At 74.5% G+C, this 55,797-nt stretch carries 53 protein-coding genes, 1 tRNA gene and 1 riboswitch (2 of these 55 running past the window's edge); of the genes, 20 read left to right on the top strand and 34 right to left on the bottom strand.

Annotated features, from left to right (window positions below):
* Together B5Y66_RS12265 and B5Y66_RS12260 are read right to left on the bottom strand one after the other, a co-directional pair.
* Positions 1 to 508, bottom strand: partial view of a Re/Si-specific NAD(P)(+) transhydrogenase subunit alpha gene (locus tag B5Y66_RS12265; RefSeq protein WP_079574776.1) — the 5' portion only. 1,058 nt of this gene lie to the left of the window's left edge; only the first 508 of its 1,566 coding nucleotides appear in the window; the start codon lies at positions 506 to 508; its stop codon lies off the left edge, out of view.
* 11 nt (positions 509 to 519) lie between these two features.
* Positions 520 to 954 (bottom strand): pyridoxamine 5'-phosphate oxidase family protein, encoded by a 435-nt coding sequence (locus tag B5Y66_RS12260; RefSeq protein WP_079574775.1) that lies wholly within the window; start codon positions 952 to 954, stop codon positions 520 to 522.
* 172 nt (positions 955 to 1,126) lie between these two features.
* Between B5Y66_RS12260 and B5Y66_RS12255 the strand changes: the two genes are divergently transcribed.
* From B5Y66_RS12255 to B5Y66_RS12245, 3 genes are all read left to right on the top strand, one after another.
* Complete coding sequence (locus B5Y66_RS12255) at positions 1,127 to 1,837, top strand: rhamnogalacturonan acetylesterase (protein ID WP_079574774.1); 711 nt, start codon at positions 1,127 to 1,129, stop codon at positions 1,835 to 1,837.
* A gap of 142 nt (positions 1,838 to 1,979) precedes the next feature.
* Entirely contained in the window at positions 1,980 to 3,011 is a 1,032-nt protein-coding gene (locus tag B5Y66_RS12250; RefSeq protein ID WP_079574773.1) for a LacI family DNA-binding transcriptional regulator, read from the top strand.
* Positions 3,008 to 4,624 carry a UxaA family hydrolase gene (locus tag B5Y66_RS12245; RefSeq protein WP_079574772.1) on the top strand — a complete coding sequence of 539 codons (1,617 nt, stop codon included), beginning with the start codon at positions 3,008 to 3,010 and terminating at the stop codon, positions 4,622 to 4,624. The genes B5Y66_RS12250 and B5Y66_RS12245 overlap by 4 nt, the downstream gene beginning before the upstream one ends.
* Before the next feature lie 183 nt (positions 4,625 to 4,807).
* Here the strand turns inward: B5Y66_RS12245 and B5Y66_RS12240 are convergent, their stop codons facing one another.
* Positions 4,808 to 5,446, bottom strand: a complete 639-nt coding sequence (locus tag B5Y66_RS12240; protein WP_245807082.1) for a maleylpyruvate isomerase family mycothiol-dependent enzyme — start codon at positions 5,444 to 5,446, stop codon at positions 4,808 to 4,810.
* 123 nt (positions 5,447 to 5,569) lie between these two features.
* Here B5Y66_RS12240 and B5Y66_RS12235 point away from each other — a divergent pair, with 123 nt between their 5' ends.
* From B5Y66_RS12235 to B5Y66_RS12225, 3 genes are all read left to right on the top strand, one after another.
* Positions 5,570 to 6,364 (top strand): HAD hydrolase family protein, encoded by a 795-nt coding sequence (locus tag B5Y66_RS12235; protein ID WP_245807081.1) that lies wholly within the window; start codon positions 5,570 to 5,572, stop codon positions 6,362 to 6,364.
* A 121-nt stretch (positions 6,365 to 6,485) separates the two neighbouring features.
* Complete coding sequence (locus B5Y66_RS12230) at positions 6,486 to 6,815, top strand: cupin domain-containing protein (protein WP_079574769.1); 330 nt, start codon at positions 6,486 to 6,488, stop codon at positions 6,813 to 6,815.
* 118 nt (positions 6,816 to 6,933) lie between these two features.
* Positions 6,934 to 8,796, top strand: coding sequence for a rhamnogalacturonan lyase (locus B5Y66_RS12225; RefSeq protein ID WP_079575018.1), 1,863 nt, complete (start codon positions 6,934 to 6,936; stop codon positions 8,794 to 8,796).
* Positions 8,797 to 8,848: 52 nt separating this feature from the next.
* Here B5Y66_RS12225 and B5Y66_RS12220 read toward each other — a convergent pair whose 3' ends face one another.
* The 4 genes from B5Y66_RS12220 to B5Y66_RS12205 are packed head-to-tail and all read right to left on the bottom strand — an operon-like array spanning position 8,849 to position 13,874.
* Entirely contained in the window at positions 8,849 to 10,231 is a 1,383-nt protein-coding gene (locus B5Y66_RS12220; RefSeq protein WP_079574768.1) for an aldehyde dehydrogenase family protein, read from the bottom strand.
* The gene (doeA, locus tag B5Y66_RS12215; RefSeq protein WP_079574767.1) at positions 10,225 to 11,472 is read right to left on the bottom strand and encodes an ectoine hydrolase; all 1,248 of its coding nucleotides are present in this window, start codon (positions 11,470 to 11,472) and stop codon (positions 10,225 to 10,227) included. Before doeA ends, B5Y66_RS12220 begins: the two co-directional genes overlap by 7 nt.
* 39 nt (positions 11,473 to 11,511) lie before the next feature.
* Positions 11,512 to 12,759 carry an aspartate aminotransferase family protein gene (locus B5Y66_RS12210; protein ID WP_079575017.1) on the bottom strand — a complete coding sequence of 416 codons (1,248 nt, stop codon included), beginning with the start codon at positions 12,757 to 12,759 and terminating at the stop codon, positions 11,512 to 11,514.
* Between the two features lie 32 nt (positions 12,760 to 12,791).
* On the bottom strand, positions 12,792 to 13,874 hold the full coding sequence (locus B5Y66_RS12205; protein ID WP_079574766.1) for a GlxA family transcriptional regulator: 1,083 nt from the start codon (positions 13,872 to 13,874) through the stop codon (positions 12,792 to 12,794).
* Positions 13,875 to 13,998: 124 nt separating this feature from the next.
* Here B5Y66_RS12205 and B5Y66_RS12200 point away from each other — a divergent pair, with 124 nt between their 5' ends.
* Complete coding sequence (locus B5Y66_RS12200) at positions 13,999 to 14,811, top strand: NAD(P)H-dependent oxidoreductase (RefSeq protein ID WP_245807080.1); 813 nt, start codon at positions 13,999 to 14,001, stop codon at positions 14,809 to 14,811.
* A 13-nt stretch (positions 14,812 to 14,824) separates the two neighbouring features.
* Here B5Y66_RS12200 and B5Y66_RS12195 read toward each other — a convergent pair whose 3' ends face one another.
* From B5Y66_RS12195 to B5Y66_RS12165, 7 genes are all read right to left on the bottom strand, one after another.
* A complete protein-coding gene (locus B5Y66_RS12195; RefSeq protein WP_079574765.1) occupies positions 14,825 to 16,048 on the bottom strand; it encodes an MFS transporter in 1,224 nt (407 codons plus the stop codon).
* 47 nt (positions 16,049 to 16,095) lie between these two features.
* Positions 16,096 to 16,863, bottom strand: a complete 768-nt coding sequence (locus B5Y66_RS12190) for an SDR family NAD(P)-dependent oxidoreductase (RefSeq protein ID WP_079574764.1) — start codon at positions 16,861 to 16,863, stop codon at positions 16,096 to 16,098.
* Between the two features lie 35 nt (positions 16,864 to 16,898).
* Positions 16,899 to 18,314 (bottom strand): ABC transporter substrate-binding protein, encoded by a 1,416-nt coding sequence (locus B5Y66_RS12185; protein ID WP_176168856.1) that lies wholly within the window; start codon positions 18,312 to 18,314, stop codon positions 16,899 to 16,901.
* A gap of 40 nt (positions 18,315 to 18,354) precedes the next feature.
* Positions 18,355 to 19,275, bottom strand: coding sequence for a carbohydrate ABC transporter permease (locus tag B5Y66_RS12180; protein ID WP_079574762.1), 921 nt, complete (start codon positions 19,273 to 19,275; stop codon positions 18,355 to 18,357).
* Positions 19,272 to 20,126 carry a carbohydrate ABC transporter permease gene (locus B5Y66_RS12175; RefSeq protein ID WP_245807079.1) on the bottom strand — a complete coding sequence of 285 codons (855 nt, stop codon included), beginning with the start codon at positions 20,124 to 20,126 and terminating at the stop codon, positions 19,272 to 19,274. The genes B5Y66_RS12180 and B5Y66_RS12175 overlap by 4 nt, the downstream gene beginning before the upstream one ends.
* Before the next feature lie 191 nt (positions 20,127 to 20,317).
* Positions 20,318 to 21,163: an aldo/keto reductase gene (locus B5Y66_RS12170; protein ID WP_079574760.1), complete on the bottom strand. Its 846-nt coding sequence runs from the start codon at positions 21,161 to 21,163 to the stop codon at positions 20,318 to 20,320.
* Positions 21,160 to 22,884, bottom strand: coding sequence for a GH39 family glycosyl hydrolase (locus B5Y66_RS12165; protein ID WP_245807078.1), 1,725 nt, complete (start codon positions 22,882 to 22,884; stop codon positions 21,160 to 21,162). The genes B5Y66_RS12170 and B5Y66_RS12165 overlap by 4 nt, the downstream gene beginning before the upstream one ends.
* 213 nt (positions 22,885 to 23,097) lie before the next feature.
* Between B5Y66_RS12165 and B5Y66_RS12160 the strand changes: the two genes are divergently transcribed.
* Complete coding sequence (locus B5Y66_RS12160; protein ID WP_079574759.1) at positions 23,098 to 23,775, top strand: GntR family transcriptional regulator; 678 nt, start codon at positions 23,098 to 23,100, stop codon at positions 23,773 to 23,775.
* Positions 23,776 to 23,784: 9 nt separating this feature from the next.
* On the opposite strand, the gene B5Y66_RS12155 is transcribed toward B5Y66_RS12160, so the two are convergent.
* Entirely contained in the window at positions 23,785 to 24,393 is a 609-nt protein-coding gene (locus B5Y66_RS12155) for a class I SAM-dependent methyltransferase (RefSeq protein ID WP_079574758.1), read from the bottom strand.
* A gap of 61 nt (positions 24,394 to 24,454) precedes the next feature.
* The gene (locus tag B5Y66_RS12150) at positions 24,455 to 25,180 is read right to left on the bottom strand and encodes a TetR/AcrR family transcriptional regulator (protein ID WP_079575014.1); all 726 of its coding nucleotides are present in this window, start codon (positions 25,178 to 25,180) and stop codon (positions 24,455 to 24,457) included.
* A gap of 136 nt (positions 25,181 to 25,316) precedes the next feature.
* Here B5Y66_RS12150 and B5Y66_RS22535 point away from each other — a divergent pair, with 136 nt between their 5' ends.
* The 4 genes from B5Y66_RS22535 (at position 25,317) to B5Y66_RS12130 (ending at position 28,762) form a co-directional block, all read left to right on the top strand.
* Positions 25,317 to 25,904 (top strand): hypothetical protein, encoded by a 588-nt coding sequence (locus B5Y66_RS22535; RefSeq protein WP_079574757.1) that lies wholly within the window; start codon positions 25,317 to 25,319, stop codon positions 25,902 to 25,904.
* A complete protein-coding gene (locus B5Y66_RS12140; protein WP_079574756.1) occupies positions 25,901 to 26,845 on the top strand; it encodes an NAD-dependent epimerase/dehydratase family protein in 945 nt (314 codons plus the stop codon). Before B5Y66_RS22535 ends, B5Y66_RS12140 begins: the two co-directional genes overlap by 4 nt.
* A gap of 145 nt (positions 26,846 to 26,990) precedes the next feature.
* On the top strand, positions 26,991 to 28,004 hold the full coding sequence (locus B5Y66_RS12135) for an NAD(P)-dependent alcohol dehydrogenase (RefSeq protein ID WP_079574755.1): 1,014 nt from the start codon (positions 26,991 to 26,993) through the stop codon (positions 28,002 to 28,004).
* Positions 28,001 to 28,762 (top strand): DUF4389 domain-containing protein, encoded by a 762-nt coding sequence (locus B5Y66_RS12130; RefSeq protein WP_079574754.1) that lies wholly within the window; start codon positions 28,001 to 28,003, stop codon positions 28,760 to 28,762. The genes B5Y66_RS12135 and B5Y66_RS12130 overlap by 4 nt, the downstream gene beginning before the upstream one ends.
* Before the next feature lie 40 nt (positions 28,763 to 28,802).
* Here the strand turns inward: B5Y66_RS12130 and B5Y66_RS12125 are convergent, their stop codons facing one another.
* The 16 genes from B5Y66_RS12125 to B5Y66_RS12055 form a co-directional block, all read right to left on the bottom strand.
* Entirely contained in the window at positions 28,803 to 29,519 is a 717-nt protein-coding gene (locus B5Y66_RS12125) for an energy-coupling factor transporter transmembrane component T (RefSeq protein ID WP_079574753.1), read from the bottom strand.
* A complete protein-coding gene (locus tag B5Y66_RS12120) occupies positions 29,516 to 30,991 on the bottom strand; it encodes an ATP-binding cassette domain-containing protein (RefSeq protein ID WP_079575013.1) in 1,476 nt (491 codons plus the stop codon). The genes B5Y66_RS12125 and B5Y66_RS12120 overlap by 4 nt, the downstream gene beginning before the upstream one ends.
* A gap of 4 nt (positions 30,992 to 30,995) precedes the next feature.
* Positions 30,996 to 31,622, bottom strand: a complete 627-nt coding sequence (locus B5Y66_RS12115) for an ECF transporter S component (RefSeq protein ID WP_079574752.1) — start codon at positions 31,620 to 31,622, stop codon at positions 30,996 to 30,998.
* A riboswitch (TPP riboswitch) is annotated at positions 31,616 to 31,727 on the bottom strand. Its footprint overlaps the gene before it by 7 nt.
* Positions 31,728 to 31,884: 157 nt before the next feature.
* A tRNA-Ala gene (locus B5Y66_RS12110) sits at positions 31,885 to 31,957 on the bottom strand.
* 91 nt (positions 31,958 to 32,048) lie between these two features.
* Complete coding sequence (locus tag B5Y66_RS12105; protein WP_079574751.1) at positions 32,049 to 32,738, bottom strand: histidine phosphatase family protein; 690 nt, start codon at positions 32,736 to 32,738, stop codon at positions 32,049 to 32,051.
* A complete protein-coding gene (gene rsfS, locus B5Y66_RS12100) occupies positions 32,735 to 33,181 on the bottom strand; it encodes a ribosome silencing factor (RefSeq protein WP_079574750.1) in 447 nt (148 codons plus the stop codon). The genes B5Y66_RS12105 and rsfS overlap by 4 nt, the downstream gene beginning before the upstream one ends.
* A complete protein-coding gene (locus tag B5Y66_RS12095; protein ID WP_079574749.1) occupies positions 33,178 to 34,317 on the bottom strand; it encodes a hypothetical protein in 1,140 nt (379 codons plus the stop codon). Before B5Y66_RS12095 ends, rsfS begins: the two co-directional genes overlap by 4 nt.
* Positions 34,310 to 34,882 carry a nicotinate-nucleotide adenylyltransferase gene (nadD, locus tag B5Y66_RS12090; protein ID WP_245807077.1) on the bottom strand — a complete coding sequence of 191 codons (573 nt, stop codon included), beginning with the start codon at positions 34,880 to 34,882 and terminating at the stop codon, positions 34,310 to 34,312. The genes B5Y66_RS12095 and nadD overlap by 8 nt, the downstream gene beginning before the upstream one ends.
* A 64-nt stretch (positions 34,883 to 34,946) precedes the next feature.
* Positions 34,947 to 35,099 (bottom strand): hypothetical protein, encoded by a 153-nt coding sequence (locus tag B5Y66_RS22530; RefSeq protein ID WP_176168855.1) that lies wholly within the window; start codon positions 35,097 to 35,099, stop codon positions 34,947 to 34,949.
* Positions 35,100 to 35,151: 52 nt separating this feature from the next.
* Complete coding sequence (locus tag B5Y66_RS12085; protein ID WP_079574747.1) at positions 35,152 to 36,480, bottom strand: glutamate-5-semialdehyde dehydrogenase; 1,329 nt, start codon at positions 36,478 to 36,480, stop codon at positions 35,152 to 35,154.
* Between the two features lie 43 nt (positions 36,481 to 36,523).
* Entirely contained in the window at positions 36,524 to 37,981 is a 1,458-nt protein-coding gene (locus B5Y66_RS12080) for an alpha/beta hydrolase family protein (protein ID WP_079574746.1), read from the bottom strand.
* A gap of 95 nt (positions 37,982 to 38,076) precedes the next feature.
* Positions 38,077 to 39,207, bottom strand: a complete 1,131-nt coding sequence (proB, locus tag B5Y66_RS12075; RefSeq protein ID WP_079574745.1) for a glutamate 5-kinase — start codon at positions 39,205 to 39,207, stop codon at positions 38,077 to 38,079.
* A 25-nt stretch (positions 39,208 to 39,232) separates the two neighbouring features.
* Positions 39,233 to 40,750, bottom strand: coding sequence for a GTPase ObgE (gene obgE / locus B5Y66_RS12070; protein WP_079574744.1), 1,518 nt, complete (start codon positions 40,748 to 40,750; stop codon positions 39,233 to 39,235).
* Positions 40,751 to 40,845: 95 nt separating this feature from the next.
* Positions 40,846 to 41,103 carry a 50S ribosomal protein L27 gene (gene rpmA / locus B5Y66_RS12065; RefSeq protein WP_079574743.1) on the bottom strand — a complete coding sequence of 86 codons (258 nt, stop codon included), beginning with the start codon at positions 41,101 to 41,103 and terminating at the stop codon, positions 40,846 to 40,848.
* 83 nt (positions 41,104 to 41,186) lie between these two features.
* Positions 41,187 to 41,495, bottom strand: a complete 309-nt coding sequence (gene rplU / locus B5Y66_RS12060) for a 50S ribosomal protein L21 (protein WP_176168869.1) — start codon at positions 41,493 to 41,495, stop codon at positions 41,187 to 41,189.
* 223 nt (positions 41,496 to 41,718) lie between these two features.
* Positions 41,719 to 41,928, bottom strand: a complete 210-nt coding sequence (locus B5Y66_RS12055; protein ID WP_079574741.1) for a dodecin family protein — start codon at positions 41,926 to 41,928, stop codon at positions 41,719 to 41,721.
* A 114-nt stretch (positions 41,929 to 42,042) separates the two neighbouring features.
* Here B5Y66_RS12055 and B5Y66_RS12050 point away from each other — a divergent pair, with 114 nt between their 5' ends.
* The 3 genes from B5Y66_RS12050 (at position 42,043) to B5Y66_RS12040 (ending at position 44,751) form a co-directional block, all read left to right on the top strand.
* Positions 42,043 to 42,660 (top strand): protein-L-isoaspartate O-methyltransferase family protein, encoded by a 618-nt coding sequence (locus B5Y66_RS12050; protein WP_079574740.1) that lies wholly within the window; start codon positions 42,043 to 42,045, stop codon positions 42,658 to 42,660.
* Positions 42,661 to 42,706: 46 nt separating this feature from the next.
* Complete coding sequence (locus B5Y66_RS12045) at positions 42,707 to 43,555, top strand: inositol monophosphatase family protein (RefSeq protein ID WP_245807076.1); 849 nt, start codon at positions 42,707 to 42,709, stop codon at positions 43,553 to 43,555.
* 92 nt (positions 43,556 to 43,647) lie between these two features.
* Positions 43,648 to 44,751: a fatty acid desaturase family protein gene (locus B5Y66_RS12040; RefSeq protein ID WP_079574738.1), complete on the top strand. Its 1,104-nt coding sequence runs from the start codon at positions 43,648 to 43,650 to the stop codon at positions 44,749 to 44,751.
* A gap of 24 nt (positions 44,752 to 44,775) precedes the next feature.
* Here B5Y66_RS12040 and B5Y66_RS12035 read toward each other — a convergent pair whose 3' ends face one another.
* Positions 44,776 to 45,363 (bottom strand): thymidine kinase, encoded by a 588-nt coding sequence (locus B5Y66_RS12035; RefSeq protein WP_079575012.1) that lies wholly within the window; start codon positions 45,361 to 45,363, stop codon positions 44,776 to 44,778.
* A gap of 35 nt (positions 45,364 to 45,398) precedes the next feature.
* On the opposite strand from B5Y66_RS12035, the gene B5Y66_RS12030 reads away from it, so the two are divergent.
* Positions 45,399 to 46,076: an alpha/beta fold hydrolase gene (locus B5Y66_RS12030; protein WP_139820862.1), complete on the top strand. Its 678-nt coding sequence runs from the start codon at positions 45,399 to 45,401 to the stop codon at positions 46,074 to 46,076.
* Between the two features lie 102 nt (positions 46,077 to 46,178).
* Here B5Y66_RS12030 and B5Y66_RS12025 read toward each other — a convergent pair whose 3' ends face one another.
* Positions 46,179 to 49,715, bottom strand: coding sequence for an Rne/Rng family ribonuclease (locus tag B5Y66_RS12025; RefSeq protein WP_245807075.1), 3,537 nt, complete (start codon positions 49,713 to 49,715; stop codon positions 46,179 to 46,181).
* Between the two features lie 446 nt (positions 49,716 to 50,161).
* On the opposite strand from B5Y66_RS12025, the gene B5Y66_RS12020 reads away from it, so the two are divergent.
* The 4 genes in view from B5Y66_RS12020 to cydC are tightly spaced (at most 43 nt apart) and all read left to right on the top strand, a layout consistent with a single transcriptional unit that may run on beyond the window.
* Positions 50,162 to 51,661, top strand: coding sequence for a cytochrome ubiquinol oxidase subunit I (locus tag B5Y66_RS12020; protein WP_079574736.1), 1,500 nt, complete (start codon positions 50,162 to 50,164; stop codon positions 51,659 to 51,661).
* Between the two features lie 43 nt (positions 51,662 to 51,704).
* A complete protein-coding gene (gene cydB, locus B5Y66_RS12015; protein ID WP_079574735.1) occupies positions 51,705 to 52,754 on the top strand; it encodes a cytochrome d ubiquinol oxidase subunit II in 1,050 nt (349 codons plus the stop codon).
* Between the two features lie 4 nt (positions 52,755 to 52,758).
* Positions 52,759 to 54,507, top strand: coding sequence for a thiol reductant ABC exporter subunit CydD (cydD, locus tag B5Y66_RS12010; RefSeq protein ID WP_079574734.1), 1,749 nt, complete (start codon positions 52,759 to 52,761; stop codon positions 54,505 to 54,507).
* On the top strand, positions 54,504 to 55,797 hold the 5' portion of the coding sequence (gene cydC / locus B5Y66_RS12005) for a thiol reductant ABC exporter subunit CydC (protein WP_079574733.1). The gene runs 518 nt beyond the window's last position; only the first 1,294 of its 1,812 coding nucleotides appear in the window; the start codon lies at positions 54,504 to 54,506; its stop codon lies off the right edge, out of view. Before cydD ends, cydC begins: the two co-directional genes overlap by 4 nt.

Here is a 55,797-nt window from a genome sequence, read left to right as displayed (position 1 = left end):
CGAACACCCGCGCGGGCGGCGTGCTCCCGGCGGCCGTCACCTGGCCGGCGAACATGCCGCCGTACTCCTCGGCGGCCTCGACCACCGCGCGGTAGCCGGCCACGTTGGACAGCGCCGACAGCACGTCGAGGGCCTGCGCGCGGGAGATCCGCGGTACGGCGTCGAGGGCGAGGGCGGTCACGCCGCGGACGGCGAGGCCGCCGAGCAGTTCCGGGCTGCCGGCCGGGGCGAGCTGGGACACCAGGACCGAGCCCGCACGCAGCAGGTCGAGCTCGGCCGGGCCGGGCGGGTGGAGGGTGACCACGACGTCCGCCGCCCACACGTCCGCGCGGTCGGCGACGCGCGCCCCGGCGGAGACGTACTCGTGCGCCGGCAGGCGTGCCCCGTCGCCCGCCCCGGGCTCCACGACCACGTCGTGACCGAGCTCCGCGAGCCTGCGCGCGGCGTCGGGGGTGACGGCGACGAGCCGCGGGTCCGCGCCGGCCGTGCGGGGGACGCCGATACGCATGGCCGCCTCCCTCAGCGCGCTGCGTCGAGCAGGCCGCGCAGGGCGCCCCACGCCGTCCAGCGGTCGACCTCGACCACGGCGGTCACGCGGGCGCGGTCCCGCACCGCGTACGGGTCGCCGGTGTAGTGGCGCGCGATGCGGTCGGTGTCGGCGAGGTCGGCGTCGTCGCGCCAGGCGGTGACGCGGCCGAGGAGGGTGGCGTGCGTGTACCAGTCGTCGTCCAGCACGGTGAGGCTCACATGCGGGTTCGCCCGCAGGTGCTCCACCCGCCTGCGGGTGGCGTCGAGGTTCACGAGCACGTGCCATCCGCCCGCGCCGTCCTCCTCGAGCAGGTACCACGTCGCGGCCGTGACAGGGCTGCCGTCAGGGCGGACGACGCCGATCACGGCGGGCTGGGGGCGGCGCAGCAGGTCGAGCACGGGGGCCGGGAACGGCGGACGGGGCATCGCTGACTCCTCGCTGACTCCTGTGGTGCAGGGCACTTTCGGTCGCTCGGCGCCGACGCTACGCCCTGGACGTGCGCGGACGCACGCGCTCGGGTCGTGTCACGGTGCCGCTAGGGTCCCGGGTAACCGCTTGCCAGCGGCACCCCTCGCGACCCGCATCCCGGAGGACCCCATGCCCCGCACCGTCCACCTCGTCGGCGACTCCACCGCCGGCCCGAAGAGCCGCGCCGCCGCCCCGGAGACCGGCTGGGGGATGGCCCTGCCGTACTACCTGGACGACACCGTCGCCGTCGCCAACCACGCGCGCAACGGGCGCAGCACCCGGAGCTTCGTCGCCCAGGGCCGGCTGGACGCCGTCGCGCGCGACCTGCAGCCGGGCGACGTGCTGCTGGTCCAGTTCGGCCACAACGACGCGAAGGTCGAGGACCCGGAGCGCCACACCGAGCCGTGGACGAGCTACACCGAGCACCTCGGGCTCTACCTGGACGCCGCTCGCGCCGCCGGCGCGCGGCCCGTGCTCGCCACCTCGGTCGAGCGCCGGCGCTTCGACGACGCCGGCCGGGCCGTCCCCGCCCACGGCGACTACCCGGCCGCGATGCGCGCGCTCGCCGAGCGCGAGGACGTGCCCGTGATCGACGTGCAGCGAGAGTCCCTGGCGCTCTGGGACGGGCTGGGGCCCGAGCGCACGCTGCACTACTTCTTCCACGCCGACGACGGACGCCGCGACGACACGCACTTCAACCCGCCCGGCGCGGCGGCGGTCGCGCGGATCGTCGCCGCCGGGCTCGTCGGGGCCGGCGTGCTCGAGGCCGCCGACGTGCGCCGCCTGGACGAGGACGTCCCCGACGCGTGGTTCCGCTGGCTGGACGGCGATCCGACCTGACCCGACCTGACCCGACCTGGCACGACCGCCGTCGGTCGAGCCTGTCGAGACCACGCGGACGTTTCCCGAGCCCGGGGTCACCGGGTAGGGTGTGGAACACGCTGGAACCGGTTCCAGGCTGTCGACACTCCGGGAGGACCGCGTGGTCACGCTCCGCGACGTCGCACGCGTAGCGGGCGTCTCGCTCGCCACGGCGTCGCGTGCGATGAGCGACGCGCCGCACGTGTCGGCGGCCAACCGCGAGCAGGTGGCCCGTGCCGCCGAGTCGCTCGGCTACCGCCCCCACCCCGCGGCCCGGGCCCTGACCACCGGCAGCACCGGCACGGTCGGGCTCGTCGTGCCGGACCTCGCGAACCCGTTCTTCGCCGCCGTCGCCAAGGGCGTGCAGGCGCGGGCCCGCGAGACGGGCCGCGACGTCCTCGTCGCCGACACCGACGAGGACGTGGCCGTCGAACCCGACGTCATCACCCGCCTGGGCGACCGCGTGGACGGTCTCGTGCTCTGCTCGCCGCGCCTGCCCGCCGATGCCCTCGGGCCGCTCCTGGCGGCCGCCGGCGGGCCGGTCGCCCTGGTGAACCGCGAGACGCCCGACGCCCCGTCCGTCTCCTTCGACATCGCCGACGGCGTCCGCCAGGCGCTCGACCACCTGCGCGCCCTCGGCCACGACGTCGTCGCCTACGCGGGCGGCCCGCGCACCTCGTGGTCGGACGGCGAGCGCCGCACCGCGCTCGGCGCCCTCGCCGGCGATACGGTGCTCGACCTCGGCAGCTTCCGGCCCACGCACGGCGGCGGCGTCCAGGCCGCGGACCTCGCCCTCGCGGCCGGCGCCACCGCGGTGCTCTGCTTCAACGACCTCGTCGCGCTGGGCGTCCTGGCCCGGCTGCACGCGCGCGGCGTCGCCACCCCTGCCGACGTCTCGGTGGTCGGGTTCGACGACGTCGCCGCCGCGTCGCTGGTGACCCCGGCGCTGACCACCGTCGCCGTCCCGCTGGCACGCGCGGGCCGCACCGCCGTCGACCTGCTCGGCGCCGCGTCCGCGCCGCCGGACCACCGCCGGCTGCCCGTGGAGCTCGTCGTGCGCTCCTCGACGGCCCCGGCGCCGCCCACCCCCGTCCAGCCGGACCCCCGTACGACAGTCCCCCGCACCGCAGATCCCGAGGTCGTGATCCGATGAGCACCGCCCCGCACCACCCGTTGCTGCCGCTCGCGGCGGCCCCCGCCCCCCGGGCGGCTGCCGAGCCGCCGCTGCCCGGCGTCGTCGACCTCGCCGACGTCGCGCTGCTGCTGCGCCCGGCCGACGACGTCGCCGTCACGACGCGCCAGGTGCCCGCCGGCACCACCGTGCGACTGCCCGACGGCTCCGAGGCGACCACGCGCTCGACGCTGCCGCGCGGGCACAAGCTCGCCGTCCGCCCCGTGGCCGCCGGGGTCGAGGTCCGCAAGTACGGACAGTCCATCGGGCGGGCGAAGCGCGACGTCACACCGGGCGACCACGTGCACACGCACAACCTGGGCATGGACGACGGCGCCCGCGAGTACGAGTTCGGCACCGCCCGCACCACGCTCCCGGCGCCGGAGCGTCCGCGGACGTTCCAGGGCTACCGCCGGTCGGACGGGCGCTGGGGCACCAGGAACTACGTCGGCATCCTCACCTCGGTGAACTGTTCGGCGTCCACCGCACGGATGATCGCTGACCAGTTCCGCGGACCCGTGCTCGACGCCTACCCCCACGTCGACGGGGTGGTCGCGCTCACGCACGACACCGGCTGCGGCCTGGTGCCCACGTCCGAGGGCGCGCAGGTCACGCTGCGCACGTTGCGCGGCTACGCGAGCCACGTCAACATGGCGGGCCTGCTCGTCGTCGGGCTCGGCTGCGAGATGCTGCCGGCCGCCTCCGTGCTGGACGGGCTGGAGCTGCGCGACGACCTGCCGGTGCGCACGCTCACCATCCAGGACACCGGTGGCATCCGCGCCACGGTGCGGGCCGGTGCTGCCGCCGTCACCGAGATGCTGCCGGAGATCGACAGGCTGCGGCGCGAGGAGGCACCGGCCTCCGAGCTCGTGCTGGGGCTGAACTGCGGCGGGTCCGACGGGTTCTCCGGGATCACCGCCAACCCCGCGCTGGGCCACGCGTCCGACCTGCTCGTCGCGCAGGGCGGCACGTCGATCCTCGCCGAGACGCCCGAGGTGTTCGGCGCCGAGCACCTGCTGCTGCGCCGCGCGGTCTCGCGTGAGGTGGGCCAGCGGCTGCTGGACCGCCTCGACTGGTGGCAGGGCTACGCGGCGGCAGGCGGCGGCACCCTCGACAACAACCCGTCGCCCGGCAACAAGGCCGGCGGCCTCACGACGATCCTCGAGAAGTCCCTCGGCGCCGTCGCCAAGGCCGGCACCGCCGACCTCGTGGCCGTGCACGAGTACGCCGAGCCGGTCACCGAGCGCGGCATGACGTTCATGGACACCCCCGGCTACGACCCGGTGTCCGTGACCGGGATCGTCGCGGGCGGAGCGAACGTCGTCGTCTTCACCACCGGCCGGGGCTCCGTGCTGGGCTGCAAGCCGTCGCCGTCGATCAAGGTCGCGACCAACTCCGACACCTACCGCCGGATGCGCGAGGACATGGACCTCGACGCCGGGCGGATCGTCGAGACGGGGATCTCCGTCGAGGAGGTGGGCGCCGAGCTGTTCGAGAAGATCCTCGCCGTCGCGTCCGGCGAGCAGACCGTCTCGGAGGAGCTCGACCTGGGGTCCGACGAGTTCGTGCCGTGGCAGCTCGGCGCGGTCACCTGACCCGGCACCCCGCCTCGAGGCTCTCCCAGGGATCGCGCACGCCCTCGGTCGCGCGCCCGATCTCCCCGGCGACGGCGGCGGTCACGTCCGCGTGCACGGCGGCGAACAGCCCTCGGACGTGCCGGCTGCCGCCCGGTTCTACGCCGACCTGCTGGGCATGGCGCCAGGCACGGACATCGAGGGCTAGAGGCGCTCGCGCACCCGCGGCAGCCCCTCACCGGTGAGCTCGTCGCAGAATGCCGACCGACCCGCCAGCACCATGACGAGCGCCAGGGTGCTCCCCCGCACCACGGGCCCCTCGCCGTGCGCGAACGGGCCGTCGGTCGCCTCCAGGCGCAGGCCGCGAGCGACGGTCCTGCCCGGGACGGTGAAGTCGCGCGCGGCGAAGAAGCGCGCCACCGCGGTGGTCGTGGCCACGGGCGGGACGCGCGGGAGGCGGAGCGGCGTACGGACGTCCTGCCCGTGCACCACGACCTCACCCAGCCACGCGGCCGTGTGACCGCTCGGCGCGACCGTGCTGGTCGCGACCGCGCGGAACCGCTCGAGCGTCTCGGCGGGCGTCGCGCCGCGGTGCTCCGCCAGGCGTCGCGCGTTGTGCAGGTCGGCGTCGAACCGTGCCCCGACGATGCTGCGCAGCCACGCCCACCGGCCGGTGCTCGCGCCCGCCGTGAGGTGCGCGACGACGTCCTGCACGGTCCACTCCCCGCACAGGGACGCCCCGGCCCAGGCCGCGTCGTCGAGCCCCGCGAGCTCGCCCGCGAGGGCCTCGCGTTCGGCGTGGATCATGGACCAGGTCTCGGCGCGCGGGGTGCTCGTCCTCACGTGGGCAGCCAACCACGGGACACCGACGGCGCGGTTAGGCGCGGTTAGGCTCGACGGTGCCCACGACGACGACGAGAGCTGGAGGCTGCCCACGTGTCGGGTTCGATGAGTGACGGGGCGCGCGTGGCGTTCCTGGACGTGGACGGCACGTACGCCGACCACGGGACCGTGCCTGCCGTGCACGAGGAGGCCGTGCGGGCCGCCCGGCGCGCCGGCCATCGCGTGCTGCTGTGCACGGGGCGGCCCGAGTCGATGCTGCCGCCGTCGCTCCTGGCGGCGGGCTTCGACGGCGTCGTCGCGACGGCCGGCGCATTCGTACGGCTCGACGGCGACGTCGTGGCAGACCTGCGCTTCCCGGACGACCTCGCGACCCGGGTGCGGCACGTGCTCGACGCCCACGACGTCGCGTACCTGCTGGAGACCCCGGACGCGGTGTACGGCCCGGTGGGCCTCGACGCGCGCCTCGTGCGCCGCGGCGACGCCGCGCCGCACGAGATCCTCGACGTGCTGAAGATGCCCGGCGACCTGTCCGGTGTGCGCTACGCGAAGATCAGCTACTTCGACTCCCCCACGCCGATCGCGGCGCTGCGCACGGAGCTCGGCCCGGAGGTCGGCATCCTGCCGTCGTCGTACGCGGACACCGGGGACAACGCCGGCGAGATCCACCTGGCCGGCGTGCACAAGGCCGTCGGGATGGCGGCCGTGATGGAGCACCTGGGGCTCTCCCCCGCGCAGTCCGTGGGCATCGGCGACGGGTACAACGACGTCGAGATGCTCCAGTACGCGGGCACCGCCGTCGCCGTCGAGGGCGCGCCGCCCGCCGTCCTCGCGGAGGCGGACCTGGTCGTTCCCGGGCCCGCCGGCGGAGGCGTGGCCGAGGCGTTCGCGCGGCTGGGCATGCTCGACGGCGTCGCCTGACGACGTACGCGCCCGAGCCCGTCCGGCCGCCGCGCCGCCGGACGGACGGCCGCTGGGTACGGTGAGGTCGACGGCCCGCAACGACGCGGCCCGCGCCTCGCGACCGACGGATGGAGCCCTGATGGCCGACCTGGACGCCCTCACCACGACCCACCTCGAGAAGGCCCGGACGGCCGAGCACGGCCGCAGCGCCGAGGTCGTCGTGCACGACGGCACGCTGCGCCAGACCGTGCTGGCCCTCCTGGAGGGCGTCGAGCTCGGCGAGCACAACTCGCCGCCGGCCGCGTCCGTCCTGGTGCTGCACGGGCGGGTGCGCATCACCGCGCTCGAGGGGGACGAGGAGGTCCGCGCGGGCCAGCTGCGCGTGCTGACCCACGCGCGGCACGCCGTCCTCGCCCTCGAGGACTCGGTCTTCCTGCTCACCACGGTGACGAGCATCCCCCACCCCTGAGCGCCCCCGCGCGCCGTCCGACGTCCCAACTCGTGGGACTTGGGGTGACGTGAGCAACCGGTTTCTGGCAGTCTCGGTCGCGAACGGTGTGAATCGTCTCAACCGGAACGGAGCAATGATGCTGCCGACACTCCGCACGACCGCAGTCACCACCTCGGTAGGAGCGCTCTGCGCGCTCGCCCTCGCCGCCCCCGCCCTCGCCGCCGGGGAGGAGCCGTCCGCCTCGGCGCCCGCGACGCCGACCGCGTCCGCCGACCCCTCCCCCGGCGGCCGGGCGGTGATCAGCACGCCCACCCCGGACGGGAACAGCGTGAGCTGGCGTCTTCTGTCCGCCGACGGCGACGACGCGGCGTTCCACGTGTACCGCGACGGCGTCCGCGTGCCCGGGCCCCCGGTCCGCGGCGCCACCACCTTCCTCGATCGCGGGGCGCCGGCGGACGCCCGGTACGCGGTCCTGGCCGTGGGCGACGGCGCCGCGCGCGCCGCGGCCGCGGGGCCGGTCGCGGGCGAGTCCCTCACGCTGGAGCCCGTCGCGGGCGCGCAGGCGAGCTCGCTCGACGTCCCGCTCGACGTCCCGCCCGGCGGCGACGGCTACACCTACTCCGCCAACGACGCGTCGGTGGGAGACCTGGACGGCGACGGCGAGTACGAGATCGTGCTCAAGTGGGACCCGAGCAACGCCAAGGACAACTCGCAGTCCGGCGTCACCGGCAACGTGTACCTCGACGCCTACGAGCTCGACGGCGAGCGGCTGTGGCGCGTCGACCTCGGCCGCAACATCCGCGCCGGCGCCCACTACACGCAGTTCCAGGTGTACGACTACGACGGCGACGGCGCCGCGGAGGTCGCCGTGAAGACCGGCGACGGCACGGTGTCCGGCACGGGCCAGGTGATCGGCGACGCCGACGCCGACCACCGCAACTCCGGCGGGTACGTGCTCAGCGGCCCCGAGTTCCTGTCCGTCTTCCGCGGCACCGACGGCGCCGAGCTCGACACGGTCGACTTCGCCCCCGTCCGCGGGAACGTGGGCGACTGGGGCGACACGTACGGCAACCGGGTGGACCGCTTCCTCGCCGGCACGGCGTACCTCGATGGTTCCCGGCCCAGCATCGTCATGGGTCGTGGCTACTACGCCAAGACGGCCGTGGCCGCCTGGGACTTCCGGGACGGCGCGCTCACCCGCCGCTGGACGTTCGACTCGAGCTCGTCCACCAACGGGCCCGACTGGACGGGCCGCGGCAACCACCAGCTGTCGATCGCGGACGTGGACGGCGACGGCCGCGACGAGATCCTGTACGGGTCGATGGCGATCGACGACAACGGCCACGGGCTCTGGCAGAACGGCACGCACCACGGCGACGCGTACCACGTGAGCGACCTGGTGCCGTCGAACCCCGGGCTCGAGGTGTTCAAGCCCTCGGAGTCGGGCACCGACCCGGCGCACTGGGTGGCCGACGCCGCGACCGGCGAGATCCTCTCCAGCGCGCCGGCCGCCGGCTCCGACAACGGGCGCGGCGTGGCCGCGGACATCACGGCGGACAACCCCGGCGCCGAGGTCTGGTCGTCCAGGGTCTCCGGCCTGCGCAGCGCGACGGACGGTTCCGAGGTGGGCCGCAAGCCGGGCTCCACCAACTTCGTGATCTGGTGGGACGGCGACGGGCAGCGCGAGCTGCTGGACGACACGCACATCGACTCCTACGGCGCGGACGGCGACACGCGCCTGCTCACGGGCGAGGGCGTCGCGTCGAACAACGGCACCAAGGCCACCCCGGCCCTGCAGGCCGACATCCTCGGTGACTGGCGCGAGGAGGTGCTCTGGCGCACGACGGACTCCAGCGCGCTGCGGATCTACTCCACCGACGTGCCGACCGACATCGCGCACCCGTCCCTCATGGAGGACCGGCAGTACCGGCTGGCCGTGGCGTGGCAGAACACGGCGTACAACCAGCCGCCGCACCCGAGCTTCGCCACGGTGGACTGACCTTTCGGCCGGACCACCGCGACGCAGGAGGGTCGGCCCGCGTCGGGCCCCGTCACGCCCGGCGCGGGCCGACCCACACCTGCTGCACGTTGACGAACTCCCGGATGCCGTGCGGGCCGAGCTCGCGCCCGTACCCGGAGCGCCTCACGCCACCGCTGGGCAGGCGGGGGTCGGTCTTCACGATGCCGTTCACCGACACCTGGCCGGCGACGATCTCGCGGGCCATGGCCTCGCCGCGCTCCGGCGTCGTCCAGACGCTCGCTGCGAGGCCGTACTCGGTCCCGTTCGCCGTCGCGAGCGCCTGGTCGGCGTCCTCCGCCCGCATCACCGCCATCACCGGGCCGAAGGTCTCCTCGCAGGCCGCCGTCATGTCGGCCGTGACGTCGGCCAGCAGCGTGGGCGGGTAGAACCAGCCCGGCCCGTCGGGCAGCTCGCCGCCCAGCAGCAGGCGTGCGCCCGCACCCACCGTCTCGGTGACCTGCCGGTGCAGGTTCTCGCGCAGGTCGGCGCGGGCGATCGGCCCGACCTGCGTGGCGGGGTCGCGCGGGTCCCCGACCTTCAGTGCCGCGAGCCGCTCCCGGAGCCTGGCGACCAGGGCGTCGTGCACGGGGGCCTCGACGATGATCCGCTTCGCCGCGATGCAGGACTGGCCCGCGTTGATGATCCGCGACAGGGCGATGGTGTCGGCCGCGGCGTCCAGGTCGGCGTCGGCCAGCACCACGCACGGGTCGGAACCGCCCAGCTCCAGCACCGCCGGCTTGATCTCGGCGGCGGCCACGCTCGCCACGGCGGCGCCGCCGCGCGCCGAGCCGGTGAACGACACCGCCTGCACGCGCCGGTCGCGGATCACGGCGGCCACGTCGGTGGTCTCCAGCGGCAGGTTCCGGAACACCCCCGCGGGCGCTCCCGACGCCGACAGCGCCCGGGCGAACACCTCGCCGATCGCCTCCGCGCAGCCGGGCACGTGCGGGTCGTGCTTGAGCACGCCCGTGTTGCCCGCCATCAGCGCGGGCGCGGCGAAGCGCAGGGCGAGCCAGAACGGGGCGTTCCACGGCAGGATGCCGAGCACCGTGCCCAGCGGCAGGTGCTGCACGTAGCTGCGGGTGGCGTCGGAGGCGATCTCCTCCGTGGCCAGGTACGCCGCCGCATGCTCGGCGTAGTGCTCGGCGCACCAGGCCGCCTTCTCCACCTCGCCGAGCGCCTCGGTGACCGGCTTGCCCATCTCCTGCGTCATCAGCGGGGCCAGCTCGTCGGCCCGCGCCCGCAGGTCGGCCGCGACGGCGTGCAGCACCTCCGCGCGGCCCTCGAGGCCCCGGTCCCGCCAGGCGGCCCGCGCCGCCTCGGCGGCCGCGAGGGCGGCGTCCACCTCCCCCGGCGTCGCCGCCCGGACCTCGCGGACCACCTGGCCGGTGCTGGGGTCGGTCGCGATCAGCATGCGTTCTCCTCCTTCTCCGGGACGGGGGCGTCCCGCACGAGGGACAGCGGCTCGCCGTCCACCCGTGCGGCGGCGTGCTCGGGCTTGCAGGTGAAGTCCTCGTCCAGCGTGAAGAAGGACTCGCACCCTTCGGCGGTGACGTGCACCGTGTCGGAGATGCCGACGGTCTTGTCGCCGTCCACGCCCCACATCCACGGGATGATGTGGAACGTCATCCCCTCCCGCAGCACCCGCGGGTCGCCCTGGTTGAGGCTGACGATGTACCCCTCGTCCCAGCTGGGCGGGAACGCGATGCCGATGGAGTAGCCCGAGCGGGTCACCAGCCGCGCCCCCACGCCGTTGTCCGAGATGATGTTCCGCACGATGTTGTCGGCGTCGGACACCGTGAGCCCCGGGCGGATGGCCGCCTTCACCTCCGAGAGCGCGAGCTTCATCCGCTCCTGCGCCACCCGCATGCTGCGCGACAGGTCGTCGAGCACGACCGTGCGCATCATCGCCGTGTGGTACCGGCGGAAGCAGCCGCCCACCTCGAGGAACACGTGCTCCCCCGGCTGCACCGTGCGCCCCTCCCACGTGGCGTGGCCGATCATGCTCCGCGGGCCGGAGGTGACGTACGGCATCACCGCCGGGAACTCCCCGCCGGAGCGGAACATCGCCGACGCGATCTCCGCCGCGATGTCGTTCTCCGTCACGCCCGCGGCGCACGCCTCGATGCCCGCCGCCATCCCGACCTCCGTGGCGCGCGCCGCCCGCCGCATGATCGCGATCTCGGCCGCCGACTTGACGATGCGCCCCTCCTCCACGATGCCGAAGCAGTCGAGCAGGCGGCCGTCCTTGAACGAGTTGTGGATGTAGTCCTGGTGGTAGGCCGGGAAGTAGTAGCTGTTGCGCTCGTACCCGACGTCGCGGGTGTCGAGGCCGAACTCGCGCAGGGACTGCATCAGGCTCTGGATCGCGTCGCCCGTGTCCGGGTACGGGCGGGTGAGGTCCACCCAGGTCCGCGCGTGCACGTTGGACTCCTCCATGGCGCGCGTGATCATGAACGGCTCGTCCTCGAGCGGCACGACCAGCGCCTGGAAGAAGGAGTACCCCGTGGTCTGGTAGTCCGTGAGGTACATGAGGTTCTCGGGGTCCGTGATGACTACGGCGTCGAGCATCCGTTCCGCCATGCGGCGGCGGAGGTCACCGAGGCGTCTGGCGTACTCCTCGAACGGGAACGTCATGTCGTCGCGCTGCCGCATGTCGGCCTCCTTCTGCTGGTCGCCGCCCCGGTCAGGGCGCTAGAGGGTGTCGCGCACCGCCCCCGTGAGGATCTCCAGGCCCTCGGTCAGGTCGTCGTCGGGGATGGTGAGCGGGGGGATGAGCTTGAGCACGCGGCCGCCGCTGCCGCACGGCCCGACGAGCAGCCCGCGGGAGAAGCACTCCGCCGCGACGGCCTTGGCGAACGCGCCGTCGACCACGTCGAGGCCCTGGATCATGCCGCGGCCCCGGACCACGAAGCTGCGGCCCTCGGCCTCCTGCGCGACGGCGAGCAGCGCCGACGCCATCCGCTCGCCCTTGGCGCGCACCTCGGTCATGAGCGCGTCGTCCTCGAAGTAGGTGAGCGCCTCCTTGCCCGCGACGAACGACAGCCCCTGCCCACGGAACGTGCCGGTGTGCTCCCCCGGCAGCCACCGCGCGTCGTGCTCGGGCTTCACGAGGTTCATCGCGAGCGGCGTCCCGTAGCCGCCGATGCCCTTGGCGAGGCAGATGATGTCCGGGTCGAGGCCCATGCCGTCGAAGCTGAAGTAGCTGCCGGTGCGGCCGCACGCCACCTGGATGTCGTCGATGACGAACAGCGCCCCGACGTCGTGGGCGAGCTGCTGCACGGCCCGCAGCCACTCGGCGCTCGCGACGTTCACGCCGCCCTCCGCCTGGATCGTCTCGACGACGAACGCCGCCGGCGCGGACAGCCCGCTGGAGACGTCGGAGAGCTGCGCCCGGTAGTCGTCCAGCGCCTGGAGGCCACCGCCGGGGGCGGTCTCGAACGGCAGCCGCACGACGTTCTCGAGCGGCACCCCCGCGGCCGCGCGGAAGAACTCGTTGCCCGTGAGCGCGAGCGACCCCAGCGTCATGCCGTGGAAGCCGTGGGTGAACGCGACCACCTCGCGCCGGCCCGTGACCTTCCGGGCGAGCTTGAGCGCCGCCTCGACGGCGTTGCTTCCGGTGGGGCCCATGAACTGCAGCTTCATCGTCAGGCCGCGCGGCTCCAGCACGGTGGCGACGAACGCCTCGATGAAGTCGCGCTTCGTCGTGGTCGCCATGTCGAGGCTGTGCGCCACGCCGTCGGCCTCGAGGAAGGCGATCATCGCCCGTTTCATCCTCGGGTTGTTGTGGCCGAAGTTGAGCACGCCCGCGCCGGCGAAGAAGTCGACGTAGCTACGGCCCGCCTCGTCCACCTGCCGCGCGTTCGACGCCGAGGCGAACACCGTGGGGTACGTGCGGCTGTACCCGCGGATCTCGGATTCCCACTTCTCGAAGACCTCCATCTCCCAGATGTAGGGGTCCGGACCGACCCCCGTCAAGGAACTCGCGGGTGAGCGTGCGTAACTTTCTCGTGTCGGTGGCCGGGGCCGAAGGTCGTGCGGTAGCCGTTCGGCGACACCCCCAGCGCCCGGGCGAAGTGCTGGCGCAGCGACGCGCCGGTGCCGAACCCCGCGCGACGGGCGACCGCGTCGACGGGCAGGTCCGTCCGTTCCAGCAGGTCACGGGCCCGCAGCAGGCGCTGCTGCAGGAGCCAGGCACCGGGCGAGACTCCCACCTCCCGACGGAACCGGCGGGTGAAGGTCCGCGTGCTCATCGCCGCGTGCCGGGCGAGGTCGTCCAGGGAGAGTGGCTCGTCCAGGTGCTCGAGCGCCCACGACCGCGCGGGGCCGGTGTGCTCCCCGGCCGGCTCCGGCACAGGGACGTCCACGTACTGCGCCTGACCGCCGTCGCGGAACGGCGGCACGACGGTGCGCCGCGCGACGTCGTTCGCGACCGCCGCGCCGTGGTCGGAACGGATGAGGTGCAGGCACAGGTCGATGCCGGCCGCCTCACCGGCGGACGTGAAGACCCGCCCGTCCTCGGTGTACAGCACGTCCGGGTCCAGCAGGACCGTCGGGAAGGCGCGGCGGAACCGCTCGGCCGACATCCAGTGGGTGGTCGCGCGCCGCCCGTCGAGCAGGCCGGCGCGCGCGAGCGCGAACGCCCCGGTGCAGATCGACGCGATCCGCGCGTCCGGCCGGACCGTCGCGAGCAGCTCCGCCAGGGAGACCTGGCCGGGCGCCGGTGTGCCCTCGTCGTCCGGCGCGCCGGTGTCGTCCAGCTCGTGCGACGCCGGCACCACCACCGTGTCGGCGACAGCGAGCGCCTCCGGGCCGTGCGGGACGTCGAGGGCGAAGTCCGCGTCCGAGCGGACCCGGCCCGGAACCGCGGCGCACGTGCGCACCTCGTACAGGCGCTCGCCGCCCGGGCCGCGGGCCGTGCCGAACAGCTGGTGCACGGCGCCGAGCTCCAGCGGCATCACGCCGTCGCGCACGAGGACCGCGACGCGGTGCGGGGGCCGGCATGGCCGCCCGGCCACGGCAGGTGCGGCTGGAGTCGTGGGCTCCGACGTCGTCATGGCCCGATTCTTGCACAGAGTGACTTTCCGGCCACTGGCCGGCGCGCGTCCCGACCGGCAGCGTGGGCGGTACGGGCGGCCGAAGCCGCCTCTTCCCGAGGACGCAGCACCGATGGAGGACCTGATGGAGGACCTGATGGACGCGACGCCAGGCACGACGACCGACACGATGAGGGTGCTGTGGGTGCTCGCCCACCCCGAGCCGCGCTCGCTCACCGGGCACCTGCGCGACGACGGGGTCCAGGCGCTGCGGGACGCAGGCCACGAGGTGGTCCAGTCCGACCTGTACGCGATGGGCTGGGACCCCGTGGTGACGGCCGCGGACTTCGGCGACGCCGCGGACGACCGGCTCGACGTCGCGGGCGCCTCGGAGCGCGCGCTGCGCCGCGGGGCGCTCGCGCCGGACATCCGGGCGGAGCACGACAAGCTGGCCTGGGCCGACACCGTGGTCCTGCAGTTCCCCCTGTGGTGGCTCGGCGTCCCTGCCATCCTCAAGGGGTGGCTCGACCGGGTGCTGGTGCAGGGCTACGCGTACGGCGTCCGCGACCCGGCGACCGGCCGCACGCGGCGGTACGGCGACGGGGGCCTCGCGGGCCGGCGCGCGCTGGCCGTGGTGACGGTCGGCGCCGGCACCGGGCTCGGGCCGCGCGGGCTGCACGGCGACCTGGCCGAGACGCTGTTCCCGCTGCTGCACGGCACCTTCTGGTACACCGGCATGCAGGTGGCCGAGCCCGTGCTGGTGCTCGGCGCGAACCGCCTGGACGAGGCGGGCTACACCGCCGCCGCGGCGGACCTGCGCGGGCGGCTGCTCGCCCTGCCCGACGGTCCGGTGCTGCCGTACCGGAGCCAGGACGGCGGGGACTACGACGACCGCGGCGACCTCCACGACGCGCTGGCGCCCGGCCGCCGCGGGCTGGGCGTGCACCTGCGCGGGTGACGCGCCCGGCGCGTCAGCGCCGCCGCCGCCGGGGCGGCACGAGGTTCGCCAGCGGCGAGTAGCGCGGTACCCATCGCGCCAGGGCGGCCGCGGAGGCCGCGCCCAGCGTGGCCGTGGCCCACACCCCGGCCGCGAGCGACCCCAGCGCCGCGCCCGCCGACAGGATCAGCGGCCCCAGTGCGTCGCCCGTGTCCTGGAACAGGCGCCACACGCTGAGGAACGTGGGCCGCACGGCGGCGGGCGCGACGTCGGCGCCCAGGGTCATGACGATGCCGGACCCCATCCCGTTGCCCACGCCGAGCAGGGCGGCGACCACGGCGAGCGTGCCGGCGGTGTGCGCGAAGGGCAGCACCGCCAGGCCCGCCGCCATGGTGAGCATCGACGGCACGGCCACCCACAGGCGGCCGAACCGGTCCATCACCTTGCCCGCCGGGTAGAAGAGCAGCATGTCCAGGGCGCCGGAGACGCCGAACACGAGCGACGTCACCTCGGCGTCCAGGCCCAGGTGCTCGCCCCACAGCGGGATGACGGTCTGGCGGGCGCCGCGCACGGCGCTCACCAGCAGGATGGCGACGCCGAGGGTCGCGAACAGCTGCCGGTGGTCGCGGGCGACCGCCGCGATGGACACCCGCGGCCCACCGGCCGGGCGCGGCAGCGGGGCGTCGGCACGCGGCTCGGGCCGCACGACGGCGATCACCAGCACGGCTACCAGCGCCGAGCCGACCCCGAGCCAGAACGCGCCGTGCAGCGACGTGGCCGCGATCACGGCGGCCCCGGCGAACGGCCCCAGGAACAGCCCGATGCGGTGCACCCCGGCCAGCGTCGACATGACCCGCGCCCGCCGCAGCGGCGGCGTGATCTCGGTGAGGTACGCCTGCCGGGCGAGGTTGAACACGGCGTTCGCCGCGCCGAGGGCGAGCACGCCCAGCGCCAGGCCCCACAGCGCCGTGGACAGCGCGATCGTCGTGAACGCCACGACGGCGACGCTGCCGGCGACCAGCATCGCCACCCGGTCGCCGAGGCGCTGGGAGAGCGCGCCCGCGGGCAGGTCGAACGCGATCTTGCCCAGCGGCAGCAGGGCCGCCACCAGGCCGGCGACGGTGAGGCTGGCGCCGCGGCCGGTGGCGGTGACGGCGACGACCGGCAGCAGCGCGCCGATGCCGATCTCCAGCACCAGGGTGGGGAGGAATGCCCCGAGGACGACGCTCCGCAGCGGGAACAGAGGAGGTGAGGGCACGCACCATTCCTATCGCACGGTCGGGCCGGTTCGCGGACCAGCGTCGGTCAGTGCATGTACAGGCCACCGTCGACGTTGAGGGTCTGCCCGGTGATGAAGCCGGACTCCGCCCCCACCAGGAAGCTCGCCGCCGCCGCGACGTCGTCCGGCACCCCCACGCGGCCGACCAGCAGGTCCGCCGCGAGCTCCGCCTTGCGCTCCGCGCTCAGCGTGCCTCCCATGATGTCCGTGTCGATCGGCCCGGGCGAGATCGCGTTCACCGTGATGCCGTGCGGGCCGAGCTCCCGCGCGAGCGCGCGGGTGAGGCCGACCACCCCCGCTTTCGCGACCGAGTAGGGAGTCTTGCTGAAGGTACCGCCGCCGCGCTGGGCCGACACGGACGAGAGGGAGACGACCCTCCCGACGCCCGCCTTCAGCATCTCGCCGGCGACCGCCCGCGTCACGTGGTGGACGCCGTCGAGGTTGATGCGCAGCACGCGGTCCCACTCGGCGTCGTCGAGCTCGAGGTACGGCGTCGGGGAGCTCACCCCCGCCACGTTGACGAGGGCGACGACGGGCGGCAGCGCCGCGGCCAGGTCCCGCACCGCGCCCCGGACCGCCCCCGCGTCGGCGACGTCGACCCCGGCGCCGGCCGCCTCGACGCCGTGCTCCCGCACCAGCTCGTCGGCCAGGTCCTCGACCGCCGGCCCGTCGACGTCGAGCAGGCCGACGGCCCAGCCCTCCCCGGCCAGACGGTGCGCGACGGCCCGGCCGATGCCTCGCCTCGAGGCGGCGCCCGTGACGATCGCGGTGCGGGACGTGGGGAACGAGTTCATCTGGTCATCTCCTGTGGATCGGTGCGTCTCGGTGCTCAGTAGGCGTAGTCGGTGCCGCGCTGCCAGTCGGGGAACTCCCAGTCCGACCGCGACACGGACGCCCCCGCCGCGCTCGCGCGCTCGACCGCCGAGTCGAGGCTCTGGGAGCAGGTGTCGCTGAGCTTGGCCAGCTCCCCCCGCAGGTCGGTGACGTCACCCCCGAGGTAGCCCTGGACGATGTCGCCGAGGTGCGGGGCCACGGGGGCCTGGACCGCGAGCGCCTGGTTCACCTCGACGTTGCGCACCTGGGCCTGCGGCGCGCGGAACACGCGGGTCCGGAAGTCCTCGACCAGCCATGCGTACGGCTCGATGACGTCGGCGCGCGCCACCGCGTCCAGGTTGATCGGGGGCTGGTCCATCGCCCCGGCGAGGACCGCCTGGTACTCGTCCTGGGTGAACGACTCGAGGAGCTCGATGGCGGCGTCGGCGTGGGACGTGTTCCCGGCGGCGAAGAAGGTGGGCGCCGGGGCTCCGCGGGTGATGACCAGGTCCTCGCCCTCGGGGGTGAGCTCGCCGGCCACCGCCATCTTCGGCAGGTGGGCCTCGTTCAGCGCGCGCACCCCGCCCGGCGACCACGGCCCGTCGATGAAGAAGCCGACGTTCCCCGCCGCCCAGCGCCCCCGAGCGTCAGGGACCTGGAACGAGTTGGTGCCGGGCAGCAGCCAGCCGCTGTCGGAGATCTCCTTGATCAGCTCGACGGCGCCCAGGTAGGCGTCGTCGTCGTACGCGTACTCGCCGGTGTCGTAGCGAAGCCCCTGCCACCCGGGGAAGCCCGCGGCCTGGGCGAGGTCGTCGACCTGGTCGCGCACGCGCCCCGAGTCCCCGAGCGCCAGCGTCATGGGCACGAACTGGCCGTCGTCGGCGATCGCCCGCAGCGCGGCGCGCAGCTCGTCGTAGCTGTGGGGCGGCTCGAATCCCACGCTCTCGGCGATCTCGGAGTTGTACCAGGTGCACGCCCAGTACTGCCGGTCGGACATGAGTGGCAGGCCGTACACGACGCCGTCGAGCATGGTGACGCCCTCGACGAACGTCCCCTCGGGGAACCTCCCCATCGCCGCGTCCGAGAGCGTGATGGCGTGCAGCCAGCCCGACTCGACCAGCGCGGACAGGGGCAGCCCCAGCACGTTGGAGTAGATGTCAGGCAGCTGCTGCGACTGGTTCGCCAGCTGCAGCGCCTCCACCGCCTTGCTCGGCTCGTTGTACGTGTACTCGATGCCCACGCCCAGCGTCTTCGCCTGGGCGGCGGCCCACTTCTGGTGCGCCTGCTGGAGGCCGCCGAAGTGGTCCCACCAGCGCAGGCCGGCGCCACCTCCCCCGGGCCCGGCGGTCGGGCCGCCGCAGGCGGCCAGGAGGCCCGCGAGGGCGCTCACCCCGACGCCCCCGATGAATCCGCGGCGTGAAAGCTCAGTCATTGCTGTCTCCTCTTCGAGAACGACGGACCGGTGGGAACGCCTACGACTTCACCGCGCCGGCGATGCCTTCGACGAAGTACTTCTGCATGAAGACGAACAGGACGACGACGGGGAGGATCGAGATCACGCCCGCCGCCGCCATCCCCGGCCAGTCGGTCGAGTTCTCCCCCACGAAGGCCTGCATGCCGACGCTGACCGTGCGCAGCCCGGGGTTGCTGAACGAGAAGACCAGCGGCAGGAAGAACGCGTTCCAGGTGGTGAGGAAGGTGAGGATCCCCACCGTGGCCGTGACGGGCATGGACAGCGGGAGCATGATCCGCAGGAAGACCCGGAGGAATCCCGCCCCGTCGACGATCGCCGCCTCCTCGAGGTCGGCGGGCAGCTTGCGGAAGTAGCCGGCGTAGATGAGGATCGCGGCGACGTTGGACGCGCCGGCCATCGCCATGATCATTCCCGTCAGCGAGTTGAGCAGGCCCAGCTGCATCGACACCTTGACGATCGGGATGATCGTGTAGCCCGTCGGCACGAACAGGGTGGCCACGAAGATGCCGATGATCAGGCGCGACCCGGGGAAGCGGTAGCGCCCCACCACGTAGCCCGCCAGAGCACACCGGACCACGACGATCAGCGTGACGGCGACCGTCACGATCACGGTGTTGCTCAGGTAGTGCCCGAACTGCCCGGTGGTCCAGGCGCGGACGTAGTTCTCCCACTGCGGCGCCTCGGGGACCAGGTTCAGCCCGCCGGCGAACACCTCCCCCGACGTCTTCAGCGAGGCCGAGACCATCCAGAGGAACGGGAAGACCCAGAGGAAGGCGCAGACGGCGAGCACGACGGCGAAGACCCACCATCCGCGGCGCCGTGGGTGCCGTCTCCCGCCGCGCGGGCTCCCGTGCTCGCGGTCCGGGGGCCGCGTGCCAGGCCTGGGATCGGCGTCGTGCCGTGCGGTGAGGGTGCTCATGCCCGTCCCTTCTGGAGCCGCTGCGAGGAGAAGGTGGCCCACGCCTGGAACGCGACGACCACCAGGACGAGGAGCCCGAACAGCACCGCGGCGGCGGAGGCGAAGCCGAGCTGCGGGATCGAGGCCGCGAACGCCCAGCGGTAGATGTAGATCTCGATGATCTCGGTGCTGTAGAACGGCCCGCCGGCCGTCATCGTCTGCATGAGGTCGAACGCGTGGAAGCAGTCCTCCACGGTGAGCACCGAGATGATGAGCAGGAACGGCAGCAGCATCGGCAGCGTGATGTGCCGGAAGATCCGGACGCCTCCGGCGCCGTCGATCCGGGCGGCGTCGTACACGTCCTGCGGGATCGTCTGGAGGGCGGCCAGCCAGTAGATCATCGTGATGCCGAAGAACTTCCACACGTAGGTCAGCGCCGCCGCGTACAGGGCCGTGTCGGAGTCGCCGAGCAGGTCGACGGGCGGCAGGTCGAACACGCCGAACAGGGCGGCGAGCGGGCCGGACCCCGGGTCGAGGACGAACCGCATCACCACGCCGATGATCGCCGTCGTCGTGACCACCGGCAGGAAGTAGACGGTGCGGAAGAACCGGGCGAACGGCATCCTCGGCGAGTTCAGCAGGATGGCGAGGACGAAGGCGCCGAAGATGCGCAGCGGCGCCACGACCAGCATGAACACGAGCGTGATGCGCACCGAGGACCAGAACATCGGGTCCACGAGGACCGCCTGATAGTTGCTGATCCCCACGAACGTCTGCTCGGAGCTGAAGCCGTTCCACTCGACGAGCGAGTACCAGTAGCTCGCCACGATCGGGTAGATCGTGTAGATGCCGTACAGCACGAACGTCGGCATCAGGAACGCGTAGATCCACAGGTTGCGGCGCCGCTGCCGCGCGCGCCCCTCCGGGCTGCGTGGCCGGTCGTTCGCTTCCCCCGCACCACGCCGCGGTGCGGGTGGGGGCGGTGCTGCGGCCCGTGCTGGTGTGGTCGGCCCCGCCGACCGTGTCTGACTCGCCATCGAGCACTCCGTCGTGTCGGGTCCGGCTAGCGGATCTGGCTGATCGAGAAGGTCCGGGGGTCGCCGCCGATGCGGGCGGCCGTGTCCAGGGCGTCGATCGCGGCCCGGTGCGCGGGCGTGAGCTCGACGCCGTCGAGCGAGGCGTTCTCACGCATGCGCGCGGGCGAGACCGACTTGGGGATCACCAGGCGCCCCTGGTCCAGGTGCCACCGCAGCACCACCTGGGCGGGCGTCACGCCGAGCTCCGCGGCGATCGCGGTCACGTCCGGGTGCTGCAGGTCGGCGCCCTGCCCCAGCGGCGAGTACGCCTCGACGGCGACGCCGTGCTCCCGGCAGGCGGCGACGACGTCGGGCTGCTGGAAGGTGGGATGCAGCTCGATCTGGTTCACCACGGGCATCTGGTCCGCGAACGTCGCGAGCTCGTCGAGGTGCTCCGCGAGGAAGTTCGACACGCCCACCGCCCCGACCCGGCCCTCGTCCCGGAGCCGCTCGAGCGCCCGCCAGGTGTCCTGCCACAGGCCGGCGGACGGGTTCGGCCAGTGGACGAGGTACAGGTCGACGCGGTCGAGGCCGAGCCGCTCGCACGTCTCGTCGTAGGCCCGCAGGGCGCGGTCGTACCCCTGGTCCCCGTTGCGGAGCTTCGAGGTGACGAAGACCTCGTCGCGCGGCAGGCCGGAGGCCCGCACCGCCGCCCCCGCGCCCTCCTCGTTGACGTAGGCGGCGGCGGTGTCGATGTGCCGGTATCCGGCCGCGAGCGCCTCTTCCACGACCTGCTGCGCCTCGGCGGACGGCACCTGGAAGACGCCGAGGCCGAGTTGCGGCACGACGGTCCCGTCGCGGAGGGTGCGGGTGCGTCGCAGGGTCGCGGTCATCGGACCGGCTCCAGGACCAGCAGGGACACCGCCGGCAGCGGCAGCGCGACGGACAGCTCCAGCCCGGACGACACGGCGGGCACCCGTCGCGGCGGCTCGAGCTCCTCGAGCCCCTGGCGCTCCTTGAGCCGCGCGAGCTGCTCGTCGGTGGGCAGCTGCGGCGAGCCGGCCTCCACCCACGCGGTGTGGGCGTTGCTGTGCGCGGCGTCGATGCGGAAGTGGCGGAGCGTGTACGCATCGGCGTCGAGCCCGGACAGCTGCAGGGTGACGTCGGCCTCGAGCTCGTCGCGCTGGTACTGGTCGTCGGTGTGCCGCCACACGAGGACGGCGACGGTGCCCGACGCCGAGCGGGACGCCAGCGCGTCGATCTCCTCGGGCATGCTGGCGCCGTCGGCCTCGTCGAGGAGGGTGACCGGGTGCGCGGCGTCCGAGACGGCGTCGACCCGCCGCTCGCCGAGGCGGCCCAGCACGCGGTAGGCGTTGAGCAGCGGTTTCTCGAGGCCGCCGGCCGTGAGGAACGCCCGGGTCCCCTCGAAGTACCGCTCGCCCTCGAAGTAGAAGCTCCAGGAGGTGGCCTGCTCGACCCGGACGTCCTCGGTGTCGTTGAGGTCGAGGATCTTCTTCATCAGCTTGACCTGGAACACGGGGTAGTACTCCGTGTTCTGGAACTGGAAGTTGGCGTTGTCGTAGACGCTGTAGTGCGCTGGCACGCCGGCGTCGCACTCGTCCACGATCGCGGGCAGGCCGCGGTACTCCTCGAACTCGGCGACCACGCGCAGCATCCGGCGGATCTCGAAGAGCATCTTGTGCGCCGAGGGGTTCTGCTTCTCCGGGGCCTCTCCCCCGGTCGGGCCGTAGACCCGCCACGGGGTGAAAGCGGACCCCTTCGTGTGGAACGAGACGAAGTCGATCGGGTCGGCGTGGTCGCGGGTGTGCTGGAGGAAGCCGCGCAGGAACTCGATGCCCGCGCCGGTGACCGCCGGCCCGCCGACCTTCGCCTGCGGGAGCACGCTGCGTACCGCGCTCGCCGTGACCGAGTAGAGGTCGTAGAACTCCTGGGGCGTGCCGCGCCAGTAGAAGATGTCCGGCTCGTTCCACAGCTCCCACAGCCAAGTGCTCACCTCCTGCTCGCCGTACCGCTCGAGGCAGTGCCGGGCGTGCGCGGCGACGAGGTCGCCCCAGCGGCCGTAGTCCTTCGGCGGGTAGGCCCAGGCACCGGCCTCGTAGCTGCTGTAGACCGTGGGGCTCGGCGTCACGCGGAGCTCCTGCGCCGCGTCGGGCAGCATGTCGCGCGGCGTGAACGCCAACTCGACGAGCACGTGGTGCCCGGCCTCGACGATCGCGTCGTACGCCTGGTCCACGATCGTGAAGTCGTAGGCGGCCTCGCCCGCGGCGTCCTCGTGGTAGACGTTCCCGTTGCCCCAGTGCGGGATGCCGAAGCCGGTCCCCGAGCAGAACACGTAGTGCGGCCGCACGTGGTAGCCCCGGTCCGACAGCTCACCGAAGGTCCGCAGCAGGCGGCGGCCGGTCGCGGTGTACGTCCAGTTGATCTCGTCGTACCCGATGCTCTCCCAGATCCGGGCGAGGTCCCCCCGGTCGGCGCCCGCGTCGACCCGGACGACGGCGCGGCGCACGTGCGGCGCGGACGGGTCGCTCGGTGCCGAGCTCGGGAAGCTCAGGTCGGTGCCGATTCCGGGGTTCACGTCCACGCTCGAGCTCACGATCGTGCCTCTCCTGTTCATGGCCGGCAGCGGTGCCGGGTCGTCACCGTCGACGACAGTCAGCGACACTAGGAGGCACTTTCATAGATTGTCAACAACATACTGTCGGCAACTTGCCCCTAGGATGGGCCCGACCGCTCCGACCGACGTCGGGGCGCGGCAGCTCGCCGTACGGAAAGATGAGGCCGGCGTGTGACGAGAGGAGCGTGACCGATGAATCCACTGGGGACGGCACCCCGAGCCACCCTCGCCGAGTACGTGGTCGGCGTCATCCGCGACGAGATCGCGCGGGGGGAGCTACGGCCCGGCGAGCACCTGCGCGAGACAGAGCTCGCCGCGGCCCTCGACGTGAGCCGCGGTCCGGTGCGCGAGGCGCTCGCGATCCTCGAGTCCGAGGGACAGGTCGAGATCCGCCGCCACCGCGGCGCGTTCGTCAGCGTCCTGACCCAGAAGGACGTCGAGGAGGTGCACACCCTGCGCGCGGCCATCGAGGTGCTCGCGGCCGAACGCGCCACCGTCCGGCTGAGCAAGGCGCACCTCACCGAGCTGGACCGCATCCTCGCGGCGATGAAGAACACGTCGGGCGCGGTCGCGCCCGAGGAGGCCGTCCGCCTGGACCTCGCGTTCCACGACGTCCTCTACGACGCCGCCGACCACGCCCGCCTCCGCCGGGTGTGGGCGTCGATCCGGAGCCAGGTCGCGTTCTTCCTGCACGTGCGGAACGTGAACTTCCCGGACTTCCCGACCGTCGGACACGTGGAGCACCTGGAGCTGCGGACGGTGCTGAGCCAGGGCGACCCCGTCGCCGCGCGCGTCGCCGTCGAGAAGCACATGACCGGGTCGTTCGCGCGGCTGAGCCGGCTCGAGCTCCCGTCGGACGTCGCCGGGTAGACCGTCGGGTCACGCGCGCCGCGTCGTGAGGAGCAACGCGGGCAGGTGCAGCTCCTCGCCCGCGGGGCGCGCGGTGATCTCGGCGTCCGAGACCGCGGTCGACGACCACGCCGGCCCCGCGAACGCGGCCCGCAGCCCGTCGGCGGTCGTGCCCCAGCCGAGGTCGGCGTCCACCGACATCGCGAGCACGGCGACGAGCGCGCCCGGTGCGCAGACGGCCTCCAGCCCTGCCACGTACGCGGCACGGCCGTCGTCGTCCAGGGTGTGCAGCAGGCCCGAGTCGAGCACCGTCCGCGGGCGCAGGCCCAGACGGTCGAGCCGGCGGGCGTCCGCCACCTCGAAGCTCACCTCGCCCGGCTCCTCGAGGATCGCCCCCGCCGCCCGCTCCCGCGCACGGGAGATCGCGTGCGGGGCCGCGTCGACCCCGATCACGCGGTGGCCCGCCCGCGCGACCGCGAGCGCCAGCGCGCCCGTGCCGCACCCGACGTCGAGCACCGGGTCCGCGAGCACCGACCGGCGCACCAGCGCGAGCAGCGCGGGCTGCGGCCGCCCGATCTCCCACGGCGGTGGGACGTCCGACGCATACAGGGCGTCGAAGCCACGCTCCGGTACGGCCATGGGGCACCTCCTGCGTCGAGTCTGCGCCCCGCACCGAGTGCCCGCGCGTCCCGGCGCGGGCTCAGCGGGCCACGGCCCCCGACGAGCCGTCGTCCCCGTCCGGCCCTGCCACGGCGGACAGCCCGACGAGGATCCGGCGCAGGCCCCAGAGGTACTGCTCGGTGGAGGTGGAGCCGGCCATCGTCACTGCCGCCGCGGCCGTGAGCGGGAACCGGTCGACCGGCACGGTGGACAGCTCGGCCCGGCGAGCGGCGGCCCGCTCCGGCTCGGGCGGCAGGGGGCCGCCCTCGTGCACCCCGGCGACCTCGCGGGACACCGACCCGAAGACGTACACCATGAGCAGGTAGGACGCCTGGGCGGCGGCGGCCGGTCCCAGCCCGGCGTCGGCGAACAGCTGCAGGAGGCGCTCGTTGAGCGCCATCGAGCTGGGCCCGTCCAGGGGCCCGCCGACCAGCAGACCGACCGCGCCGGGGTGCGCGGTCAGGGTCGCCCGCAGCTCGAGGGCGAGGGCCTCGACACGCACGCCCCAGTGCTGCTCGGGGTCGGCGAACACGTCGTGGTCGACCCCGCCGAGCAGCCGCTCGGCGAGGGCGCGGAGCACGGCGGCCTTGTCGGGGAAGTACGTGTAGATCGCGTTGGGCGCGACACCGACCTCGGCGGCGATACGTCGCACGGACGCTGCGACCGGCCCACCCTGGTCGAGCAGCCTCAGCGCCGCGTCGAGGATCTTCGCCTCGCTCACGGCCCGCCGCGGACCACGACGGCGCGGGACGGTCGATGTGGACATCCGCGTGTGCACCCCCTTGACGCCAACCCTCTGCAGGGTACACCGTGGCTGTACAGCGTCCAAAGTTTGTACACCGTGCAGGACGTCGCGCCGCCGCTCCGTCATCGCGCGGGCAGGCGCCAGGAGAGGATCCGCCATGGTCACCGTCTCGGCCTCTCCGTGGCGCACATGGTTGCTCTGGACCGCCGGGTTCCTCGCCTTCCCTGTAGCCGGCATCCTCGGCACCGCCGTCGCCGGCCCGGTCGACTCCCCCGTCGCCGCCCTGGTCGGGGGCGCGGTCACCGGCCTGGTCGTCGGCGCCGGTCAGGCACTGGTCGGCTGGGTCCACCTCGACGCCCGACGGTGGGTGCCCGCGACGACGGTCGGCATGGGACTGGGCCTGCTCCTCGGCGCCGTGGTCGTGGGCTACGGCACCTCCCTGGGCGACCTGGCGCTGATGGGCGCCCTCACCGGCCTGGTCCTCGGGCCGGCACAGGCCCTCGCACTGCCCCCGGGCGCGCGGGGACGCTGGGCCTGGGCCGCGGCGATGCCCGTCCTGTGGGCGCTGGGATGGATCGCCACCGCGCTCGGCGGCATCGCGGTCGAGGAGCAGTTCACCGTCTTCGGCGCCTACGGCGCCCTGGCCTTCTCCGCCCTGTCCGGGCTGCTGCTGCTCCGGCTGCTGCCCGCCCGCCACGTCGCGGACGCGCCCGCGGCGCCGACGCCGGACGGCGCACGCGCATGAGCGCCGCCCCGCGCCACGTCATCTTCGGCGCCGGTGCCGTCGGCCTGGCCACGCTCGACGCGCTGCTCCGGCGCGGGGAGACCGCCCGGCTGGTCAACCGCTCGGGGAGCGCCCGCGTGCCCGACGGCGTCGAGGTCGTCGGCGGCGACGCCCGCGACGCCGCGTTCACCACCCTGGTGGCCGAGGGCGCCGCGGTCGTCTATCAGACGCTGAACCCTCCCTACGCCGAGTGGAGCGCCCGGTTCCCGCTGCTTCAGGCCGGCGTGCTGGCCGCCGCGGAGGCCGCGGGGGCGCGGCTCGTCAGCATGGAGAACGTCTACATGTACGGGCGGCCGGACGGTCTGCCGCTGACCGAGGACAGCGGCGACCACGCGCACACCACGAAGGGGAGGCTGCGCGGCCGGATGTCGCGAGACCTGCTCGTCGCGCACGCCGAGGGGCGCGTGCCGGTGGCGATCGGCCGCGCGTCGGACTACTTCGGGCCGCGCGGGGGCGCACAGTCCAACCTCGGCGACCGGGTCTTCCCCGCCGCGATCGCGGGGAAGACCGCCACCGTGCTGGGCGACCCCGACCAGCCGCACACCTACACGTACATCCCCGACATCGGCGAGGGCCTCGTGCTCCTCGGCGAGCACCCCGACGCCCCCGGCGAGGTGTGGCACCTGCCGAACGACCCCGGCACGCGCACCACTCGACAGCTCGTGGAGGTCGCGTACCGAGACGCCGGCCAGACCCGCGCCAGGGTCCGCGCCATGCCTGCGTGGCTGCTGCGCGCGCTCGGCACGGTCAACCCGTCGATGCGGGAGCTCGTCGAGATGCAGTACCTGTTCGCCGAGCCGTTCGTCGTCGACAGCTCCAAGATCGTCGACAAGCTCGGCGCCACAGCCACCCCCGTCGAGGAGGCCGTCCTCGCCACGCTCCAGAGCTACCGCGACGGCTGACCCGCCCCCCACCCCCCGAGGAGGTGCCGGCCGGGCCCTCCAGCATCCCCAGGACCACCCGGAGGCCACCATGCCCACCCCGCGCCACGACGCACAGCCCGGCACCATGAGGGCCCCGCCGCCCCGGCCCGCCGGGCCGCGGACGATGACCTCCGTCGTCCAGGACCGCTACGGCCCCGCGCCCGAGGGCCTCCTGCACACGGCTGAGGTCGACGTCCCCGCCGTCGGGGTCGACGAGGTGCTCGTGCGGACGCGCGCCAGCAGCGTCGACCGGGGCACGTGGCACATCATGTCCGGGCTGCCGTACCCCATCCGGCTCGCCGGCTTCGGCGCGCGCCGGCCGAAGTACGCCAACCCCGGCCGCGCCCTGGCCGGGACGGTCGAGGCCGTCGGCGCCGCCGTGACCGGCTTCGCGCCCGGCGACGAGGTCTACGGCACGGGCACCAGCACGTTCGCCGAGCTCGCCGTCGCGCCGGCCGACCAGCTCGCGACGAAGCCCACGAACCTGTCCTTCGACCAGGCCGCCGCCGTGCCCGTGTCCGGGCTCACCGCCCTGCAGGCCGTCCGTGACCACGGTCGCGTCCGGGCCGGCCAGAAGGTCCTGGTGGTCGGGGCGTCGGGCGGCGTGGGCACCTTCGCCGTGCAGATCGCCAAGGCGAGCGGCGCCGCGGTCACGGGCGTGTGCAGCACGGGCAAGGTGGGCATGGTCCGCGCGCTGGGCGTCGACGCCGTCGTCGACTACACCCGCGGGGACTTCGACGGCGCCGGTCCGTTCGACGTCGTCCTCGACATCGGCGGCAACGCCCCGCTCTCCCGCCTGCGGCGTGCGCTCGCCCCGCGCGGACGACTGGTCATCGTCGGCGGTGAGACCGACGGACGGTGGCTCGGCGGCAGCGACCGTCAGCTCCGGGCGAAGGCCCTCTCGCCGTTCGTCCGGCAGCACCTCGGCACCTTCGTGGCGTCGGAGAACGCCGCCGACCTCGAGATCCTGCGCGACCTCGTCGAGAGCGGGAAGGTCATCCCCGTCGTCGACCGCACCTATCCGCTCGCGGACGTCGTCGCGGCGATCCGCCACCTGCTGGACGGGAGGGCGCGGGGCAAGGTCGTCGTCACCGTGCCCGACGACGCCCGGCCCGTCACCCTGAGGAGCACGCCATGACCGAGAACCCCGCCCCCTACCCGCTCCTTCTCGACGCGGCACCACGGCCGTCCGGGTCCCGCGGCCTGTGGCTGGTCAAGTGGCTGCTGCTGGTGCCGCACCTCGTCGTGCTGCTCTTCCTGGCGATCGCCTTCCTCCTGGTGACCGTGGTCGCGTTCTTCGCGATCCTGTTCACGGCTCGCTACCCGCGCGGCATGTTCGACTTCAACGTCGGCGTGCTGCGCTGGGGCTGGCGGGTGACCTACTACGGGTACGGCGTGCTGGGCACCGACCGCTACCCCCCGTTCACGCTCGCCGACGTGCCCGACTACCCGGCACACCTGACGGTCGCCTACCCCGAGCGCCTGTCGCGCGGCCTCATCTTCGTGAAATGGCTCCTGGCCGTCCCGCACCTCCTCGTGCTGTCGGTCTTCGTGGGCGGCGCGCTGTGGGTCGGCGACACCTCCGGGGCGCAGGACGCCTGGGAAGGCGGCACCAACTCCGTCGGCCTGATCGCCCTGCTGGTCCTGATCTCCGCCGTCGCGCTGCTGTTCACGGGCCGCTACCCCCGGTCCGTGTACGACTTCGTGCTGGGCATGAACCGCTGGGAGCAGCGGGTCGCCGCGTACACGCTCCTGATGACGGACACGTATCCACCGCTCCGGCTCGACCAGGGCGGTGTCGACCCCGGCAGGCAGCCCGCGCGACCCGACCCGCGGGCGCCCTCCGCGGCACCGGTCGCGTTCCCGCCCGGCGCGCCCCCGGCCCCGACGGGCTGACGCGCCCGGCCGACGCCGCGCCGGTCCGGCACGCCAGCGGCTACCGCACGACGAGGACGGCGTACGGCAGCGCCGCCGCGACGGCGCCGAGGGCGAGCACGGCGGTGTCGGTCCGCGTCCACGGCGCCGGCTCGGCCCAGGTGCGCGCGTGCGCGGCGGCGAAGCCGCGGGCATCCATCGCGACGGACATCGCGGTCGCGTCGCGCAGGGTGGCGGCCAGGACGGCGAACGTCACGGACGCGGCGTGCCGCGACCGGCCGACCGGCCCGCGCCCCGGCCCGACGCCGCGCGACCGGCGGGCGCGGGACGCTTGCTCCCAGACCTCCCCGAGCCGCTCGAACCGCTGGAGCGCGGCGGCGACCCCGACGACGAACCGCGCCGGCAGCCGCAGCCGCTGGCCGAGCTGGTCGGCGAGCCCGCTCGGGTCGACCAGCGGCGCGAGGGCAACCCCGGGCAGGGCGAGCACCGCGATCCGCATCCCCGCGACCGCCGCGACCGTCGGGTCGTGGCCGCCCAGCAGCCATGTGGACCACGCGACGGACGCCACCGCCACGACCACCGCGAGGAAGCGCGCCGCGGGTCCGGTACCTCGCGGCAGGAGCAGCAGCCCGAACGCCAGGCACGCCCCCAGCGCGACGCCGGCGCTCGCAAGATCGCGGACACCGAGGGACGCGACCAGCCCGAGCAGGCCGAGCGTCACCAGGACGAGCGAGTTGACCCGCCCGAGCGCGCCGACCACGCCGGTCGTGCCCGTCATGCCGTCACCACCCCGCCGGGCGACGTCGCGCGGTCGGAACCGAGAGGGTCCCGTCCGAGCCGCACGCGGTGGTCGGCGAGCGCGACGAGGTCGGCGTCGTGGGTGCTGGCCGCGACGGTCGCCCCGTGCCGCGCGGCGGCGGTCGCCCACCCGGCGACCGCCGCCCAGGTCCGGCGGTCCTGGCCCACCGTGGGCTCGTCGAGCAGCACCAGCCCCGGCCGGTGCGCGAGCGCGGCCGCGAGGGCCAGGCGCCGCTGCTCGCCGCCGGAGAGCCGGAACGGATGGGCGTCGACCAGGTGGTCGAGACGCAGCAGACCGAGCACCGCCTCCACGTCCACCGGGACGCCCAGGCGCCGGCCGGTGAGCTCGACCTCGTCCCGCACCCGCAGCGCGAGCAGCCCGTGCTCCGGGTGCTGCGGCACCCAGCCGCAGGCCCGCGCCAGCTCCCGCGAGCGCGCGTCCCGGCTCGGCGCGCCGCGGACGCCGCCGGCGGCGGGCCGCAGGTGGCCGGCCAGGGCTGCCACGAGCGCGGACTTCCCCGCGCCCGACGGTCCCGTCACCGCGGTGAGGCGGCCCGCCGGGAGCCGCGCGTCGACGCCGGCCAGCGCCCGGGTGGAGGTGCGGCCCCGCAGGCCGCGGGTCGTCAGGTCGACGACGAGGCCGTCGACCGCGACCTCCGGTCCGGCCGCGTCCGGGACCACCAGCGACGCGGGCACGTCCAGCGGTGCCGGAGGCGGCACGCCCGGCAGCCAGACGCCGGCGCGCGTGAGCTCGTCGCGCGGCCCTGCCGCGGCACCGTCGTGCAGCGCCCCGGGCGAGACCTCGTGCATGATCCGCCCGCCCGGCCCGAGCACGACCACCCGGTCCAGGTGCTCGAGCCACGGCCCCACGTGGTGGTCGACGACCACCAGCGCAGTGTCCGTCCCGTCGATCGCGCCGACCACCGCGGCGCGCACCTCGGCCGCCGCCTCCGGGTCGAGCATCGCGGTCGGTTCGTCGAGCAGCAGCAGGCCGGGCGCGCGGGCCAGGGCGCCCGCGAGCGCGAGCCGATGCAGCTCGCCGCCCGAGAGCGCGGAGGTCGGGCGTTCCAGCGGGTACCGCAGCCCCACCCGGTCCAGGGCGTGCCGGGTGCGCCGCCAGATCTCGTCCCGCGGCAGGCCGGCGTTCTCCGGCCCGAACGCGACGTCGCGACCGATCCGCCCGGCCACGACGGCGGCACCCGGGTCCTGGAGGACGAGCCCCACCGCACCGTCCACGTGGACGGTGCCGGACAGCTCCCCGGGCAGCGCCTCCCCGAGCACGCCCGCCAGGGCGTGCAGGACGGTCGACTTGCCCGCGCCGCTGGGGCCGACGAGGCCGATCCGTTCCCCCGCGCCGATCGTGAGGTCGAGGTCGTCGAGCGCCGGGGTGGCGCGACCGATGGGCCGCCACCGTAGTCCTCTCAGGCGCGCCCGGACCTCCCGGGAAGCCACGCTCTCAGCCCTGCGCGGCGCGGTCGGCGAGATCGCGGCCCGGCCCGAAGGCGTCGAGCACGCCGGCACGAGCGAGGGCACGCACGAGCGCCGCTCCCCCGAGGCCCGCCAGCAGCGCTCCCGACGCCGCGAAGAAGCCGAGGTAGGCCAGCCGGAACCCCCACGCCCAGTCCGGGTAGTAGGCGAACCACTCGTAGACGGCACCGCACGCCCCCGCGGCCGCGCCGGCCAGGGCTGCGACGGCGGCCCCGAAGCGCCGGTAGAGGAACAGGGCGAGCACGAGCTCGACGCCGAGCCCCTGGACGACGCCGGAGACGATCGCCGAGAAGCCCCAGTCGGCCCCGAGCAGCGCCTCGACGCTCGCGGCGACGACCTCGGTGAGCAGCGCCGCGCCCGGCTTGCGGACGATCAGCCCGCCCAGCACGCCACCGAGCAGCCAACCGCCGCCGAGCAGACCGGTGGCCGGCGGGAACGCGACGGCCAGGCCGGCGGACAGCAGGTGGTAGAGCTGGGTCCAGCCCCAGAAGACGACACCGACGGCGACGCCGAGCATCGCCACGGTGACCAGGTCGACGGTGCGGTACCGCACGGCCGCGCGGGGCGTGCTGCGCAGGAAAAGTGGCGCGGACATTCCAGGTAACTCCCTTCGCCGGTGCTAACCGGAGCAGGTTCCAAGGGTCTGCGGCTGTGCCCGCACTCTCAGCGCCCCTTCGACGGCGCTCCCCTGTCATGGGTGTCTTCAGATGTGGCGGCCGACGACGCGGCCGCAGGTCCGACCCTAGGCGACCGGACGACGGGCGCAAGGGCGTCCCGCAGCGTGGGCACCGGGCGGGTCGCGCGTCCGGGAATGCGAGAAGGCCCGGAACCAGGAGTTCCGGGCCTTCTCGTCGGGGTGGAGCTGAGGGGACTCGAACCCCTGACCCCCTGCATGCCATGCAGGTGCGCTACCAGCTGCGCCACAGCCCCGAGAATCGACGCTCGCGACCAACACGCGGCCGGGCAATTCGTCTGATTCGGTGCGTTCCGCCGGGCTTGCGCCCCGCGGAACGTCGATATCTTAGGCAGACTTCGGGCCAGGTTCCAAATTCCAGTCCGGCCCCGCCTGCCACCGGTCCAGCGGGTAGCCCGCGCCCACGTTGTGGGCCACGAGCCGCCAGGCCGGGTGGGCCTCCTCGCCCGCGCGGTGCAGGTGCGACCAGTGCACGTTGTGCATGCCCACCAGCCCCCGCCACGTCGACGGGTCGAGCCCGAGCAGGGCCGTCACCGCCAGCGAGATCGCGGCACCGTGCGAGACGACGACCAGGGTCGCGTCCTCGTCCAGGTCCGCCGCATGCTCGGTCACGGCCTCGGCCGTCCGCGCCGCGACGGCGGCCTTCGTCTCCGCGCCGGCACCCGTCGGCTCGGCGCCGAGGCGCCAGGCGGCGTACTCCTCGGGCCAGCGCTCGTGGAGCTCCGCCCCGGTGAGGCCCTCCCACTCGCCGAAGCCCCGCTCGCGCAGCCGCGCGTCCGCGGCGACGGACGCTCCCCCGAGCGCGTCCGCGTAGGCGTCCGCCGTCTCGCGGGCCCGGCCCAGGTCGGAGGACACGATGCGCGTCGCGCGGTGCGACGACGCGAGCGCCGCGCCGCCCTCCGCCGCCTGCCAGCGGCCGACGTCGTCGAGCGGGATGTCGATCTGCCCCTGCAGTCGCAGGGACGCGTTGTATGCGGTCCGGGCGTGCCGCAGGAGGACGACGGTGCCGGCCGTCACCGCTCGTCGCCCGCGAGGCGGATCGCGCCGTCCCCCTCGCCCTCGCCGTACTCGGCGGCGGCCGCCGCCCCGTCGCCGCCGCGCGCGTCCTCCGGCAGGTCGACCGACGGGCAGTCCTTCCAGAGCCGCTCGAGCGCGTAGTACACCCGGTCCTCGGCGTGCTGCACGTGCACCACGACCTCGCCGAAGTCGAGCAGCACCCACCGCGCCTGGGACTTGCCCTCACGGCGGATCGGCTTGGCGCCGGCGACGAACATCGCCTCCTCCACGGCGTCGACGATCGCCGAGACCTGCCGCTCGTTCGTCCCGGACGCGATGAGGAACACGTCGGTGAGCACGAGCTGCTCGCTCACGTCGAGCGCGATGATCTCCTGCGCCTTGCGGTCCGACGCGGCACGGGCGGCGACGACCGCCAGCTCGACGGCGCGGGGGCTTGCGGTCATGCGGCGGCTCCGGGGTGTTCGTGGGTGAGGGAGAGCGTGGCCGCGGGCGCGGCCCCGTCGGTGGGGAACTCGTTGGCGTCCGGTCCCTGCAGGAGCAGCTTCCAGACCAGCAGGCCGAGCACGAAGGCCACGACCACGAGGACGATGTAGTGCAGCCAGGTGTACGACGCCTCGGGCTCGTCCCAGTCCTCGTCGTCGTCCTCCTCGACCGGCGGCGCGGCGGAGCGCGCCCGGACGGGCTGCTCCGACGCGACCAGGGCGTCGAACGGGGAGGCGGCGGGACGCTCCGGCGCCACCGGGGCCGCAGCCGGGTTCGGGCGTGCGGGCGGTACGGCCGCGGGCCGCTCGGTCGTCGGGCTGGCCCAGGGCAGCGGCGGCGCCGACGACGCGGGGGCGGCAGGCGCCGCCGGGCTCACGGGCACCGCCGCAGCGGCCGACGGCGCCGAGGGTGCCGAGGGTGCCGCCGTCGAGCCGAACGGCGAGGACGTGCCCGTGGTCGAGAACGGGGAGCGGCGCGACGGTCCGTCAGGTCGCGGCGCGACCGTGGCGGGCGGCGTCGCCGCGGGAGGCGCCGCCGACGCGGCGGGGCCCGTGCTGAACGGGGAGACCAGCGGGGGCATCGCGAGCCCGGTCGCCGCCGGGGCGCCGCCGGCCGACGGCGCGCCGAGGTCGCGGCGGGCCGAGCTGCGTGCCGGCGGGGCGGCGGGGGCGCTGGGCGCCGCCGGACGCACCGACGGGGCCGGGGCGACCGCGCGGGACATCTCGCCGGTAGGCCGCTGGATCGGGGCGAGGCGGCCGGTCTCGTCCAGACCACGCATCCCGGCCGAGGAGGACGGCGGCCGCACCATCGGCGCCGGGGCCGGGGCCGACGGCGCGGGGCTCTGCTCGCGCAGCGCGCGCCGGGACGGCGCGCTCGGCGGCGCACTCGGCGGCACGTTCGACGGCACGGCGAACCGTGATCCGGCCGACGGCTGCGCGGCCGGCGGGCCGAAGGGCGACCGCGCCGCGGCGGGCGCACCATACTCGGGCCCGGACGGCGCCGGGGCGACGGTGCCCCCCTGCGCGGCGGCGGCCGCCTGCTCCCGCTCGCGCATCTCGCGGCGGGTCAGCGGACGGGACGGGTTGTTGTCACTCATCGAGACCTCGATACAGACCGTGCTTGGCGATGTACTGGACCACGCCGTCCGGCACCAGGTACCACACCGGTTGACCGGCCTGCGCCCGGCGACGGCAGTCGCTCGACGAGATCGCGAGCGCCGGGACCTCCAGCGTCGTGACCCCGTCATGGGGCAGGCCGTCCACCGTGAGCTGGTGCCCCGGCCGCGTGACAGCCACGAAGTGTGCCATCTCCCACAGGAGCGCGGCATCCTTCCAGGTGAGGATCTGCTCGATCGCGTCGGCGCCGCTGATGAAGAACAGGTCGGCGTCGGGTCGCTCGTCGCGCAGGTCCCGCAGCGTGTCGACGGTGTACGTGAGCCCGGGACGGTCGATGTCGACGCGGCTCACGGTGAAGCGGGGATTGGACGCCGTCGCGATCACCGTCATCAGATAACGGTGCTCGGCCGGGGACACCCGCTGGTGCTGCTTGAAGGTCGGCTTGCCCGTGGGCACGAAGACGACCTCGTCGAGGTCGAGCAGCGCCGCCGCTTCGCTGGCGGCGACCAGGTGCCCGTGGTGGATGGGGTCGAACGTGCCACCCATCACACCCAGGCGCGGACGGCGCTCCTGCGACGGGGGCACGTTCACGCTGACCGGACGGGGGCCGTCAGTGGTGGCGGTTGGACACGTTGCGGAAGGCGTACGTCACCAGGAGCGCGGCGACCAGGCCACCGAACGCGAGGAGACCCATCGCGATCGGGGAGATGGTCTCGGCGTGCTCGGTGGCCTCCTGGGCCACCTGGACGGCGGTGTGCAGCACGGGTTCCTCCTGTGCGTGGGTGTGCGGCGGGTTGCGGTCGGGGGTCAGTCTCTCACGCGGGCCGGACGTGGCCGTCGCCGTGCACGACCCACTTCGTGGTCGTGAGCTCGGCCAGGCCCATGGGCCCGCGGGCGTGCAGCTTCTGCGTCGAGATGCCGATCTCGGCGCCCAGGCCCAGCTCGCCGCCGTCGGTGAAGCGCGTCGAGGCGTTCACCATCACGGCGGCGGAGTCGACCTCGGCGACGAAACGCTCGGACGCGGCCAGGTCGCGGGTGAGGATCGCCTCGGTGTGCCCTGACGACCAGGTGCGGATGTGCTCGATCGCGTCGTCGAGCGAGTCGACGACGCGCACGGCGAGCTCGAGGGCGAGGTACTCGGTGGCCCAGTCGGCGTCGGTGGCCGGGAGCACCTCGACGGACCCGGGCGCCAGGGCGACCGTGCGCGCGTCTCCGTGCAGCACCACGCCCGCGCCGGCAAGGGCGGCGAGCGCGGCGGGCAGGAACGCCTCGGCGGCGTCGGCGTGCACCAGGAGCGTCTCGGCCGCGTTGCAGACCCCGACGCGCTGGGTCTTGGCGTTCATGACGATCTCGACGGCGTTCGCGACGTCCGCCGTGGCGTCGACGAAGACGTGCACGTTGCCGACCCCCGTCTCGATCACGGGCACGGTCGAGGAGTCGACGACGGTGCGGATGAGGTCCGCCCCGCCCCGCGGGACGAGCACGTCGACCAGCCCGCGCGCCTGCATCAGCGCGACGCCGCCGGGGCGGCCGTAGGCGTCGATGGTCTGCACCAGGTCGGCGGGCAGGCCCTGGGCCTCCAGCGCGCGGCGCAGCACGTCGACGATCACCGCGTTGGACGACGCGGCCGCGCTGCCCCCGCGCAGGATCACCGCGTTGCCCGACTTCAGCGCCAGCCCCGCGGCGTCCACGGTGACGTTGGGGCGGGCCTCGTAGATCATCCCGACCACACCCATCGGCACCCGGAGCTGGCGCAGCCGCAGGCCGTTCGGCAGGGTCTGGCCGCGCACGACCTCGCCCACCGGGTCGGGCAGCCCGGCGAGCTCGCGCAGCGCGCCGGCGATGGCGCCCACGCGGACCGGCGTGAGCGCCAGCCGGTCGAGCAGCCCGTCGCTCAGCCCGCGCTCCCGCCCGCGGGCGAGGTCGTCGCCGTTGGCCGTCACGATCGCGTCGGCCGCGGTCTCGAGCGCGTCCGCCAGCGCGTGCAGCGCGGCGTCCTTCGTGGCCCTGGTCGCGGTGGCGAGCGTCCGCGACGCGACCTGGGCGCGGCGGGCGACGTCGCGCACCGCGGCCGCGACGTCGTCGCCCGCCGCGCCGCCCCCGGCGCTGCCCGCGGCCAGGTCCTCCGTGAGGGTCGTGGTCATCCCCCGAGGGTACGACGGTGGCGCGCGCAGCGGCAGACCCCTCTCACCAGGAGGGACGGGGTGCGCGCGGGGGCACGGAGCGCGTGAACGCGGGCGCGTGGTCGAAGGTCTGCAGCGTCACGACCTCGAAGGTCGCCCGGTAGTCCGGGCCCAGGGCGTCGGCCGCGCGGTTCAGCTGCCGCGGGGCGAGCGAGGGCCACCGTCCGGTGTCGATCCGGCGCTCCAGGGTGCGCAGGGCCACGAGCTCCTCGCCGAGGCTGACCGACAGGTGCGCCCCGCGCTCGACGTACAGGCTGCGCAGGTTGCCGGGGTGGCCCACCTCGCGCACCCTCTGCGCGAAGGACCGCTCGCCCGACGGCGGGGCGCCGCCGTCGCCCGTCGTGTGCAGGGTGAGGACCGGGGACGGCGTCGTGCCCTCCGGCCGGTGGGCCGCCATCGCCGCGCGGGCGGACGGGTCCGCCACGATCGGGACGGCCGACTCCAGGGCGGCCAGGTCCGCGCGCAGGTCGAGGCCGGCCGCGGCGTACGCGGCCCGCACACCGGCTCCGTCGCCCGACCGCGCGAGGCGCGTCCGCAGCCGGGTCAGGTCGGTGCTGCTGGGGTTGCCACCCAGCGTCGCCTCGAGGTGCACGCGCGCGGTCGGCCCCAGCCCCAGCGTGTAGGCGCCGATCAGCCACTGCGCCTGCCCGCGCGCCCACGCCTCGGCGTCCGCCGGGCGCGGCTCGTTCATCCAGTACCACCCGGTCACCGTGTTGAGGGAGGCGATGAGGGAGATCCGGGCGCGTCCCTCGGGCGTCTCCGCCGCCGCAGTGAGCGCGGCGACCAGCGCGTCGCGGCCGGCCTGCGGGTCCGCCGCGTCGACGAGCTCGATCGGGTTCCCGTGGGCGTCGGTGCCGTCGGTGAGCAGCACGCGGGTCGCGAGGTTCATGTCGAGGATCGCGTCGAGCTGCCCCACCCAGTCGATGACGCCGCCGACCGTGAGCACCCCGTCGATCCTGTCGGGCTCGGCCTCGGCGTGCGCGACCGCGGTGACCGCGCCCATCGACTGCCCGTAGGTGAGGGTGCGGGCCGGCTCACCGACGTGCGCGGAGAACCAGTCCAGGAGGCGCGACTGGTCCGCCACCGCCGTCGGCACCGTGAAGTCCAGCCCGCCGCCCTGGAAGAGCGAGGCCGCCACGGCGTACCCCTGGTCGGTGAGCGTCTGCTCGCTCTGCTCCTGGTTGCCCAGCAGGTGCGGCACCGGGAAGCCGCCGAAGAACTCCGACGGGTAGTGCCCGTGGCTGAACAGCACGAGCGTGCCGTTCCAGCCGTCCGGGACCAGCACGCGATAGCGGGCGCCCGCGAGCTCCCCCGTGTACTCGGTCGGCGGGGCCGGGGCCTCCGCGGCCGTCGGGGACGGACGGGGCGTCGCCGACGCCGGGGCGACGGCGAGCGCCAGCACGGTGCCGACGGCGGCGACGAACGAGGTGACGAGGGCGAGGACGGGGTGCGGGCGACGCATGGGAGCCTCCTGGGGCGGGGGCGCGCACCGCACGCGCCGCTGCCCTATCGACGCCCCCGGCGCGAGGAACTCATCGCCGCCTCGTCGCCGCGGCGTCAGCGACGGTGCTCGAGCACCAGGTCGTCGCGGTGCACGACCTCCCGGTCGTACCCCTCCCCCAGCTCGGCCCGCAGGTCGAACGTCGAGCGCCCGAGCAGGCCGGGGAGCTCGCCCGAGTCGAACGCGACGAGCCCGCGCGCCACGACGGCGCCGTCGGGCGCGACCAGCTCCACGGGGTCGCCCGCCTCGAACGCCCCCTCCACGCGCGTGATCCCCGCCGGGAGCAGGGAGGCCCGCCCGCCCAGGACGGCCCGGGCGGCGCCGTCGTCCAGGTGCAGGCGCCCGTGCGACCGGGCCGCGTGGGCGATCCACAGCCGCCGCGCGGACGTGCGCCGCCCCGTCACGGCGAAGAACGTGCCGACGTCCTCGCCCGCGAGCGCCGTCGCGACGTTCCGCGCGCTGGTCAGCACGACCGGCACGCCGGCTCCGGTCGCGATCCGGGCCGACTCGAGCTTGGTCACCATCCCGCCGGTGCCGACCGCGCTGCCGCGCGCCGTGACCTCGACGCCCTCGAGGTCCGCGAGGTCCGCCACGTGCGGGATGCGCCTGGCGCCGGCGCGAGACGGCGGGGCGTCGTGCAGGCCGTCGACGTCGGTGAGCAGCACCATGGCGTCCGCGCGCACGAGGTGGGAGACGAGGGCCGCCAGGCGGTCGTTGTCACCGAACGTCAGCTCGTCGGTCGTGACGGCGTCGTTCTCGTTGACGACGGGCACGACGCCGAGCGCGAGCAGCCGCTCCAGCGACCGCTGCGCGTTGCGGTACCGCGACCGCCGCACCGTGTCCTCCGCGGTGAGCAGCACCTGCCCGATCTGCAGCCCGTGCGCCGCGAACGCCTCGGTGTACCGGGCCACGAGCTGGCCCTGGCCGAGCATCGCGGCGGCCTGCATGGTCGCGACGTCGCGCGGCCGTGCGTTCAGCCCGAGCGGTCCGATGCCGGCGGCGATCGCGCCCGAGGACACGAGCACGACCTGCCCGCCGCCCGTCACCCGGGCGGCCAGCACGTCGACGAGGGCGCGCAGCGCGCCGAGGTCGAGGCGGCCGTCCGGGCCCGTGAGCGACGACGACCCGATCTTGACGACGACGCGGCGGGCGTCCGGCAGGCTGGCGCGGGAGGTGGCGGCGTTCACCCGCGCATTCTCGCCGGAACGGGCGTCAGTCGTCGTCCGGGTCCGTCCAGTGGCCCGACTGCCGCTCCGTCCAGAGCTCGCGACGCGCCTCGGTCTTGGCGTCCATGCGCTCGGTGAACTCGCGACGCCGCTCGGAACGGGTGGGCCGCGAGCTCTCGTCCAGGCGCAGGTCGGTGCCGCGCACGCCCAGCAGCTCGGGTCCGGTGGTGAGCGTGGGCTCCCAGTCGAAGACGACGGCGTTGCGGGGATCACCGATGCGCACCTCGTCGCCCGCGACGGCGCCGGCCTTGAGGAGCTTGTCCTCCACGCCCAGCTTGGCGAGGCGGTCCGAGAGGAAGCCGACGGCCTCGTCGTTGTTGAAGTCCGTCTGGCGCACCCAGCGTTCCGGCTTGGAGCCGCGCACCTCGTAGTAGACGCCCTCGTGCTCCCTCTTCGCCGTCACCGTGAAGCCTGCCTCGTCGACGGCGCGCGGGCGCAGCACGACGCGCGTCTGCTCGGGCGCGGGCGCGGCGGCACGGGCACGCTCGACCAGCTGGCCGAGGGCGAAGGTGAGCGGGCGCAGGCCCTCGTGGCTGGCGGTCGAGACCTCGAAGACCCGCAAGCCGCGCGCCTCGAGGTCGGGGCGCACCAGCTCGGCGAGCTCGCGCGCCTCGGGCACGTCGATCTTGTTCAGCACGACCAGGCGCGGGCGCTCCGTGAGCGGCACCCGACCGCCCTCGATGCCGAGGTCCCCGGAGTACGCGGCCAGCTCGGCCTCGATGACGTCGAGGTCGCTCAGCGGGTCGCGGCCCGGCTCGAGCGTGGCGCAGTCGAGCACGTGCACCAGGACGGCGGTGCGCTCGACGTGCCGCAGGAACTCCAGCCCGAGGCCCTTGCCCTCGCTGGCGCCGGGGATGAGGCCGGGCACGTCGGCCACGGTGTAGCGGGTGTCGCCGGCCTGCACGACGCCGAGGTTCGGCACGAGAGTGGTGAACGGGTAGTCCGCGATCTTGGGCCGGGCGGCGGAGATCGCCGCGACCAGCGACGACTTGCCGGCGCTCGGGTACCCCACGAGCGCGACGTCGGCGATGGTCTTGAGCTCGAGGACGACCTCGCGCTCCTCGCCCGGCTCGCCGAGCAGCGCGAACCCCGGGGCCTTGCGCCGCGGGGAGGCGAGCGCCCGGTTGCCGAGGCCGCCGCGGCCACCCTGCGCGACGACGAACTCCGCGCCGGCGCCCACGAGGTCGGCCAGCACGTCGCCGTCGCGGTCCTTGACGACGGTGCCGTCCGGCACGCGCAGCACGAGGTCGCCGCCGTTGGCGCCGTCGCGGTCGTCGCCCATGCCCTGGGTGCCGCTGGTCGCGCGCCGGTGCGGCGAGTGGTGGTACTCGAGCAGCGTCGTCGTCTGCGGGTCGACGACGAGCTTCACGGTGCCGCCGTCGCCGCCGTTGCCGCCGTCGGGGCCCGCGAGGGGCTTGAACTTCTCGCGGCGGATCGACGCCACGCCGTGGCCGCCGTCACCGCCCACGGCGTGCAGCACCACGCGATCGACGAAGCTGGCCATGGTCAGATCCTCTCAGGCAAAGCGACGAGGGACGCACCGCGACGGTGCGCCCCTCGTCGTCGACTCGGGTGGGAGTCGAGGAAGTGTGTTGCGGCTCAGACCTCGGCCGCGACGATGTCGATGACCTTGCGGCCACGACGCGTCGCGAAGGCGACAGAGCCGGCGGTCAGCGCGAACAGCGTGTCGTCGCCGCCACGGCCGACGTTCTCGCCGGGGTGGAAGTGGGTGCCACGCTGGCGGACGATGATCTCGCCGGCCTTGACGACCTGGCCACCGTAGCGCTTCACGCCGAGGCGCTGGGAGTTCGAGTCACGACCGTTGCGCGAGGAGCTCGCGCCCTTCTTGTGTGCCATCTGTCAGACCTGCTTTCTGCGAAGAACGAGGGGATCAGTGCCGCGGGCCGTGCTGCGGGTGTCGCGCTCGGCCCGGCGATGAGTCACTTGATGCCGGTGACCTTGAGGCGGGTCAGCGACTGGCGGTGGCCCTGGCGCTTGCGGTAGCCGGTCTTGTTCTTGTACTTGAGGATCGTGATCTTCGGACCCTTCTCGTCCCGCACGACCTCCGCGGTGACCTTGACCTTCGCCAGCTTCGCGGCGTCGGTGGTCACCTTCTCCCCGTCCACCAGAAGCAGAGCGGGCAGCTCCACCGTGTCCCCGGCCTGGGCCTTGACACGGTCCATGACGACGATGTCCCCGACGGACACCTTCTCCTGTCGGCCACCGGCCTTGACGATCGCGTACACCATGTTGCTGCTCATCTCTCCTGGTCTGGGCATGCCGCACGACGTTCTTCACCGACTTGGTCTGCAACTCGGCCCGCCGCGGCGGTCGAGTGCGGTGCGTCGTGGACACACGGGACTGGCACGCCAGAGGCGCGCCGACGTCCCAGACTACGTCACGGCCCCCATCGGTTCAAACGACGGTCGGTCCGTGCGGCCGTGACGTGGCCCACCTCACGCCGGGTCCCGCTCACTCGTCGAGGACGAACGTCACCTGCATGTCCACCTGCCACGCGACGACCGCGCCGTCCGACACCTCCACCTTCTGCTCCTTCACCCAGGCGCTCGTGATGTTGCGGACCGTCCGGCCGGCGCGCTCGAGTCCGACGCGGATCGCGTCCTCGAAGCTCGTGTCCGAGCGGGCGGTGATCTCCGTGACGCGCGCGACCGTGCCTGCCATGTCGTCCTCCGAGGGTCCGGGGCCGGCGGCGGTCGCCGGCCGCTCCCCTCGATCGTCGACCCGGCCGCCGTCGCTCGCCCGGTGTCGGACGCGGGGCGGGGTGACGATGAGGGAATGACGGGACGGACCGGGCACGCCGACCTGCCGACGGGCGCCGGGGGCGTCGACGACGCGGTGACGGCCGCGCTGCGCGACGTCGACCGGCGCGGCTTCCTGCCCCGCTCCGGGCGACGGTGGTCCGCCGCCGACCGGCCGATCGAGATCGGGCACGGCCAGACGTGCTCGCAGCCGTCCACCGTCGCGGCGATGCTCCGCCTCCTGGCCGTGCCGGTCGGCGCGACCGTGCTCGACGTCGGCGCCGGATCCGGGTGGACGACGGCGCTGCTGGCGCGGCTCGTCGGCCCCACCGGCTCGGTGCTGGGCCTCGAGCGGCACGCCGACATCGCCGCCTGGGGCGCGGCGAACGTGCGCCGCACCGGCACGACCTGGGCGCGCGTCGCCCACGCCACCCCCGGGGTGCTCGGGGCGCCGCGCGAGGGCGGCTGGCACCGGGTGCTGGTGTCCGCCGCGGCCACCCGGCTTCCCGACGAGCTCGTCGACCAGGTGGCGCGCGGCGGCCGCATGGTCATCCCGGTGCGGCACGTGATGGTGCTCGTCACCCGCGACGACCACGGCACCACCCGCGCCTCCGAGCACGGGACCTACTCGTTCGTGCCGCTGGTGGAGGACTGACGCGGCGGGGCCCCGGCGCTCGTGCCGCCGTGCCAGGATGCGCTCCATGACCGAATCCATGGCCCCCGGCTCCGCCGTGCGGACGCCCCGTGATCCCGGCGACGTCGAGGTCGCGGTGTCCGCCGCCCTCGCCGGTGCGGCGGAGGTGTCCGCCGCCTACCGGCACCCGGTCACGCGGCACGCCAAGTCGGCGCTGGACTTCGCCACCGACACCGACGTCGCGGCCGAGCGCGCGATCCGCGCCGTGCTCGCCACGGCGCGCCCGGGCGACGGCGTCGTCGGCGAGGAGCTCGGCGCCACCGGCGGGGACGCCGCCCGGCGCTGGTACGTCGACCCGCTGTGCGGGACCCTCAACTTCGCCGCCGGCGTCCCGGCGTTCGGCGTCAACGTGGCTCTCGTCGCGCGTGACCGCGGCGGCGAGCGCGTCCTGGCCGCGGCCGTCGCCGACCCGCTCACGGGCGAGGTGATCTGGACCGACGGGTCCCGCACCCGCGTGCGCGGGGCACGCCCGGGCGTCCGGGAGGAGGACGCCGCACCCACGCCCGTGACCCGGCTCGTCAACGTGGACGTGGACAACGGGGGCCGTGCGCCCGCCCTCGTCGCGGACGCGGCCCTGCGGGCGGCGTTCGCCGTGCGCGTGGCCTCCACCTCGCTCGCCCTCGCCTGGGTGGCCGTCGGCCGACAGGCCGCGTACCTCACGGGCGCGAGCGTCGACGACAGCGTCCACTTCCTGCCCGGCGTCGCGCTGTGCGAGGCGGCAGGGTGCGTCGTCACCGACCTCGACGGCGGGCCCGTCCGCGGCGGGCGCGGGATCCTCGCGGCCGCGGACGCCGAGACGTCGCACCGGCTGCTCGCCCGGCTCGGCGCACTCGGGGGGACATCCCCCTTGCCCTGAACCTACGGCCCCGTAGGCTCGAGGCATCCGCACGACCGAGCGACCGCTCACACCTCGGCTGGGAAGTCGACCCCGACCCCTGCGAGGCGTGCATGCCCCCAGTCGTCCCGGCCGTCCTCGAGAGCAACGCCGCCCCGCGCGGCGGTGCCGCGGCACAGTTCACCAGCGCCTACGGCGCGCTGTCCCGGGAGGTCCGCGACGCGGGACTGCTGCGCCGGGCGTACGGCTACTACCTCGCCGTCGCCGTCGCACTCGCCGTCGCGCTCGGCGGGGTCGTGACCGCGTTCGTCCTGCTGGGCGACTCCTGGTTCCAGCTGCTGGTCGCCGCCGTGCTCGGAGTGGTGCTGACCCAGCTCGCCTTCCTCACGCACGAGACCGCGCACCGGCAGGTCTTCGCGTCCGGGCCGCTCAACGACCGGGTCGGGCGCATCCTCGCCAACGCCGTCGTCGGGATCAGCTACTCGTGGTGGATGACGAAGCACACGCGCCACCACGCCAACCCCAACCACGTGGGCAAGGACCCCGACGTCGCCCCCGGCGTCATCTCCTTCACCGCGGAGGCGGCCGCCGACCACCGCGGGTTCCTGGGCGCGATCACCCGCCGGCAAGGGTGGCTGTTCTTCCCGCTGCTCACCCTCGAGGGGCTCAACCTGCACGTCACGGCCGTGCGGTCGCTGATGACCGGACCGCCGGAGGACCGCGGGGCCCGACGGCGCGAGCTCGCCACCATCCTGGTGCGCCTGACCGTCTACGTCGCCGTGATCTTCTGGTGGCTGCCGCTCGGGCTCGGGTTCGCGTTCCTCGGCGTCCAGCTCGCTGTCTTCGGCGTCTACATGGGCGCGACGTTCGCGCCCAACCACAAAGGCATGACGATGATCCCCGAGGGCAGCCGCATCGACTTCCTGTCGAAGCAGGTGCTGACGTCCCGCAACGTGACCGGAGGCGCCTGGATGAGCGTGCTGATGGGCGGCCTCAACCTCCAGGTCGAGCACCACCTCTTCCCCAGCATGCCCCGCCCGCACCTGGCGCGGGCCCGGCTGATCGTCCGCGAGCACTGCGCGCGGCTCGGCATGCCGTACACCGAGACCTCGCTGCTGCGCTCGTACGCGATCGTCGTGCGCTACCTCAACGAGGTGGGGCTGGCCGCCCGCGACCCGTTCGACTGCCCGATGCGGCAGCAGCTCGGGCGGCGCTGACCGCCCTCGGTCCGCTCGCCGGCGTCACCCGTGCCGGTGGCGCCGGCAGCGTGCCTCGTACGACTCGGCGCCACCCACGTGACCCGAGGTCGGGGCCAGCGCGTCGTCGTCGCCCGTGGGCACTGCCTCGAGCCGCACGTGGAAGGCCGCGTCCCGGCCGCAGACCGCGCACACCGCGGTGAGCTTGGTGACCGACTCGGCGACGGCGACGAGGTCGGCCACCGGCTGGAAGGCGCGGCCGTCGAACGTCACCGACAGCCCCGCCACGACGACCACCAGGCCGGCGTCGGCCAGGGCCGTCGCGACGTCCACCAGGTCCGGGCCGAAGAACTGCGCCTCGTCGACCGCCACCAGCTCCGTGCCGTCGGCGACGAGCGCCAGGATCTGGCCGGCCTCGCCCACGCTCCGGGACGGCACCTCGAGCCCGGAGTGCGACGCGACCCGGCCCGGCCCGCTGCGGGTGTCGAGCTCGTGCCCGACGACGAGCACCCCGCGCCGCGCGACCTGCGCGCGGTGCACCCGGCGCACCAGCTCCTCGGTCTTGCCGGCGAACATCGGGCCGGCGATCACCTCGAGCCGCCCCATGCGCCCGTCGTCCGTGGTTCTCGGCATGGTCACCAGTCAAGCACCCGGCTAGCGTGGCGGGCGTGACCGACGACGCACGCACGGTGATGTTCCTCCACGGGCTCGGTGCGAGCCCTTCGTCCTGGGACGCCCAGCTCACAGCGCTGCCGCCGGGGTACACCGGCTTCGCGCCCCCCGTCCCGGGGATCACAGGGGCCGCGCGCACACCTTTCACGGTCCAGGGGGCGGCACGGTCCCTCGTCGACGATCTGGACGCGCGCAACCTCGACAGGGTGCACCTGTGCGGTCTGTCGCTCGGGGCCATGACGGCGACCCAGCTCGCCCTGGACCACCCCGACCGCGTGGCGTCGCTGGTGCTGTCCGGCACCCAGGTGCGCCCGAACCCCGTGCTCATGGCCGTGCAGCGGGGCGTGATCAGGCTGCTACCAGAGCGGGTCGCCGCCGGGATGGGGCTCACCAAGGCCGACTGGCTCGCCGTGCTGCGGTCGATCAGCCGGGTCGACACGGTGCCGCGCCTGCGCGAGATCCACGTGCCCACGCTCGTCCTGTGCGGCTCCCGCGACGTCGCGAACCTGCCCGCCGCCCGCCGCCTCGCACACGAGGTCCCCGGCGCCCGGCTGCAGGTGGTCCCCGGCGCAGGCCACCCGTGGAACGAGCAGCACCCCGAGAGCTTCTCGGCGACGCTCAGCGAGTTCTACGGCCGCCTGGACGACGAGCGGGCGATCGTCCCGGACGCCTGACGACGGCGGGCCCGAACCTGCGTTCGGGCCCGCCGTCGTCTGGCGGTCACTCGGTGCCGGTCACTCGGTGCCGGTCACTCGGTGCCGGTCACTCGGTGCCGGTCACTCGGTGCCGGTCACTCCCGCGGCCGTAGCCTCCCCAGCACCCGGCTGAGCAGACCTCGGTGCTCCGGCTCCTTTGCGCGCTCGGCGCGGCGCCTTCTTCACAGGCTTCTCGGCGGGCTGCTCCGGGGCGGGCTCCGCCTCCGGCTTCCGCTCGGGCAGCTCGATGAGCGTCTCCGGGGCGACGGGCGTCACCGCCGGCGCCTCCACCGGCTCGGGGAGCACGACCGGGGCGGGGGCTTCGGCGGCGGGAGCCTCCGCAACCGGGGCGCCGCCCTTCGCCACGTCCTCGGCAGCGTCGTCGGCACCGTCCTTGGCCTCGTGCTCGTGCGCGTGAGCCGCCGCGGCCGCGATCGTCGCGAGCGTGGCCTTGACAGCCTCGCGCGCCTCGGACCTGTCCTCGGGCAACGTCGGCACCTCGGCCGCCGGGGCCGAGGCCGCGGGCTCCGCCTGCTTGCCGCCGCGCTTGCGGCGCGAGCGCTTCGAGCCGTCGGCCTGGTCGCCGTCACCGTGCTGGTGCGGAGCGCCCTTCTCGATCGGCTCGCTGTGCACGATGAACCCGCGACCCTTGCAGTGCTCGCAGGTCTCCGAAAAAGCTTCGACCAGGCCCTGGCCCACGCGCTTGCGGGTCATCTGCACCAGGCCGAGCGAGGTGACCTCCGCCACCTGGTGCTTGGTGCGGTCGCGGCCCAGGCACTCCACCAGCCGGCGGAGCACCAGGTCGCGGTTCGACTCGAGCACCATGTCGATGAAGTCGATGACGACGATGCCGCCGATGTCGCGCAGCCGCAGCTGGCGCACGATCTCCTCGGCCGCCTCGAGGTTGTTCCTGGTGACGGTCTCCTCGAGGGTGCCGCCCGCGCCGGTGAACTTACCGGTGTTGACGTCGATGACCGTCATCGCCTCGGTGCGGTCGATGACGAGCGAGCCGCCCGAGGGCAGCCAGACCTTGCGGTCCATGCCCTTGGCGAGCTGCTCGTCCACGCGGTGCACGGCGAACACGTCGGTGTTCTCGGTCCACTTGGTCACGCGCTCGCGCAGGTCCGGGGCGAGCTCGTCGACGTACTGCGAGATCTCGTCCCACGCCCCGCCCTGGATCTGCAGGGACGTGAAGTCGTCGTTGAAGATGTCGCGCACCACGCGGATCGCGAGGTCGGGCTCCCCCTGCAGCAGCGCCGGGGCGCTGGCGGAGGCGGACTTCTTCTCGATCGAGGCCCACTGCGCCTCCAGCCGCTCGACGTCGGCACGCAGCTCGGTCTCGCTCGCCCCCTCCGCGGCGGTGCGCACGATGACGCCCGCACCCTCGGGCACGACGTCGCGCAGGATCTTCTTGAGCCGGCTGCGCTCGGTGTCGGGCAGCTTGCGGCTGATCCCGGTCATGCCGCCACCGGGCACGAACACGAGGTAGCGGCCGGCGAGCGTGACCTGCGAGGTGAGGCGCGCGCCCTTGTGACCGATCGGGTCCTTCGTGACCTGGACCAGCACCGAGTCGCCCGACTTCAGGGCCTCCTCGATGCGGCGCGGCTGGCCCTCGAGGCCCGCAGCGTCCCAGTTCACCTCGCCGGCGTACAGGACGGCGTTGCGCCCCTTGCCGACGTCGACGAACGCGGCCTCCATGCTGGGCAGCACGTTCTGCACGCGGCCGAGGTAGACGTTGCCCACCATCGACGCCTGCGACTGCTGGGACACGTAGTGCTCCACGAGCACGCCGTCCTCGAGCACGGCGATCTGGGTGCGCCCGTCGCGCTCCCGCACCACCATCGACCGGGTGACGGACTCGCGGCGGGCGAGGAACTCCGACTCCGTGATGATCTGGCGGCGGCGGCCCGCGTCGCGGCCCTCGCGGCGGCGCTGACGCTTCGCCTCGAGACGCGTCGAGCCCTTGAGCGCCGTGACCTCGTCGCGGTCGCGGGTGCGCGCCACGGCGGCCTCCGCACGCTCCGCGCGGGTCCCCCGGCGACGGCGGCGGCGCCGACGGCTCGAGGCGGACTCCCCGCCCTCCTCGTCGTCGCCCTGCTCGTCGGCGTGGTCCTCGCCCTGCTCGTCGGCGCGCTCGTCCGCGTCCGCGTCGGCAGTGCGGTCGTCGTCGGCCGCGTCCTCGTCCGACCCGTCCTCGTCGCCCTCGGCGTCGTCCTCGGGGCGGCGACCGCCGCGACGGCCCCGGCCACCCCGCCGACGACGGCGGCGGGGGCGGATCTCGTCGTCCTCGCTGTCCTCGTCGCTCAGGTCCTCCGGGCTCAGGTCGACGAGCTCGACGCCTTCGGCCACGAGCTCGGACTCGATCGCGCCGACCTCCTCGACCGCGGCGGCCTCGTCCTCGCTCAGCTCGACCTCGGCCGCGGTCTGCTCGGCCGCGGGCGCCTCGGCCGAGGCCTGCTCGGCAACAGGTGCCCCGGCCGGCGTCGCGTCCTCGCCGGGCTGGTCAGCCGTCGTCTCGACCGCGGGCTCGTCCACGGGAGCATCCGGGGCGGCCTGCTCGCGCTTGGCTGCCCGCGACCCGCGGGTCGACCGCGCGGACCGGGTGCGCGCCGACCTCGCCGACCCGCCCGTCGTCGTCTCCTCGGCCGCCGCTCCGGCCGCGGGGCCGGCGGTCGACGTGCCGGTCTCCTCGGCCGCCGGGGCGGCTGCGGCCTCCGTCTCCTCGTGCGGGCGCGGCGGGCCGGCCGGTGCCTGCGCCCGGCGAGACCGGCGCGAGGTCGAGAGGTCCGGCGCCTGGAACAGGACCGCCGTCGTCGCGAGACGCGGCGTCACCGACCCACCGCCCCTGGCGGCGGGCGAGCGGGGCGCGGCCGGCTCCTGCGCTGCCGGCTCAGCCGTCTCCTGCTTCGCGGCGACCGCGTCGGCCTTGGCCGTGGCAGCCTTCTTGCGCGGGGAGGCCTTCTTCGGCGCCTTCGTCACCGTGGTCTTCTCGGTGGTCTTCTCGGTGGACTTCTCAGCGACCTTCTCGGCGGGCTGCTCGACAGGCTGCTCGGCGTCGGTGACGGCGCCGTCCGCCGCGGGCGCCGGCTCGGCGGCGCGGCGAGCGCGGGTCCTGGTGCCGGATGCGGCACGGCCCTTGGCGGGCGCAGCGGGCGCCTGCTCGGCCTCGGGCTCGGCCTCGGCAGCGGCCGGGGAGGCGGGCTCCGCCTCGACGGCGGTCTGCGCTGCGCCGGAGCGGGTGGCTCGGCGACGGCTCCGGGCGGGCTTCTGCGCGACGGCGTCGCTCTCGTCGGCACGACCGTCGGGCCCCTCGGGCAGGACGATGTCGGCCAGCGACGCGGTGCCGGCAGATGCCTCGGAACGGGTCCCGGCGCGCTCCGGCAGCACCAGGTCGGCAAGGGCGGACGCGGCGGGCTCCGGTGCCGCAGGCGCGGCGGCCGGCTGCTCGGCGGCCGGCTGCTCGGCGGCCGGCTGCTCGGCGGCCGGCTGCTCGGCGGCCGGCGCGGTCGGGGCCGCGCTGGGGCGCGTGGCACGGCGGCGGGCGGGCTTGCGCGCCGGTGTGGAAGCGGGGGTCTCGACCTGCTCGCGGGCTGCGTCGGTCGGGGTGTCGGACGTCACGGAAGGCGCTCCAGCTCCGGCGGTCCCGCCCCCACACGTGCGGACCACCGGTGGTCGTCGTCGGACGGCGGCGCTGCTCAGCGCACCGGCCGACGGAAGTCTCGGTTCCGGCTGCGGCACCGCGCTCGTCGCGGACGCCCGCCGCCCGGCCTCGTGCCTGGCGGCGGCATCGCGTGCGGATCGCGAGTGCTGCGAGCTCGTGGGCCGCCCCGGGATGTGGGCCCGGACGGCTTCGGACCAGTATCGCATCCTGCGCGCACCACCGCGTGACCCGACGCCGCACGTCGCCGTCCGGGATCACCCGGCTTGACTTGTGAAGACCTTCACGACTTAGATCGTGAAAGTCTTCACTAACCTCGTCCCGGGATCGCGACCGTCGTGGTCGTGCGCTTGCCGGGCGGTGGTCCTACCGTCGGAAGACGACCCGGTCGAGCCCAGGAGAACCCGTGGACCCCCTCGCACTGGCACGGTGGCAGTTCGCCATCACCACCGTCTACCACTTCATCTTCGTGCCCCTGACGATCGGCCTCGCGCCGTTGGTCGCCGGGATGCAGACCGCGTGGGTCGTCACCAAGAAGGAGCGCTGGCTCCGGCTGACGAAGTTCTTCGGCAAGCTCATGCTCATCAACTTCGCCCTGGGCGTGGTCACCGGTATCTGGCAGGAGTTCCAGTTCGGTATGGCCTGGAGCGAGTACTCCCGGTTCGTGGGCGACGTCTTCGGGGCTCCCCTCGCGATGGAGGCCCTGGCGGCGTTCTTCGTCGAGTCCGTCTTCCTGGGCCTGTGGATCTTCGGCTGGGACCGCGTGTCGAAGAAGGTGCACCTCGCGTCCATCTGGCTGTTCGCGCTCGCGACGAACCTCTCGGCCTTCTTCATCCTCGCGGCGAACTCGTGGATGCAGCACCCGGTGGGCACGATCTACAACGAGGAGACCGGGCGCGCCGAGATGGAGTCGATCGGCGCGGTGCTCACCAACAACACGCTGTGGGCCGCGTTCCCGCACACCATCGCCGCCGCGTTCCTCACCGCCGGCACCTTCGTCTGCGGCATCGCGACGTGGTGGATGGTGCGGCTCGTGCGCAGCAAGAGGCCCGAGAACGTCGAGAAGGCCCGCACCGTGTACCGACCGGCGGTGCTGGTCGGCGTGTGGACCATGATCATCGCCGGCGCGGGCGTCATCTGGTCCGGCGACCTCCAGGGCAAGCTCATGTACGAGCAGCAGCCCGGCAAGATGTCGTCGGCCGAGGCCCTCTGCGAGGGCACCGAGGCCGCGGAGTTCTCCATCCTCGCGGTCGGCCCCCTGTACGCGGGGTGCGAGGACGTGGACCACCTGATCTCCGTGCCCGGCGTCACCAGCTTCCTCGGCACCGGCCACTTCTCCGGCCCCGAGTCGTACCTGCCCGGCGTCTACGACGTCCAGGAGCAGTACACCGAGCGGTACGGCGACGTCACCGCGTCGGGCGAGCCCGTCACCTACACCCCGCCGCTGGCCGTCACGTACTGGTCGTTCCGGCTCATGATCGGCCTGGCGGTGTTCTCCCTGGCGCTCGCGCTGGCGGCGCTGTGGGCCACCCGCAAGGGCCGGGTGAGCGACAACGTGTGGCTCTCCAGGCTGGGCCTCGTCGCCATCCCCACGCCGTTCCTGGCCTGCTCGTTCGGGTGGATCTTCACGGAGGTGGGCCGTCAGCCCTGGGTGGTGGCGCCCAACCCGACGGGGATCGACCAGGTGCGGCTGCTCACCGAGCGCGGCGTGTCCACGGCGGTGCCGGCGGGCGTGATCCTCACGTCGATGATCGTGCTCACGCTCGTCTACGCGGTCCTCGCCGTCGTCTGGTACCGCCTCATGCACCGGTACGCGGTCGAGGGCGTCCCGGACTCCGTCCGCGACGAGTCGCCGGAGGCGCAGGAGCCCGACGACACCGACCGTCCGCTGTCCTTCGCGTACTGAGCATCGCCAAGTATCGAGTGCCGAGAACGAGACTGGGAGACCCATGGACCTCGCGATCCTCTGGTTCGTCATCATCGCCGTCCTGTGGACGGGCTACCTCGTGCTCGAGGGCTTCGACTTCGGCGTCGGCATGCTGCTGTCGATCCTGCCGCGCGGCGGCAAGGAGCAGCGCGACAAGGAGCGTCGCGTCCTCATCAACACCATCGGCCCGGTGTGGGACGGCAACGAGGTCTGGCTGCTCACGGCCGGCGGCGCCACCTTCGCCGCCTTCCCCGAGTGGTACGCCACGATGTTCTCCGGCTTCTACCTGCCGCTGCTGATCATCCTGCTGGGCCTCATCGCGCGCGGCGTCGCGTTCGAGTACCGCGGCAAGATCTCCGACGCACGGTGGGTACGCCGGTGCGACGTCGCCATCCAGGCCGGGTCGTGGATCCCCGCGATCATGTGGGGAGTCGCCTTCGGCAACCTCGTGCGCGGGCTGCTGCTCGACGCCGACCACCAGTACGTCGGCGGCTTCTGGGCCCTGCTCAACCCGTTCGCCCTCGCGGGCGGGCTCACCACCCTCGTGCTGTTCCTGCTGCACGGCAGCGTCTTCGTCGCGCTCAAGACCGACGGTGACGTCCGGGTGCGCGCGGGCCGGCTCGCGTCCGCGCTCTCGGTCGTCGCGCTCGTCGTGGCCGGCGGCTGGGCGGTCTGGGCCCAGGTCGCCTACTCGGTGACGTGGACGTGGGCGGCCGTCGCGGTCGCCGCGCTTGCCCTGGTGGGCGTCGTCGTCGCGGCACGGGCGCGCCGAGAAGGGGTGGCGTTCACGCTGTCGGCGGTCGCCATCGCGAGCGCCGTCGTGCTGATCTTCGGCTCCATGTATCCCGACGTCATCCCCGCCCTCGACGGGGGCGAGGCCCTCACGGTGGCCGAGGCCGCCTCGACGCCGTACACGCTCACCGTGATGTCGTGGGTGGCCGTGGTGCTCACGCCGGTCGTCATCGCCTACCAGGCGTGGACGTACTGGGTCTTCCGGCGCCGGCTGTCCAGCAAGGACATCCCCGCCCCGGCGGGGTTGTCCTGGCAGAAGATCAAGGACGCGGCATTCTGACGCCGTGAAGCCCCTCGACCCGCGCCTCCTGCGGCGTGCGCGCGCCGCCCGCTGGTACGTCGCCCTGACCGCCGCTCTCGGCGTCGCCGCCGCCGGCGCCCTCGTGCTGCAGGCGTTCGCCATCGCGCACGCCCTCGGCCCCGCCGTCACGGCGGGCAGCGCGGGCACTCCCCTCGCCCTGTCCGACGTCGCGCCGTGGCTCGGCGCGCTGGTCGCCACGATCGCCGCCCGGGCCGCGATCGCCTGGGCGCAGGAGCGGTACGCGCAGAAGGCGGCGGCCGACGTCGTGGCCGAGCTGCGCGAGCAGGTGGTGGCGCACACGGTGGCGCTGGGCCCGCGGCCCGCCGGCGAGGGCGGCGCCGCCGCGACCGCCACGCTCGCCACGCGCGGGCTGGACGACCTGGGCCCCTACCTCGTGCGGTACCTGCCGCAGCTGCTGCTCACGGCGATCGTCACCCCGGTGCTGGTGCTGGTCGTGCTCGGGCTCGACTGGGTCTCCGCCCTGATCTGCGTCGTGACGCTGCCGCTGGTGCCGCTGTTCATGTGGCTGGTCGGGGTCATGACCGCGGGCGCGTCCGAACGTCGGCTGCACACGATCGAGCGCCTCGGGGCGCAGGTGCTCGACCTGCTGGCCGGGCTGCCGACCCTGCGGGCCTTCGGGCGCGAGATCGGCCCCGGCGCCCGCGTGCGCGCCCTCGGGGACGCGTCGCGGCGCGCCACCATGGGCACGCTGCGCATCGCGTTCCTGTCGGGGATGGTGCTGGAGCTGCTCACCACGCTGTCCGTCGCGATCGTCGCCGTCGGCGTCGGGCTCCGCCTCGTCGAAGGGATGATCGCGCTCGTGCCCGCCATCGCCGTCCTCGTGCTCGCGCCCGAGGTGTACCTGCCGCTGCGCCGCGTGGGCGCCGAGTTCCACTCCTCCACCGACGGCCTCGCCGCCGCGGAGCGTGCCTTCACGGTCCTGGAGCGGCCGCTGCCCGCGGCCGGCACGGCGACGGCGCCGGCCCTCGCCGGCGCGACCCTCGTGCTCGACGGGGTAGGCGTGCGGGCCGGTGACCGCGCCGTCCTCGCGCCCGCCGGCCTCACGGCCCGGGTGCCGCTGGGCACCGGCCGGCCCGGCGGCGGTCGCGTCGTCGCGCTGCGCGGCCCCAGCGGCGCCGGCAAGTCGACGACGGCGCTGGTGCTCCTGGGGCTGCTGCGCCCCGACGAGGGGCGGGTGCTGGTGGAGACCGCCCCGCACGAGGCTCCCGTCGATCTCGCCGACCTCGACCCGGCCACATGGTGGCCGCAGGTCACGTGGGTGCCCCAGCGACCCACCCTCGTCGCCGGCACGGTGCGCGACGCCGTGACGGACGGACGCCCGGTGACCGCCGACGCCCTGGAGGCGGCGGCGCGGACCACCGGCCTGCACGACGTCGTCGCCGGGCTGCCGCAGGGGTGGGACACCCCGGTGGGCCTGGGCGGCACCGGGCTGAGCGTCGGGCAGCGGCAGCGGGTGGCGCTCGCGGCCGCGCTGCTCGACGGCGGGGCCCCGGGAGGCGCCGCTCCCCCACCGCTCGTGCTGCTCGACGAGCCCACCGCGCACCTCGACGCCCGCGGGGAGCAGGTCGTGCTCGACACGGTGCGCGCCTGGCGCGCCGCCGGCCGCACGGTGGTGGTCGTCGCGCACCGCGCCTCGCTGCTCGCGCTCGCCGACCAGGTCGTCGACGTCGCCTCGCGCACCGTCGGTCCGGTCGAGGCGGTGGTCTCATGAGGCCCGCCGCCCGTCCCGCCGACCCGCTGCGCCAGGTGCTGCCGATGCTCGAGGTCCGCTGGACCCGCGTGGCCCGTGCGGTCGCGCTGGGCACGCTGGCGCTCGGCTTCTCGGTGGGCCTGGCCGCCGCGGCGGCGTGGCTCGTCGCCCGCGCCTCCCAGATGCCGCCGGTGCTGCAGCTCTCGGTCGCCGTCGTCGCGGTGCGCGCGTTCGGCACCGGCCGCGGCGTGCTGCGCTACCTCGAACGGCTCGCCTCCCACGACGTGGCGTTGCGCGGCATGGCCGCCCTGCGCGCCAACCTCTACGACGCCCTCGCCCGCGGCCCCGTCACTCGGGTGATTGCGCTGCGCCGGGGCGACCTGCTCGCCCGCGTGGGTGCCGACGTCGACGCGGTGGGCGACGTCGTCGTGCGCGCCTGGATCCCCGCCGGGGTGGCGGCCTGCGTGGGGCTCGGCTCCGTGATCCTGGTCGGGGCGTTCCTTCCCTCCGCCGGGGCCACCCTGCTCGGCTGCCTGCTGCTCACGGGCGTGCTGGCGCCATGGCTCGCGTCCCGCGCCGCGGCGTCGGTCGAGCGCCGGGGCGCGGCGGCCCGGGCGGAGGTGACGGGACGCGCCCTGGAGCTGCTCGAGGACGGTCAGCAGCTGCGGGTCGCGGGCCGGCTCGACGGCCGCCGGGCGGGGCTGCGGGCCGCCGACGCCCGGCTCACCCGCACCACCGACGACGGCGCCCGCGTCTCCGGCACGTCGGCCGCCATCGACGCGGGGGCGCAGACCCTCGCCGTGCTGTGCTCGCTGCTGCTCGGGATCCCCGCCGTCGCGGCGGGCACGCTCACGCCTGTCGAGCTGGCGGTCGTCGTGCTCACGCCGCTGGCCGTCTTCGAGGCCACGTCGACGCTGCCGGCCGCCGCGGTCCAGCTGCGGCGGTCGCGGGAGGCGGCGCGGCGGCTCGTCGCCCTGCTCCCCGCCCTGTCGGGAGCCCCGACCACCGTGGTGCACCCGGCGTCCGACAGCCCGTTCGACGCGACCCCCGTGTCGGGAGCACCGCCCACCCCGGCGGGCCAGGGGGCCGACATGCTGCTCCGGCTCGACGGCGTGGATGCCGGCTGGGCGGACCGCACGGTCGTCGCGGGCGTCGACCTCGCGCTGCCGCCGGGCGCCGTCGTCGCGCTGGCCGGCCCGTCGGGCGTGGGCAAGACGACGCTGCTGCTGACCGCGGCGGGCCTGCTGCCGGCGCGCTCCGGCGCCGTCCGGGTCGGCGACGGCGGCGCGCTCTTCGTCGCGGAGGACGGCC

The sequence above is a fragment of the Krasilnikoviella flava genome, from assembly GCF_900167525.1.
Lineage (GTDB): Bacteria > Actinomycetota > Actinomycetes > Actinomycetales > Cellulomonadaceae > Isoptericola > Isoptericola flavus.
Note: the sequence above shows the minus strand (reverse complement) of the source record. Positions and strands in the feature narration are given on the sequence as shown.

Bases quoted from the DNA above. Each gene is read 5' to 3' on its own strand.
- B5Y66_RS12260 (WP_079574775.1), bottom strand. From the start codon at position 954: ATGCCCCGTCCGCCGTTCCCGGCCCCCGTGCTCGACCTGCTGCGCCGC.
- B5Y66_RS12255 (WP_079574774.1), top strand. From the start codon at position 1,127: ATGCCCCGCACCGTCCACCTCGTCGGCGACTCCACCGCCGGCCCGAAG.
- B5Y66_RS12245 (WP_079574772.1), top strand. From the start codon at position 3,008: ATGAGCACCGCCCCGCACCACCCGTTGCTGCCGCTCGCGGCGGCCCCC.
- B5Y66_RS12230 (WP_079574769.1), top strand. From the start codon at position 6,486: ATGGCCGACCTGGACGCCCTCACCACGACCCACCTCGAGAAGGCCCGG.
- B5Y66_RS12225 (WP_079575018.1), top strand. From the start codon at position 6,934: ATGCTGCCGACACTCCGCACGACCGCAGTCACCACCTCGGTAGGAGCG.
- B5Y66_RS12220 (WP_079574768.1), bottom strand. From the start codon at position 10,231: ATGCTGATCGCGACCGACCCCAGCACCGGCCAGGTGGTCCGCGAGGTC.
- doeA (WP_079574767.1), bottom strand. From the start codon at position 11,472: ATGCGGCAGCGCGACGACATGACGTTCCCGTTCGAGGAGTACGCCAGA.
- B5Y66_RS12210 (WP_079575017.1), bottom strand. From the start codon at position 12,759: ATGGAGGTCTTCGAGAAGTGGGAATCCGAGATCCGCGGGTACAGCCGC.
- B5Y66_RS12205 (WP_079574766.1), bottom strand. From the start codon at position 13,874: ATGACGACGTCGGAGCCCACGACTCCAGCCGCACCTGCCGTGGCCGGG.
- B5Y66_RS12200 (WP_245807080.1), top strand. From the start codon at position 13,999: ATGGAGGACCTGATGGACGCGACGCCAGGCACGACGACCGACACGATG.
- B5Y66_RS12190 (WP_079574764.1), bottom strand. From the start codon at position 16,863: ATGAACTCGTTCCCCACGTCCCGCACCGCGATCGTCACGGGCGCCGCC.
- B5Y66_RS12185 (WP_176168856.1), bottom strand. From the start codon at position 18,314: ATGACTGAGCTTTCACGCCGCGGATTCATCGGGGGCGTCGGGGTGAGC.
- B5Y66_RS12180 (WP_079574762.1), bottom strand. From the start codon at position 19,275: ATGAGCACCCTCACCGCACGGCACGACGCCGATCCCAGGCCTGGCACG.
- B5Y66_RS12175 (WP_245807079.1), bottom strand. From the start codon at position 20,126: ATGCCGACGTTCGTGCTGTACGGCATCTACACGATCTACCCGATCGTG.
- B5Y66_RS12170 (WP_079574760.1), bottom strand. From the start codon at position 21,163: ATGACCGCGACCCTGCGACGCACCCGCACCCTCCGCGACGGGACCGTC.
- B5Y66_RS12160 (WP_079574759.1), top strand. From the start codon at position 23,098: ATGAATCCACTGGGGACGGCACCCCGAGCCACCCTCGCCGAGTACGTG.
- B5Y66_RS12155 (WP_079574758.1), bottom strand. From the start codon at position 24,393: ATGGCCGTACCGGAGCGTGGCTTCGACGCCCTGTATGCGTCGGACGTC.
- B5Y66_RS12150 (WP_079575014.1), bottom strand. From the start codon at position 25,180: ATGTCCACATCGACCGTCCCGCGCCGTCGTGGTCCGCGGCGGGCCGTG.
- B5Y66_RS22535 (WP_079574757.1), top strand. From the start codon at position 25,317: ATGGTCACCGTCTCGGCCTCTCCGTGGCGCACATGGTTGCTCTGGACC.
- B5Y66_RS12140 (WP_079574756.1), top strand. From the start codon at position 25,901: ATGAGCGCCGCCCCGCGCCACGTCATCTTCGGCGCCGGTGCCGTCGGC.
- B5Y66_RS12135 (WP_079574755.1), top strand. From the start codon at position 26,991: ATGACCTCCGTCGTCCAGGACCGCTACGGCCCCGCGCCCGAGGGCCTC.
- B5Y66_RS12130 (WP_079574754.1), top strand. From the start codon at position 28,001: ATGACCGAGAACCCCGCCCCCTACCCGCTCCTTCTCGACGCGGCACCA.
- B5Y66_RS12125 (WP_079574753.1), bottom strand. From the start codon at position 29,519: ATGACGGGCACGACCGGCGTGGTCGGCGCGCTCGGGCGGGTCAACTCG.
- B5Y66_RS12115 (WP_079574752.1), bottom strand. From the start codon at position 31,622: ATGTCCGCGCCACTTTTCCTGCGCAGCACGCCCCGCGCGGCCGTGCGG.
- rsfS (WP_079574750.1), bottom strand. From the start codon at position 33,181: ATGACCGCAAGCCCCCGCGCCGTCGAGCTGGCGGTCGTCGCCGCCCGT.
- B5Y66_RS12095 (WP_079574749.1), bottom strand. From the start codon at position 34,317: ATGAGTGACAACAACCCGTCCCGTCCGCTGACCCGCCGCGAGATGCGC.
- nadD (WP_245807077.1), bottom strand. From the start codon at position 34,882: ATGGGTGGCACGTTCGACCCCATCCACCACGGGCACCTGGTCGCCGCC.
- B5Y66_RS12085 (WP_079574747.1), bottom strand. From the start codon at position 36,480: ATGACCACGACCCTCACGGAGGACCTGGCCGCGGGCAGCGCCGGGGGC.
- B5Y66_RS12080 (WP_079574746.1), bottom strand. From the start codon at position 37,981: ATGCGTCGCCCGCACCCCGTCCTCGCCCTCGTCACCTCGTTCGTCGCC.
- obgE (WP_079574744.1), bottom strand. From the start codon at position 40,750: ATGGCCAGCTTCGTCGATCGCGTGGTGCTGCACGCCGTGGGCGGTGAC.
- rpmA (WP_079574743.1), bottom strand. From the start codon at position 41,103: ATGGCACACAAGAAGGGCGCGAGCTCCTCGCGCAACGGTCGTGACTCG.
- rplU (WP_176168869.1), bottom strand. From the start codon at position 41,495: ATGGTGTACGCGATCGTCAAGGCCGGTGGCCGACAGGAGAAGGTGTCC.
- B5Y66_RS12055 (WP_079574741.1), bottom strand. From the start codon at position 41,928: ATGGCAGGCACGGTCGCGCGCGTCACGGAGATCACCGCCCGCTCGGAC.
- B5Y66_RS12050 (WP_079574740.1), top strand. From the start codon at position 42,043: ATGACGGGACGGACCGGGCACGCCGACCTGCCGACGGGCGCCGGGGGC.
- B5Y66_RS12045 (WP_245807076.1), top strand. From the start codon at position 42,707: ATGACCGAATCCATGGCCCCCGGCTCCGCCGTGCGGACGCCCCGTGAT.
- B5Y66_RS12040 (WP_079574738.1), top strand. From the start codon at position 43,648: ATGCCCCCAGTCGTCCCGGCCGTCCTCGAGAGCAACGCCGCCCCGCGC.
- B5Y66_RS12035 (WP_079575012.1), bottom strand. From the start codon at position 45,363: ATGCCGAGAACCACGGACGACGGGCGCATGGGGCGGCTCGAGGTGATC.
- cydB (WP_079574735.1), top strand. From the start codon at position 51,705: ATGGACCTCGCGATCCTCTGGTTCGTCATCATCGCCGTCCTGTGGACG.